This window comes from Paenibacillus senegalimassiliensis (genome assembly GCF_001486585.1).
GTDB classification, from domain to species: Bacteria; Bacillota; Bacilli; order Paenibacillales; family Paenibacillaceae; genus Fontibacillus; species Fontibacillus senegalimassiliensis.
The window spans coordinates 173,015-230,685 of the sequence record NZ_LN909042.1 but is presented as its reverse complement, the minus strand read 5'-3'; the positions used below and the strand labels follow the sequence as shown (position 1 = coordinate 230,685).

Below are 57,671 nucleotides of genomic sequence, written 5' to 3'. Positions count from 1 at the left end.
CCCATAATACTCATGAAGCCGATGGAGGAGCCGGAAATGAAGATCCCGATTACTCCGCCTGCTGCTGCCAGATACACCGTCGTCATAATGATGAGTGGCGTGGACAGGGAGTAGAACTGCACCGTAATGAGCAGCAGAATCAAGAAGATAACGATAACGAACAAGCTCCCCAGATCGGAGAAGATGGCTGCCTGATCCGAGGTTTCCCCGCCCAGCGTCCAGCTATATCCTTCCGGAAAATGCATGTCGCCCAGCAAGGCGCTCACCTGTTCATTCAGTTCGGTAGCCGTTTTACCCCCTGTTGCATCTGCCTCTACCGTAACCGTACGCACCAGATTGTAATGCTGTACCTTCTGAATCGAGAATGAAGGCTTCAGTTCGGCCAATTGAGATAGCGGCACCTGAGCGCCCTGCCCATTGGTGATATTAATCTGCTGGAACAGCTCCGTCGGGTTGCTATCTTTGTTCTTCATATATAAATTCACATCAATGATTTCCTTGCCTGTATCAAAATCACCAATGGTTAACCCATCACCCATGAGCCGCAGCGTTTGGGTCAAGGTCTTGTAGTCCACCTGATATTGATTCATGGCATCATCATTGATAGCGAAATCCAAGGTATAGCTTTGGTTCCCAAAATTGTCCTTGATTCCGCTAGTACCTTCAACTTGTGCAATCTTCTCCTTCACCTGTTGCGACAGGCTTTGGAGCTGATCCAGATCCTCACCGGAGATACGGACGGATACAGCCGCACCTACAGGAATACCGAGCCTTGGGATATTCGTTATGATCTTGGCCCCTGGATATTGCTTATCCAGCTCCTTCTGCCAAGTCGCCACCGTCTCGTTCCAGTCTTGCTTGTCTTTCGTGCCAATGACTGCAATCTGCCCTACGGTCGGCGAGGAACTGACAAAGTTCGTAATATCCGAAAAGATTTGCGGTGCCTTGCCACCGATCCCGTAGCTGACCGTTTCCGCTTGCGGTTGCTTGGTCACCCAAGCTGCAATGTCCGCTACCGTCTGATTAGTAGCCTCGAAGGAGGTACCTACAGGAAGTTCCACATTAATATTAACGTGATGCTCCTCAGCTTGCGGGAACAAGTCAATCGGGGTGAACAATGCGAACCCGAAGGACAAAGTACCGATCATCAGTCCAGTCAGAGCCGTGAGCAGTGGACGCTTAAGCACCTTGGGAATGATGGTCCCGGAGTACCATTTGGTTGCTGTCTGAATCTGCTTGCCCAGCAAACCTGGCGATTTGTTCTCCTTAATCTCCTTACCCCGGCTTTGTCTGCGCTTCTCATGCCATTCCCGGAAGATCGGAATGATCGTGAGTGACATCAGCATGGACGCCAGCATGGTGCTGGAAATGACGATTGGAATCGGCTTGATGAACGAGCCAACATCCCCGGTCAGGAATAGCAGCGGCATAAAGGCAAAGATGGTAGACAACGTCGCCGTCAGGATGGAGATAGATACCTCCTGGGCTCCCTTGACGGAAGCTACGGATGGATCTTCTCCCAAGTCGCTAAGCCGCCGCTCAATATTATCGTTAACCACCACCGCGTCATCGACCAGGATACCCAGTACAATAATGAGGCCTACGATAGTAATTTCGTTCAAAGTAATCCCTGTCACCGGCAGAAAAATGAGTCCCAGGGCAATGGAAATCGGAATCGCTAAGGCCACAAAAGCTGCCGTTAACAAGTTAAGCCCCAGCATACAGACGATGATAACCGCAGCAATCGCAATTAACATTTCCTTGGTGAGGTCGGCAAACATTTTATCGACCACTTCAAGCTGGGCAAAGGCCGTCACGAACTTGACGTTCTTCGGCAAGTGTGGAGATAACTCCGCCAGCTTGTTGGTGATGGCCTTATCCATCGACGGCACGTCCGAGCCAGTCTGTGCGTTTACATTGATCAGCAACGCCGGCTTGCCGTCATAATACGGCAAATAGTCGGGATTGCCCGGTGCCAGCTTCACTTCAGCGATATCCTTAAGATACACGGAGGAGCCCGTTGGCATCGTCATGATCAAGGCGTCGTTCAGCAGTTCCACGTCTTCCAGACTTTGAACCTGTAATTGATAATTGCGGTTATCAACATTCAAATCGCCGAGTGGCACGCGAATGCTCATATTCTGTACGGACTGGACGACCAGTTCCCACGGAATCTGGTATTGCTGGAGCTTCTGCGTGTCGATCTCGATTGCGACTTGCTGCTCGGGAATCCCCTGGATCTCTACCCCAGCCACGCCTTGAACCGTCTGGAGTTGGTCCCGCCAGCCAATCATCGTATCGTTCAACGCGTACAGTTCTTCCCGAGATTCAGCGTAAATGATATAGGAACCAACAAACGCTGAACTCAGGTTATCATTAACGGTTGGCTGCATTACGCCATCAGGCAGATTAGCCGAAGCGTCCTGCACGTTCTTGCGCAGCTCGTTCCAGGCCTTCTCGGCATCCGCATCGGGATAAGCCATGACGGTAATCATGGAATACCCGCTGCCCGAAGTCGACAGAATTTTATCCACACTGTCTACTTTCTTAATCGCCTGTTCCATCACCTTCGTCACGGACTGTTCTACCTTCTCCGGCGTAGCGCCTGGATATACCGTCGTTACCAGCGCCGTCTTGACGATGGCATCAGGCATATCTTGACGTGCCAGCCCGGTGAAGCTGTACACCCCAACCATGATAAGCATGATAAAGAATAACAGCGTTATCTTGCGTTTCTTAACTAAGAAGTTAATCATTGAACAGCCTCCGCCGTCGTTACGGCATAGCCGTCAAACAGCCCTTCTGCCCCCACGCTTACGATGGTATCCCCTGCCTGCAGGCCGGATACAATGCGGAAGCGGTTGTTGCGGATCTCGGCCCCCAATTCAACTGGAGTCTTGACGGACTTACCGTCGATTACACGAAAGACGTAAGGCTCCTGACCGTTGCTGATGACAGCCTCGGCAGGCACAAGAATAGCCTGCTCCCCTGACACCTGAAGTCCAGCCTTCACCACTTGTCCAGCCAACCAGTCCTTGTTCGGATTAGGCACGCTAACCTCAACAGAGATAGACCCTGTTCCGGCATTGGTCCGTGGATGAACCAGATCAACGGTTCCCGTCCGCGTCTCATCGCCCAACGCCAAGTCCACCTGCTGCCCTGCTTTCCAGGAGGAGATCTCCCGGTCAGGAACGGACAGATACACTTTCAATACCTTGGTTTCTCCAATGGTGAACGCCGGGGAGCCCGCCCCGGTAGCCTGACCTACGACCACCATCTTCTCTAATACCGTACCGGAGACAGTTGCGGTAAGCTTCGTCTTGGACAGGCCCAGTTCTGCTTGCTCGCGAGTAAGCTGGGCATACTTGTACCCTGCCTCTGCTTGCGCTGCGGTAGCCTGCGCTGCCTCCTTGCCAGCCTTGGCCTGATCCAGCATGGACTTGGCACCTGCACGCTGCTCTGCGGTAGCCCCGTTGGTCACTTCCTCTAATTGTTTCTTAGCGCTGTCCAGCGCGTTTTCTGTATTTTTAAGCTGAATTTGCGTTTTTTCATAATCATCCATGGAAATCAGGCCTTCGGCGTATAATTTCTGGAACCGATCGGTATCTGCTTTCACTTTGGTATAAGCATCCTCTGCTTGCTTCACTTGGTTCTCTACGAGAGCCCGTTGCTGTTCAGAAGCTCCCTTCTCCACAGCATCCACATTAGATTGAGCACTGCGAACCTGTGCTTCCGCAGAGGCCAGCCCGGCCTTGGCCGCACTTAATTGGCCCTGAGCCTGCGCCACCCCACTCTGGGCTTGTTCCAATTGCAAACGACTCGGCTCGCTATCCAGGATAGCCAAAACATCCCCAGCCTGGACCTGATCGCCCACCTCAACCAAGCTTTGCTTCACTTCACCCGCAGCCTGGAACGTGACTGTAGCGGAATTGGTAGGCTGTAGTGTACCCGACAATGTATATTCTGCCTCCAGAGACTCGCTCTTTAAGTTCAGCACCTCAACCACGGCCGCCTCATTTTCAGACGCAGCATTCTCTCCAGCATTTCCCGAAGAACATGCGGCTAAAGACAACGTCAGTAACGCCGTCATGCTTAGCCATAAAAAACGTCCCTTCATCAGGATAATTCTCCTCCCATAATACTCATCAGTATTTTTTTTAACTTCAAAGTAACCCAGCTACAATGCGGTTGTCAAGCGCAGGTACTTCTGATTGATTTCACTTGCAACTCTGTGTTAGCATGTTGACCTGAGAGAACATGGAGATAAGGGAGGAAGAACCGTGGGGAAGAAAGCAGTGGGGGTTATCCTTTCACTAATATTATTGGCGAGCAGTCCAATTTCGGCCTATGCCGCTGATGGCGATAATACCACGAGATCAGGAAGAAATGCCGAGACTGGTAAAGAGCTTAAGGATTCATTCGTAGAATCGGGAAGATTGCAATCGTTGAAACACTTGGACCTAGATACTGTATTAAAATTGGCACTCAATAATTCCTATAATTTATCCTTGCTGGATATGAAGCTTACTGCGCTGAGACAGAACGAGGATAGCCTGGAGGAACAGAAGAAGGGATTGGATGGGGCTGTTATTACGATTCCTTCGGATAGATTGCCCGCGACTCCGGAAGAGATGATGGAAGCCTATGGTATTCCTAATGATGGAGCCGTTGATCCAGCGTCACCTTGGCTTGTTTCTGATGCCATCACCAACACAGCCGTCAACGGGGCTCTCGATGGCCTGGCCGGCATTGCCGGGGCACTGAACAAGCAAATGGCCAGTCAACGCCAGCAGCTTGAATTGGCCCTAGATCAGCTTAATACCGAGCAATCTAATACGCTGATTGATATGGAGAAGGCCAAGACCGGGGTTAAGCTGCAAATCACCTCGCAATATGTACAGCTCTTGTCGCTGAATAAGCAAACCAGGCTGACTGAGGAATATCTGGACATCGTGAAGGCGGATTACAACAAAGCGGTGACTTTTAAAGAATATGCGATGGGAACGGAAGAAGCGGTCATGCTGGCCCAGCGTCAGGTACGCGATCAGGAGGAGCAGCTTGATACGCTGAGAGATAACTACCAGCTTGCGCTGCTGCAGCTCTGCTTTGATTTGGGGCTAGTCTATGACCCGAACATCACCTTGGCCGACATCGCCTATACTCCGAAGGCAACCACCCGTAAAAATACGGAGGATATTTTGCGCAGCTCCTATGATATGAAGCAACAGTGGAATGCGGTCGTGCTGGCCAATACCCAGGAGAACCACACCAACGCGGCCAACGATCATGAGCAGGATTATTTGTATACAATGGTTCGTATTGCCAACCGTCAGGCCGAGCAAACAAAAGTTGAGCTAAGCAAGAAGATCAGCGCCACGTACAGCGGGGCCGATACAGCCTACAAAGCCTACCAAAGTGCGGAAAAAGATCTGGCGGATACCGAAATTGACTTCAACAATATGCAGACACGCTTTAAGAGCGGGTTTGTCTCACGTTATGACTTTGATAAATACGGCTTCCTGCTTACCCAACAGGAGCTTGCACTGGATTTAACCCGTTTGCAGGTGTTCCTCGCAAGTGAAGCTGTAGCCGCTATGGAAAAAGGCCTAATTAACTAAAGAGCACACCACTTAGAGCAATCATATGCCACTAAGCATTACAGTAGGTCCCTGAGCAAGCCCTTGGGACCTGCTGTTTTTTTGTGAAGCCCCTCCCTTACGCGTATAATAAAGGAAGTATTGTGGAAGAAAATGTATTCTGTCAGGCAGGTGATTCTATTGTCCAATTCTCGCCTTACCCAGAGGGCGCTAGCTACCTCCTTGAAGAAGCTGATGAACGAGTTACCCCTGAATAAAATTACTGTCAAGCACATCGTGACTGATTGTCAGTTAAATCGGAAAACGTTCTATTATCATTTCCAGGATATCTATGATTTGCTCGGCTGGATTTACCAGACGGAAGCCGTGGATGCCATCGCCGGGGATCACAGCTACTACACCTGGACCAACGGATTTCTCAAAATATTTGAGTACATTCAGGAGAACCGGGCCTTCTGCCTGAACACACTCCATTCCTTAGGCAGAAGTCACCTTGATTCTTATCTGTATGCCGTAGCTAACCCGTTAATTATGGGTGTTGTCCAGGAGTTGTCCTGCGGGATGCAGGTGGCAGAGGAAGACAAGCGTTTTCTGGCTAATTTCTATACCCTGGCCTTCACCGGACTGGTCATTCAATGGCTGCTGGAGGGAATGAAGGAACCACCGGACAGCATCGTGAGAAAATTAAGCAAGCTGCTGGAAGGTCATTTCGAGCGGGCTTTGCTCCGATACGAGCATAGTCCCAACACCAAGCTGCTGCCATAAGGCAAAAGCAAATCCGAACTTGATACAGAGCGCTCCCCCTTCCGCGAAATATGGCCCTTCTCGTCGGAAAGCCGGACAATTGTTCGCAAATGTCCAATTATAGGACAGCAGGCCGTTATTGATGATACCCGCCTCATAAGAAAGGGAGTACCTTGAAGATGTTCCTACTTGGACCAATTTTCTTAGGGGAGGCTATGGTAATGTCAACAGATTATAGCGGGAAACAGGTTTATTTTGTGGGCGGAGGGCTCGCTTCACTGGCAGGTGCAGCATTTTTGGTGAGAGATTGTGACTTTCCGGGGGAGCAAATTCACGTGCTGGAGGAAATGCACGTCCTTGGGGGCAGCAACGATGGCGCCGGAGACGAAAGACAGGGGTACGTCATTAGAGGCGGACGAATGCTCAATGATGAGGCCTACGAGAACACCTGGGATTTGCTGAGTTCTATCCCTTCGCTCGACCATCCTGGCCAATCGGTGCGTGATGAGATTGTCGCTTTCGATACTGCCCATCCCACCCACTCCAACGCCCGGCTGGTGAACAAGCATGGCCAAGTGGAGGATGTCACCTCAATGGGCTTTGATACGGCGGATCGGCTAGCGATGGCCAAATTGGTTATGACGCCGGAAGAGAAGCTCGGCAAAGCGCGCATCCACGACTGGTTTGGCCCTCACTTCTTCGAAACGAACTTCTGGTACATGTGGGCAACTACCTTTGCCTTTCAACCGTGGCACAGTGCCGTGGAATTGAAAAGATATATGCTGCGCTTCATGCATGAGTTCCCCCGCATTCAAACGCTGGAGGGCGTGACACGCACGCCTTACAATCAATATGATTCAATTATTGTGCCGCTATATCGTTATCTCGAAGATCACGGCGTAGATTTCTCGCTCAAGTGTACCGTCACGGACCTCGATTTCAAGGAGGGAGACGGAATTACCGTCACGCGAATGCATATGATTCAGGATGGGACACCTGCCACTCTGGATATAGCGGAAGGCGATCTCGTGCTGATCACGAACGGTTCGATGACAGAAAGCTCCAGCCTGGGTTCCATGACAACACCTCCCCAATTGCTCGGCAAGGGTAGCTCCTGGGAGCTTTGGGAACGCATAGCCGCTAAGCAACCCGGAGTTGGTCAACCCGCCACCTTTGCCGATCATATCGACGAATCGAAATGGGAGTCTTTTACCGTGACCTGCCAGGATTCTCGCTTCTTCGACTTGATGGAGGCCTTCTCGCGCAATAAAGCTGGCAGCGGCGCTCTAGTCACCTTCAAAGACTCCAGTTGGCTCATGTCCATCGTTCTGGCACACCAGCCCCATTTCCGTAACCAGCCTGAACACGTAAAGGTATTTTGGGGATACGGACTGTTCCCTGACAAGGTTGGCGACTACGTACCGAAGAGAATGTCGGATTGCAGCGGGGAAGAAATTTTAACGGAGCTATTGCATCATCTTCACTTCGAGAAAGACTTGGATGCTATCTTGTCTACCGCTAATTGCATTCCTTGTATGATGCCCTATATTACGGCTCAGTTCCTGCCAAGGTTGATTGATGACCGCCCCAAGGTTATCCCGGATGGATCTACCAATCTGGCGTTCATCAGCCAATTCTGCGAGATTCCGGACGATGTCGTATTCACCGAAGAGTATTCCATCCGGGCAGCCCGCATGGCGGTGTATGGCCTGCTGGATGTTCAGAAGCCCATCGCTCCCATCCATCAATATCAATATGATGTGCGTATCCTATTGCAAGGATTGGTCACCTCATTCCGGTAATCAGGAATTGACCACAGGACAAAGAAACGCCCTTTAAGCGATAGGTTTCTTGAGCTTCATATCCGCATACATGACCTTATTGTACTGATTAATCAGTCCGTCCAGAACGACAGATTGATGAATGACTCGCTTACTCCGAAGCCCGTAGACTTGAGCTAATCGATTTAACTTTTGTCTTTCCGCTTCTATACAAATTTTGATTTTCTCAGTATTATTCATAGCTATCACCCTATGAATATATTAGAAGATGTTGCCAAATATTGCCTAATGAAACATACTGCAAAAACAAAAAAATTCCAATTTTAAATAAAATAAAGCAAGGGACCCGCATATGCGGGTCCCTCAAATTATATTTGGTGTTTATTTAAATCTAGCCCCAACCATGGAAATAGGTCGTAAAAAAGCCATTACCAGCAACGAAGGAAAAACTAAACGTAAGCATACCCAAAACCACCCAAGACATTTTCTTCTTCATGTTCCCACACCTTTCTACATACTTTATTGTATTCTTGATATTGCTGCTTGGAAGCAGACTGTCTGTGAAGCTCAAAAAGAACCATCGTGTTTGCAAGTATAGATTTGTTACTCAACTTGATAGACATCTTCATGCTGTCCAGAAGATTATTGATTCCCTCTGTATCAGCATTTCTTCTAAAGTGATAGACAGCATAATTTTGAAAAAACAAGGAATAACGGAATACATAGGGCGGCTCTTTTGAGTTAACTGTATCTGCCTCCCTACTAGCCATCCAACTGTCCCTGCCAACTTGTCTATACTGTTCAATCTGGGTAGAAAAGCGCAACAATACATCATCAATATAAAATTCATGTCTGTTGGCAGACTCGACTAAAGTAATTAGTCCCTCAACAATTTCATCTGGATGTGAATTTAGAAAAGCAACGTATTCGGGTATCCTTGAACGGTTGCCCGCCTTCACATCAACACACATGTAATTAGCCTCTGCGAATATCTTCAACATCTTAATCTCTGCTCTACCCTCATCATCAAGGCCCTCAAACCAGGATAAATCTGCATATTTGGCAATCCACTTCCTGGACTCCTCATACATTCCTCGAAGCTCATAGGCACCTGATTTATATAGATAGGCTTTACCATAATAAAATACTAGAGGACGTATTGATTGGAATTCCGGTTGTTTCCATATCTTATTCTCATATAAAGTCCACGATAGCTGGGCTAATTCATCGGCATAGTTCTCAACTTCAACCCAGTTAAATCTGACTGCGTATACCTCGATAAGCATTAATAATCCGTCCAACGCCAGGTACTCGGGTAATCGATACCGATAAGGTAAAAATTGCAACGCCGCGGTAAAACCTATAAATCTATCTTTCTGATAGATTTGGAATATCCGATAGTAGCTCATCGCCAGCCGTTCAGAGTGACTGAAGCGCTCACTCTCGATGACACTCTCATAGAGAATGACCGCCGCTTCCTTCCAGCCTTGCTCATACATCATTTCAGCGGTTTCGAAGATGCTGGCAACCTGCTTCAAGTCTTCAAGCAACCGGCATAACACCTGCTTGATGCAGTCGTGCTGCTGCAACTCGGCGCAACGTAGCAAGAAGGGACGTATCCTCCGCCAATGCGGAGCGTTCGGAGTAGAGCATTCCTCGGCGTACAAATTGTAAAAGTGTCCCTCTGGAAGGCCCATCGCTTTGGTTACCCGGTCAAGCTGACTGATCGCAATCAGACGGTTGCCGTTGATAATTCCGCTTAATGTTCCGACATTTACCCCAGAACTTTCGGCAAAACGCTGCAGGGTTGTCCCATTATTCTTAATGTAGTCTTCCAGTTCTGCGCGAATCGTGGTAGTGGATATCAAATAATTATCACCCCCAAACGACACCAAATAACACCATCTTTTGCTAGTTTTGCGATATATATTTACATAATAATCCTTATTTTTACATTCGTCAACGTATGCAAAAACTCATATAATTTACGCCTCCACCACAAAGTTTCTACATAATTAGAGACTATGATGAACCTATCAAAAGTTAAGATAAACGAAAGGAGAATAACGATGGAATGGTCCTGGCTCGCGTTACTGGTGTGCCCGCTTATGATGATTTTCATGATGTTTGGGATGAAGGGGGGGCATGGTCATCAGCATCATGGTAAGAACAAGGAGAGTGAACAAGCCGTTCAGGGGCAGCTTAATGAATTGAAGACACAAAACGACCAATTGAAACAAGAACTCCAACGACTGGCTGAATCTCATACTACGGGAGTTCGTACATCGGAGAATAGATAAAATTCAGGATGACTGGACATTGCACCAACAAGAGTATTATGCTGATGGCAACAGCGCTCTAATGATCAAAGGGGAGAACATCTGTGTCGAAATTACAAGTGCTCATTGTAGATGATGAATGGAATATGCGGAACCTGCTGCGTATTTATTTGACCCGGGAAGCATTTGAAGTCAAAGAAGCGATCAATGGTACAGAGGCACTGGGTATGGCGCTACAATATAACTTCGACGTGATTTTACTGGATTGGATGTTACCCGATATGGATGGAAGTCAGGTATGTAAGAAATTACGTGAGCATACACAAGTCCCCATTATGATGCTCACTGCGCGCTCAGAAACCAAAGACAAGGTATTAGGTCTTGGCCTTGGAGCCGATGATTATTTGACAAAACCCTTTGAATCGGAGGAGCTTCTGGCCCGCATGTACTCGTTAATTCGCCGCTCTTCCATACAGCAGCAAGCACCACGGACCAAATCTATGCTGGACTTCCCTGATCTGAAGATTGACCCCGAAGCGAGAAGTGTCACCGTCCATCACCAACAGGTGGAGTTGACCCAGAAAGAATTTGATTTATTTTTGTTGCTTGCTAGGAGTACCCCCCGTGTGTTCAGCCGAGAAGAGTTGCTGCATCTGGTCTGGCAGGATGTCTATGAAGGGGAGATGCGCGTCATTGACACACATATCAAGAACATTCGCGATAAAATGCAAAGAGCCAAGCTCGGGTATAACCCGATCCAGACCGTTTGGGGTATTGGCTACAAATTCAATGGTTCAACCCACCGCGTATGAGAAGAAGTAAAATTAGTATTCGATTTGGCTCCGTCATTCTGGTTACCATTATGATTGTCATCTCTTTCCTGGGCTTGACCATGGATCGTATGTTCTCCAACTTCTATCGGGCTGAATTACGCACAGAAGTTAGTGAATTGGCTGATCACTTCAGTCTAATGAGTGAAACTCCGGAAATGTTGTCAGAAGAGGTGCTGCTGCAGTTCACTGGATTTTCAACGATCAGTGCCCTTCTAGTATCCGAACAAGGGGATATTCTGGCCAAATCGGGACCCTACAACTTCGCAAACACCTCGTTCATCCTTCCAGATGATAGACAGCGTTTATTTCAGGGACAGACGATCGAGCTAGAATATACAGACAGCGACAAGCAGCAGATGCTTATTGCTGGCAGACCCATTATGGGTGCAGATGGGACGATTCAGTCCGCAGTCTACGTCCTCTCATCAACCGAGCATCTGGAAGAATCCATCCAAGCGGTAAGAAAGGTGTTGCTATTAGCAGGCATCGGTGCCTTCTTCATCGCCATTGGGATGACATGGGTAACCGCTAACCTGTTATCCCGTCCATTAGTAGTCATGGAGCATGCTACCCGAAAAATTGCTGCCGGAGAACTAGAGACCCGGCTGGCATTCAAACGTGATGACGAGATTGGAGCGCTGTCAGATTCCATTAATCATTTGGCTATTGAGCTACAGCGATATCGAGACAATCGGCAAGAATTGTTCGCTAATATCTCCCATGAACTGCGCACCCCGATTACTTATTTGGAAGGATACACCGAAGTGTTAAAGAAACGTCTGTTCGAAACCGACGAAGAACGCAATCATTATCTGGACATCATTCACGAAGAATCGCGCCGATTGCAATATCTGGTTAACGATTTATTCGATCTGGCCAAGATGGAGGAAGGTCAGGTTCAGCTTACCCTGGACTGGATTCAGCTAGGGGAGATTGGTCAACAATCGCTTGATGCCATCAGGCTCAAGGCTTCTGCAAAACAACTGGACATTCATTCAAACATCCACCAGCCTCTTCCCCTGATGTATGGCGACCCGATACGTATCCAACAGATCATCGTCAATTTGCTGGAAAATGCGGTTCGATATACGGAAGTAGGAAGTATCACTTTGCAGATTAGTCAAGTGGGGCACCAACTCCTGCTAGCCGTAGAAGATACGGGCATCGGAATTCCGGAAGCAGAAATCCCCTACATTTTTGAACGTTTTCATCGCGTGGAAAAATCCCGCTCCCGGCAATTCGGCGGTACTGGTCTGGGATTATCCATTACTCAAAAATTAGTGGAACTGCACCACGGAGAACTCAGGGTCTGCAGCAAGGTCGGCCAGGGAACACGAATGGAAATCCGATTTACCTTGAAGCCACAGGGGGAGCAGGCATGAAGAAGTTAGACTGGGTGATCGTTGCCCTCTTGATTTTGATGGGATTGACCTGCCTGTTTTTCTCCGCGTCTTCTTTTCATTCAATAAGATAAAGAAAGAAGGTAAAGAAAGAAACGGCGGTGCCGGACATATGATCTCCGCACCGCCGTTCCATCTCTGGGTTATTTAATTAGCCAATTAGCCCATGTCCAATGTAATATGAGTGGTTCCTGCATCAGGAACCAACGAAATCCCTTGCTCCGTAAGGGTAACCACTGCCCCCGAAACAGCCGCATATTGGTTGATTCCCCGCAGCACAACACTCCAATGACCCGCCATGCTGCCTTGAATAGCAATCGTACTTCCAGATCGGCTGGCCGTTACTTCCAGCGCTACTTCCCCCTTAACAGTCGGCACCATCACAGCCGCTTCGGCCCCGTCCTCCAGCTCGAACAGATGCAAGGTCACGCCATCTGCATAGTCATAGTCCGGACGAGATTCGTCTGCGCCTAGCGGCAGCAGTGTTCCAGGGCGGACGTATAGCGGCAGGCTCATGTATCCATGCTGCTCTTCGCGCCACTGCCCCCCTTGAACCCGCTCGCCTGTGAAGAGATGCGTCCAAGTCCCCTTCGGCAAATAGTATGAGACCTTGCCTTCCGGATGGAAGACAGGCGCTACCAAGAGCGATTCGCCTAGCATATATTGCCGGTCAAGCATAATGCAGGTAGGGTCGTTACTGAATTCCATCACCATAGCTCGCATCGTGGGAATTCCGACCTCGGCCGTTTGCACCGCCTCGGCAAAGATATACGGCATCAACCGGCATTTCCACTTCGTGAAGAAGCGCATAACGTCCACCGCTTCCTCGTCAAAGAACCATGGAACCCGGTAGGAGGTGTTGCCATGCAGCCGACTATGGCTGGAGAACAATCCAAACGCGGTCCAGCGCTTGTACACATCGGCGGAGGAGGTCTCCTCGAAGCCGCCGATATCGTGGCTCCAGAACCCGAAGCCGGACAGGCTGAGCGACAAGCCCCCGCGCAGGCTTTCTGCCATCGAATCGTAGTTGGCATAGCAATCTCCGCCCCAATGCACAGGGAACTTCTGGCTCCCGGCCGTGGCTGAGCGGGCGAAGACCAAAGCCTCTCCCTTGCCCAATTTCTGCTCCAGCACTTCAAACACGACTTTGTTGTATAAATACGTATAGTAATTATGCATCTTCTGCGGATCAGAGCCGTCATAGAAGACTACGTCTGTCGGAATCCGCTCGCCGAAATCCGTTTTGAACGAATCCACGCCAATATCCACCAGTTCTCTTAAATAGCCTTGGAACCAGTCGCAGGCCTCCGGATTGGTAAAATCGACAACGCCCATCCCAGGCTGCCATTTGTCACATTGCCATACGTCACCGCCCGGCTTGCACAGCAGATACCCCTTCTCCATCGCTTCATCAAACAAAATGGATTGCTGGCTGATATAAGGATTAATCCACACGCAAATATGCAGACCCTTCTCCTTCAGCCGTGTTATCATTTCCTTTGGCTCCGGGAACACCTCTTCATCCCATACAAAATCAGTCCAGCGGAACGCCTTCATCCAGAAGCAGTCGAAATGGAAAACATGCAGCGGAATGTCTCGCTCCTTCATCCCGTCCACGAACGAGTTCACCGTAACTTCATCATAATTGGTCGTGAACGAAGTGGTCAGCCACAGGCCGAAGGACCAGGCTGGCGGTAATGCAGGCTTCCCGGTTAACGAGGTGTAACGCTCCAGCGTATGCTTCATGGTTGGCCCGCCGATGACGTAATACTCCAGCGACTGACCCGGCACGCTGAACTGTACCTTGGATACCTTCTCAGAAGCAATTTCATAGGATACAAGTTCAGGCTGATTCACAAATACCCCATACCCCTTGTTGCTGATATAAAAAGGAACATTCTTATACGCCTGCTGCGAGCCGGTTCCCCCGTCATTATTCCACATATCCACACTTTGTCCATTCTTCACGAACGGGGTAAACCGTTCACCAAGTCCATACACGTATTCGCCGATGCCCAGGTCCAGTTGTTCTCTGACATAGGTAGCTCCTGACCTCGCCTCGATATACCCGATAGACCTCTTCGCGCTGCCGGTAATACGTTGCCCGTCGAAGTAAAAGTCAATGGACCAGTCGGCCCCCTGCTGAATAACCACCTTCATGCGGCCGCTCGTCAGTGAAACCTCAGGTTCGCCGACAGAGATGTTCACAGGAACATCCGCATCACGCGACAGTTCGAATTGTGGATTCTTCGCCCGTACGCCTCGATGATGCTCGATCTTCACCCCGATGATATGCTCTTTGGGAGAATGGAAATATAACGTAATCAAGGGTACATCAAGCTGAGCCCTGCGCTTCTCCACCGGCTTCGGAGCGGCATAGACGACGAGGGTATTTCCCTTCTGCTCAGCCGCATGGAAGTACAGCGGGCTAATGATGTCATATTCCTTGGAGATCAACCAGTTACCGTCACTGAATTTCATAATGGTACTCCTTCCTCTGTAAGAAAAACGGACGAGTCCCCCATTTCCCAATGCGGGCCCGTCCGCTGTCTGATCTAGCTTATTTCAACGTATCCCAGCCGACTTTGAATTCGTCCAGCATCTGGTTCATATCATATTTGCCAGCGATATGAGCTTGCGTTGCGGAGGCAAATTCATGAGCAAGACCATCCGGGAATTTCGGTGCATTCAACGTATTGACCTTCCCGGCTTGTGCATAATTCCATACCTCTGCCCCGATATCGCCCATATCCTCTACCGTTGCTTCCATCGTGGAGAAGGCAGGGATGAACTTGAACTTTTTAACGATATATTCCTTGCCGATATCCGAAGTCACGTACCAGTTCAGGAAGATCTTCGCCTCTTCCTTCACCGGGGAATTCTTGTTCACGACCAGGTTCGCCGGTACGCCGACATTCAACTTATCGTTCAACTCCGCATCCTCGCCCAGTGGCATTGGCAATACGCCAAGATTCAAATCCGGGTTAATCTGGTCAATTTGCAATTGAGCCCAGTTGCCCTGCTGCATCATGGCTGCCTTGCCGTTGGCAAATTCCGCAACCTGAGTGTTATAGTCCGTTGTGAGAGAGTTTTTGTTGCCGTATTTGACCGTCAGATCAATCAATTTCACCCATTCCTGGAACTTCGCATTGTCGGTGAACGATTCCGTTCCTTCGTTCAAGCCTTTGATAAATGCATCCGGGTCTGGTTGTTGGGCAAAGGCCGGGTTAATCCCTTGATTCCCGATGATCCACCATTCCTGATAACCGTTGGAGAACGGAGTTACGCCGCTCGCTTCCAGCTTCTGCGCCGCTTCCTCCAGTTGAGAGTAAGTCTTCGGCAATTCCGTAATTCCGGCTTGTTCGAACAAATCCTTGTTGTAAATAAAACCGAAGCCCTCCAGGTTCATGGCCATGCCATACACTTTGCCGTCCAGCGTCATTGGCTCTTTGGCCAAGGGGAGCAAGTCATTCACCCAAGGCTGATCCGACAGGTCCTCCATGCGGTCCAACCATGTCTCCATATCCTTGAACCCACCGTTGGTGAAGATGTCCGGCTCCTCGCCGGAAGCAAACTTCGTCTTCAGGAAGGTGCCGTAATCGCCGCCTACCGTTTGAATCTCAAGCTTGATGTTCGGATGCTCCTTCTCGAACTCCACCTTAAGTTCATTTAACCCTTCCACGATTTCCGTTTTGAGCTGCAAGATTTTAACTGTCTTGATCTCTGCTGGAGCATTTCCACCTTGAGATGCTTCATCCCCGGCGTTGCCTCCATTAGCGGCTTTATTTCCGCCCCCGCAAGCGCTCAGGACAAGTGAAAGCGTTAGCACAGAAGTCAACAAGAACATAAGCCGTTTCATCTTCTTCATGAATAAATTCCCCCTGTAGTTGTTTTACGAGAAGCCAATTCTGTGTTCATTTTGCTTGAGGCTCAGCCCTTGACCGAGCCTGAGGTAATTCCTTCCACGATGTATTTCTGCAAGCTGAGAAAGAACAGTAAAATCGGCGTAATGCCTAGGACCAACGTGGGCAACGCGAGGTCCCACTGCTTGGTGTATTGGCCGAAGAACGCGAAGGTCGCGATTGGAATCGTCCGCAAATGTTGGCTCTGCAAGACGAGTGAAGGTAATAAATAATCATTCCATATCCACAGGCAATTCAGGATAATCACCGTCACCAGCATCGGTTGCAGCAATGGAATAACGATTCTCCAGAAGACGACATAGGGCTTGGCGCCGTCGACCAGAGCCGCCTCTTCCATTTCCAGTGGAATCGATTTGACGAAGCCATGGAGCAAGAAGATCGCCAGTGGTACACCTAACCCGAGATAACACAGGATTAGCCCGGGGATGCTGTTGTTGATGCCCAAGCCCTTGATGACTTGTAGCAGCGGAATCATGATCGATTGAAAAGGAACGACCATCGCGGCAACGAACAGCGTAAATTGAATTCGGTTCAATAAAGTATTGGATCGTACCATCCGGTACGCAGCCATCGCGCTGAACAAGGCAATCAGCAAAATACCTGCTATGGTAATGACCAGCGAATTGCCGAAGGCTTCGGTGAATCGGGTAATTCTCCAGGCGTTGGCATAGTTGCTCCATACCCAGGTCTCCGGCCAAGACGCCGCATTGGTGAGAATGTCCCCCAGCGATTTGACGGAGTTGACCAATAAGAAGTAAAAAGGAGCCATAAAGAGTATTGCGATAACAATCATCACGATTTGCAGCATGACGCGCGGGAAAGCAGAAGACGACTTCATCAGGCCTCCACCTCCTTGCTCTTCGTTAAGCGAACCTGGAACAAGGTGACCGTAGCTACCACGATGAAGAATAACAGCGCCTTCGCCGTGCCTAAGCCGTATTTGTTATTTTGGAACGACTCCACGTAGATGTTCAGGGCCAGTGATTCCGTGGAACGGAAAGGTCCACCCTTGGTCAGGGACAGGTTGAGGTCGAACATCTTGAAGGACCAGGAGATCGTCAAGAACAAGCATACCGTAACCGCCGGCATGATCAAAGGCAAGATGATGCTGCGCAACACCTGCCAACGGCTGGCTCCATCAATGCTGGCAGCCTCCAGCACTTCCCGGGAGACATTGTTGATTGAAGCGATGTAGATGACCATTAAGTAACCGGCTGATTGCCAGACGAACACGATGACAATAGCCCAGAATCCGGTGGGTTCGTCCCCTAGCCAGGGTAGCTGAAAGAAGGCTAGTCCCGTTATTTCGCCGAGTGTAGCAAATCCTTTGACGAAGATAAATTGCCAGATAAAGCCGAGCAACAGACCCCCGATTACGTTGGGCATGAAGAACAGCGTCCGCAATACGTTCCGTCCCTTCAACGGCCGGGTCAGCACATAAGCCAGGCTAAAGCCTACCAGGTTGGTCAGAATGACACTGGCAACGGTGAACCGTACTGTGAACCAAAAGGCTGTCCGAAACGCATTGTCCTGCATAAAGATCGTTCTGAAGTTCTCAAAGCCTACCCAATCAACCTCGCCCGATATGCCGTTCCAATTGGTGAAGGAATAATACATCCCCATCGCAAACGGCACCAGAATAACAAGTATGAAAAATATGGATACAGGACCGGTATAGACCAGTTGCTGTAGGAAAGCCCCCCTTTTCTTTCTACTCATTTGATTTCCCCCATTCCTCTCCAAAACTTGTGCACGCTTTAATTATCTCTATACAAGGAATCGGGGAATACCTGATAATGTGAACTATAAGGTATAAAATATTGATCATAGGCAGGTGGCCTCTTTGAACTGGAGCAGTATCCGTACCAAGCTAATTGTCGGGCTGATTATTGCCGCGCTTGTTCCCAGTGTAGCGACGATGATTATCAGCTATTCCTATACTACCCACTCCCTGAAAGAGCGAGCCGTGCAGGATAATGGGAGCTTACTCTTCCAGGGCAGCGAGAATATCAAGAACTACCTGGAAGAGCTTAACCGCAACTCCCTCTCAGTCTATTCCGATGACTTCTTCTATCGGAGCCTGCCCTACGGGTTCGAGAATATCTCAGCCCGGGGCCAGCAAATGGCCACCCTGCAATCGATGGCCGCCGCCTCCAAGGACGTGCTGCAAATCTATCTCTATGTGGACAAGAAGCGACAAGCAACACTGCTGACCCCCAGCTCGTTAAAACGAATGAGCGATATCGACAGCTACATTCCAGGCAACTGGAGCAACGAGTTGGCGCTTACCCTAAGCTCCCCCCATGCCCCTTACAATTACGGCTTCGACGTTCCGCCTGTTGGCAGTGGGGAACAGAAGGTGCTTACCCTGTACCGCTCGATCAGACAAATTCCTTCGGATAACCGACTGGGACTGTTAGCCATGGACATTCGGCTCGATGCGATCTCTCGCATCAGCAACCAATTGTTCCAAGCCGAGCATGAGAAGCTCTATCTTCTGGACGAGGACGGGTATGTCATTTATTCCGGCGAACCGGAGCGCATCGGTCAGAAATTCACTGCTCCCTGGTACCGTACGCAGGTGATGAACGGGGCTCCCCGGGGCAGCTTTGAAGAGGACAAGCAAATCTTTGTGTACGACACCGTTGATACTGCCTTCAGCAAGTGGCGGCTGGTCAAGCAGATCCCCGCCTCTTATCTGACGCGGGATACCCAGCAGGCGGCAGCAATCAATGTTCTGCTGCTGGCGGCTTCTCTGCTCTTAATCATCGGCATGATTATTCTCATCTCTGTGAGCTTGACCAAGCCCATCAAGCGGCTTGTCTGGTACATGAATCAAATCCAGACTGGACATTTGACGGTAGATATTGAAACAAACCGCAAGGATGAAATCGGGGTGGTGTACCGCCGCTTGAGCAGCATGATGGATACGATCAACAATTTAATTCTTCGCGAATACAAGCTTAAGCTAGCTAATACCACCAATCAGTTGCGGGCGCTACAAGCTCAAGTGAATCCCCATTTTCTGAATAATTCGCTACAATCCATCGGCTCGCTGGCTCTGGAGCATGGGGTCAAGCGAGTATATTCTCTAATCTCTACATTGTCGCGAATGATGCGTTACAGTATGTACAATACGGACGAGCCGGTAGCTCTGGATAAGGAGCTAGAACATGTCAAGGATTACATGGAACTGCAAGCCGAAAGGTTTGACCAAGACTTCAAAGTCCGCTACGATGTGGATAAAACGACGCTCGATGTCCAGGTCCCCAAAATGATTTTGCAACCGCTGGTCGAGAACTACTTCAAGCACGGTCGGGACCCGCTGGAGGAATCCAGCCAGATCATTTTGACCAGCCTCTGGATCGACTCCAGCACCTTGCAATTGACGGTGGAAGATAACGGAAACGGCATGCCTGAGGAAGTTTGGCAGCGCCTTCAACAACGCTTGGAACAAGCTGCGCAAAATCCGGTTGAGGGCTTGTCCGATTCCGCTAGATCAGGAGAGGATGAAGGCGGCATCGGATTAGTGAACGTGATGACCCGACTGAAGCTGTTCTACGGAGAGGATAGCCACTTTGAGGTTGAGAATCTTCAGCCCCATGGCTTCAGGGCCATACTAACGATGAGAGTGGAAGGTGAACCCCAGTGAAGGCCTTGATTGTGGACGATGAGAAGCCGGTACGCAAATCGATTCGGTTGATTGTGGATTGGGAGGCCTATGGTATCTGCCAGGTAGATGAGGCCACTAACGGCCTGGAAGCGATGCAGGTTATCCAGCAAGAGCAGCCTCAAATTGTCCTTATGGACATTCACATGCCCTTGAAGAACGGACTGGACCTGATGGAGTGGCTCCACACCACCGTTCCCGATACGAAGTTCATCGTCATCAGCGGGCATAATGATTTTGAGTTTATGCGGAATACCATCTGGTACAGCGGCATTGATTATATCCTCAAGCCCATTGATGAGAAGATGGTTAATATTGCGGTACAGAAGGCCGTCGCCGCCTGGAAGGAAGAACAGCAGGAGCGCACCGCACTGCTGAGCAAGGACGTATCTGTCAACGAATATCGTCCGGTCTATTCCGAGAAGCTGTTAACCAGCTTAATCGAAGACCCGCGTTCGCAGACCCAGGCGCTCCGGCGTCTCCGGGACCTTGCTGTTTTACCCGAGCAGATCACTACCTTCAGGCCCGCGCTGCTGCAAATTGATGATAGCGATCAAGCCTTATCAGCGAAATTTGGACAGGAGAAGGAACTGCTGGTCTTCACCCTGCTTAATATTTGCAACGAGCTGCTCCGGGAGAGAGAAGCAGGCATCGCCTTCAAGCATTGGGGCACGCAGCAAATTATCGTCCTGCTTCTATGGCGCCACCCCGACGCTTACACAACGCTACTTCAAGAGATTAACCAGGTCTTTGCTCAGATTTTGCAGAGAAATATGCACTTTGGCGTAGGTCCGATTATTCATGACTATGTCGAGCTTCCAGCCGCCTATGAAGCCGGGATGAGAGCATTGCGCTCTCGAAATCTTCTCTTGCTGGGACAGCATATTCATGTGGCTTCGGCTCCCGTCAGTTCCACAGCTACGAACGATGAGGGGCAAGAGCTTGTTCGCTTCGGTGAAGTAGAAGAACACTGGAAGACTGCGCTGCTGAGCGGCCAGTCGGATGTCATTGAACAGGCCGTCTCCAAATGGATGGTGCGACTGCAACAGAACGGACAAATTACGCCCCGCCATCTGGAACAGTGGAATCGGGATATCGAACGGTTCCAGACCCGGATCGCTTACGATACGATAGGCAGTGCAGCCGGAGAATTGTTAGCAGCCATCCCCAAAACGTCTGCACCAAACCCGGATAAGGACATCTTCTCCCTGACAGACTGGAAAGCGTACTGGCAGCAGTCCCTGTTGCGGTTATCTGCCAGCCTGCTATCCACACAAACCTCGGGGCAGAATTTGATGAATGATGTTATTGCTCATATGCAACAGAATTACAACCAGGACCTCTCTCTATACGATATTGCCAAGCGGTTCTTCGTTAGCAGAGAATATATATCGCGCAAATTCAAACAAACCTACGGGACGAATATGTCGGACTATTTGACGAAAATTCGCATCGATCATGCCAAGCAATTGCTACGTAACCCGCAGATGAAGCTGGCGGCCATTGCCGAGATGGTCGGATTCAAGAACGAGAAATATTTCAGCCAGGTGTTCAAAAAGCAAGAAGGAATATCGCCAGGTGAATTCCGCAAACAGCATAAAAAATAAGGGCTGCTTACCCGCGGTATGGGGGACTAGATAAAGAAGCCCCGAGAATGCTGATTTACGGCATTCCTGGGGCTTCTCACGACGATCACGAACGATATATTTTAATTTTAATCCCGAATCTCAATTCGCTTCGACTGTGTCGGCTGCCGTTTGGGCACCTCCAGCCTCAACTTAACGAAATTCCTCTCAAAAGCATTCTTATCGCATTGACATGTAGTTCTGCGTATTCGTCCCCGCTTAAATTGGGAAGTGTAAGGCAAAGTTGCGTTGCTCCAGCCAATGTGGCCATCACTCCAAAGCTTAATGTTTCAATGTCTTCATTAACAAAACAACCTTGGTCAATTCCTCTTTGTAGCAATTGTTTTATAGCGCTATAGGCTATTTCTGTGATCTCTCGTAAAGTAGACAATGATTTGGATTCGTCAGTAAGTAATCTGGCGTACTCTTGCATTGCTTGAATCAGTGGACTTTCACAATCTCTTCCAAATAAATCGGCCATTTCAAGTAATTGTTCGCTGGGAGACGTGGATTGCTCAGCCAAAAGAAAGAACTTTTGTGACATTTCTTCCGTATGCTGGGTAAGCAGTTGAAGAAAAATCACCTCTTTGTTTTTATAATGGTGGTATAAATTTCCCTTGCTCATCTGTGTCAACACACATAAGTCGTCCATAGTAGCCCGATCGTAACCTTTTTTAATGAATAACAACCTTGCATGATGCAAAATAATTGATTTTGCTTCTTCTGCCGGCAATCTCCTTCTGCTCATAAGTTCCTCCCAGCCTTAGGACGGGTTCCTTTTATATTTCATAAATTGAAAAGCACCATATGAGACAACGATAACAAGAATTCCAAAGAATGCAAACCGCATGTCCAGTGTATGTCGGTATACAATATTTTGTAGCCCCATATTTTCCAACGTCGATGTTCCATATCCCCAAATGGATGTATTAAATATGTTAGTTGCAAAATGAATTCCGATGGGCGCTGCCAGACTATTGGTGTGATACGCAACTACCCCCAAAAAAAGTGCCATCAGCAAGTAATACAATGGGCCATATATTCCATAATGAAGCATTTCAGGATTAAAACCATGAAGCAAAGCAAAGAACAGGGACGTGACGAGGATGGACCAAAATACACCGCCTCTCAATGATCTGAACATACGATACATATAGCCTCTAAATAAAATCTCTTCGGCAGCACTTTGGCATAAAACCAATGGAACTGTAACAATAAATACACCTAACCACGAAAGTGGCTGAAAATGAAGTATAAAGGATTGAGGATGCGCGACTATATCAACAAGCAAATACACGATAAGCGCAATAAAATACCACGAAAAATAAACCAAAAACTTTCGATAATCGGGTCTTTTATTTTCAAACAAAAATGTCTTAAAAGGAATTTTGAAGAAATACCTCGTTACCACGAAAACTCCCAGAATCAAGAAAAAAAAGGACAAGTAAAGAATAATCAGATTGGGAAGTCCTGAGCGAGTAGCCGGTATGATGGCTTGAAGTAAATTGAACCATAATAAAGTACCACCCTGCCAGACAATAAAAATGAAGATCAAGCCTGCCACTGATTTAAAGCCAAGTGGAATTGGTGGTTGGAGGCCATATTTCTCTCCCATTGAACTACACCCATCTCTCATTTTAATTACCGACTTATCGGTCGGTAATTAAAATGTACACGACTTTATAGATCTCTGTCAACAGGCATCTATGCCATGGAAAGTCGTATTGATCAGAAAATACCTGAGGAGCTACGAATCAAAAAAGCCCTAATTAACCATTCTTTTCACGGGTTAGAACTACAGATTGCCAGCCTGATATTATGACCTTTCTAATAGACGGTGTGACAATTATTATAATGCCTGTCTAACGAATCATGCTAATATGGGGCAACACAACATTGTGAAATAATACACAAAGGGGCGTTGCATAGTGAAAAAGAGTTTATTTGCAATTCTTATGGTTGGACTTATCATGCTACTCGTCGTTGGTTGCAATCAAGAGAAGCCAGCTAATGAAGGCGCTGCGGCCGCAGGCGGCAAATTTACGCCAGGTACGTACGAAGGCGTGTCGAAGGGACATGGCGGTGAGATTAAGGCCACGGTAACCGTGTCCGCAGACAAAATTGAATCCATCGAGATTACAGCCGATGGTGAGACAGGCAGTATCGGAGATGGAGCTGTCGCTCAGTTGACAGGTGACATCATCAACACCCAAAGCTTGGCGGTCGATGCTGTGTCAGGTGCCAGCGAATCCAGTGCAGGCATTATCGAAGCAGTTACCCTGGCCCTGGAAAAAGCCGGAGCCAATATTAACGATCTGAAAGACCCAGCCAACAAACTAGCTGTTGAAGAAGCCAAGCAAGAAGATCTTGACGTCGATGTGGTCATCGTTGGCTCCGGCGGAGCAGGTCTCTCGGCGGCTATTGAAGCCAAGGAAGCCGGCAAATCCGTTGTTATCCTGGAACAAATGCCAATCATCGGCGGTAATACCAACCGCGCTACCGGCGGTCTTAACGCCGCAGAAACAACGATTCAGGAAGAGAACGGCATCAAGGATTCGAAGCAAACGTTCTATGATGACACGTTAAAAGGCGGTCATAACATTAACGATCCGGAATTGCTTCGCACTCTGGTCGATAATGCACCGGAAGCAATCTATTGGTTGAACGATATGGGCGCAGGCATTTCCCGAGTGTCCTTGTCGGGTGGAGCAACGAATCCAAGAATTCATACTCCGGCAGACGGATCAGCTATTGGTCCAGTCGTTGTAAATGTTCTGTCAGAGAAATTAAAAGAGCTGGGGGTTGATATTCTGCTCAACTCCAAAGCTGTGAAGCTTATCCAACAAGACGGTGCAGTTGTAGGCGTTGAAGCTGTCGACAAAAATGAAAATCCATTTAAGGTCAATGCCAAAGCAGTTATTCTCGCTACCGGCGGTTTTGGAGCCAACAGTGAAATGGTCGTGCAATATCGCCCTGAGCTAGAAGGCTTCTCCACAACGAATCATGCCGGAGCAACCGGTTCAGGGATCGTCATGGCTCAAGAAGCTGGTGCTGATCTGATGCAAATTGAACAAATCCAAATCCACCCTACCACCGATCCTGAATCCGGTTATATGTTCACTGAAGGACTTCGTGGTGATGGTGCAATTCTGGTAAACAAAGAAGCCAAACGCTTTACCAACGAACTGCTTACACGTGACGTGGTATCGCAAAATATCTTGAAGCAAACCGATAAGATGGCTTACTTGATCACAAATCAGGAAATGGTTGATGAGAATGCTTCATTGGCCAAATATATCAAAGAGGGTTACGCAACCAAGGGAGATGACCTTGCCCTGCTGGCTGGCGAGTTGAACCTCGATGCTGCCACTCTGGAAGCTACCCTGAAGACTTATACGCAATTTGTTAAGGACGGTAAGGATACTGAATTCGAGAGAGCTCACTTGACGCAAACCCTTGAAGCAGGCCCTTACTACGCCATCCCTGTAACACCAGGTGTCCACCATACGATGGGTGGCGTGAAGATTGATACCCAAACCCATGTCCTGAATCCTGAAGGACAAGCGATTTCCGGTCTGTATGCAGCCGGTGAAATTGCTGGCGGCGTGCACGGCGGTAACCGTATCGGCGGTAATGCTGTAGCCGACATCATCGTCTTCGGACGTATCGCAGGCCAAACAGCAGCAGCAGAATTGAAATAATTAATACGATATAATCAAGTCCCTCCTCGCAAAAGTGGTTTTTTCCTTTGGTGAGGAGGGGCTTTTTTGTGCTTATTTTACGAGAGTATATCATTGAGCTAACTAGCTAAATTAGAAAATAATTCCATATAAAAACCTATTTTTGTAAAAAATATCATAGTGGGCTTTTCCATAATTTTCATAGAATGAGTATGTAATTAAATTCACAAAGAAGGAAGGTGCCATTATGCAAGTTATGGGATTATTTTGTGATGTAGTGTGCGTAACGGGTTGCGTAGCAGCATGTATTGCAGATACTGTATCCCCGATCGCTGACGTCATTGGGGCCGGTTCCGCGTTTAACGTAGCGAAATCTGCCTAATGTTTATCTATTATCTGCCAAAGGCGCGGCTACGGTCGTGCCTTTGGCGCACTATTAGGAGGTAACGTCCATGCCCCTTTTGTTCGCGACAGAACGCCATGCCTATTTCTACGACGATGCTACGAGACTCGTATTTCCAACCGAAGGTTACGAGAAAGAATATCTGGAACAAATAGAACACGACCATGGAACTTTGGATATGGAAGTTTTAAATAGAGAGCCCCGGCTTCAGGAGTTGTCCCAGAAGATTAAGCAATACGGACTCTTCGTCACGCCCCAGCCGCAGACCCCTGTATTCACTCAAGAACAAATGGAGGAGCGATTACGGAAAGAGGGCATTGCCCATTTATGCTTAACGTTGACTGAAGCCTGCAATTTTCGTTGTAAATATTGCGTGTACTCCGACCATTACGGCCTTAATAGCGGCTATAGCAACGAGCAAATGAGCCTCGATACCGCTAAAGCGGCCGTTGATCTCTATATGAGCAACAATATGGAGAGCATCCAATACAATCCTAACTTGAGCATAAGCATCGGCTTCTACGGTGGAGAACCTTTATTGAATTTCAGCACCATCCAAGGGGTCGTGCAATATGTCGAAGAGAAATACAAATCGTATTTCTCCCGAATGGTATTCTCGGTAACAACGAACGGATATTTGCTGGACCGAAAGAGATTGCAATTTTTACTGGATCATCATTTTGCTATTTCCGTCAGTCTGGACGGTGATCAAGAAGAGCATGACCGGAACCGAATCACCGTCTCAGGCAAACCTACGTTTGATATTGTGTTCAACAATTTACTCATGCTCGATGAGATGTACAGAGAGCAATCCGCCCATAATGATGAAATATATCCCTACTCTCTGTTGATTACCTACGATAACATCAGCGATCTTAGCCGATTGAACAAATTCTTCGCCCAGCACCCTAATCTGGATAGCCGGATTGCGCGGATTACGCGGGTAAAGGATTTGAATTCTGATTATTACAATAATTCAGAGCAAGCAGACAACCTCGTAATCCAGAAACAACAAGCTTCCAAAGACGAGTTCATCGGCCTCGTTAGAGCCGGGCGTCCCCTCACCAACTTTATTCGCAAGTATGTGCAAGGGCTTATCTTTGAGCCCTCTATGAACATCAATTACGCTCATAATCCATTGGGCGGATTGTGTGTTCCTGGCATTAGCAAGTTGACGGTAGATGTTAACGGGCAATTCCATATGTGTGAGAAGATCAGCCCGCAATACCCCATCGGAGATATACATCAAGGATTGAATATGGAGCAACAAACACAAATTCTGAATAAAGGACTATCGGTTATTCGGGAAAAATGTCAGGACTGCAAGGTGAGAAGCCTGTGCAATATCTGTTATGTCACGTTGGAACAAGAAGGTGCTGAATTTGGAATCCCTGAGGGGTATTGTGATTATTTTCAGGACTGGATGAAATCTGCATTCTCCTTGTATTATTCCTTGCTTGAAGAAAACCCGGAATTATCCATATTCTAACAGGGGGTTACACTATGTTTTTTTACCTGCATCGCGAAGTGCTGCACTTACAGGGGCGAACAGCCTCGTTCATCTATAACATGGGTACTGGCAAGAAGGAGCCGCTTAAAGTCTGGCAGAGCGAGATATTAGATCGACTTCAATCCGGCACCTCCATTGAACAACTCAAGGAGGAGGATAACACCGAGAACCTGGACGGCTTTATCCAGTTTCTGTTGCAGCTTGGCCTTGGGCAGCTTTATGAGCAGCAGGTGTATATTCCCAAGATCAGGACGCATGATGCCAAATTTCTGAAGAGCGATACGTTAAGACCCTTTCAATTGAATCGGGCCGTGCTTGAGCTTACGGGAGAATGCAATATGAATTGCCAATTTTGCACGTCCGACAATATCGTCTATCGGTCATGCGGCTGCAAGAAATGGTCAAATACGAATGAACGACTGTCTTTAGAGGATTGGGAGGAAACGATACAGAATATTATACATTTAAGGGTAAAGCAGGTGATTTTTTCTGGAGGGGAACCTTTCTTACGTTGGGATGTGCTGAAGCACCTGATCGAAATTTTGTCGGATCATGGGGTGAAGTGCACCATCATGACGAATGGCACGTTGATCGACGAAGAAATCGGTAAATTTCTGAAGGTACATCGGGTTGATCTCATACTCCAGGTCTTTGAATCCACTTCTGAGGGTTATGCTCAGATTACCGGACAAGCCGCAAGCTTCGATCTATTCCGTACCAGCCTGGAGATTCTGGAGAAATACGATATTCAGCATTATGTTTCGCTGGTTATGACCTCCTTAAATGAGGATCATGCTAGAGAGATGAAGCATTTTTATGCCAACAAACAAACCAGCCTCATGTATCTATATCCGGCAAGCCCCTATTATCCAGACAAGTTGTTATCGCAAATGATGGACCCTACTGAAAGGGAAATGCCCGTTAATATACAAAATTATCAATTGCTTGAGCATTATCATAATTGTCTGCATGGACAAATTTTCATCTCGGCTGATGGCACGTTATACCCCTGCATGATGATGCGCCAGAGCCAAGATCGCTTGGGCAACATTCGTGAAGAGCCACTTTATAAAATATTTAACGAGCAACGCCATAAGAAATATTGGACAACGCCTAAGAAGGACATGCAAGGCTGCGACCAATGCGCACGGAATTTGTTCTGCTTCGATTGTCGGGCTCTCGATTATTATGCTTCCGGCAGCTACGAAGGGACGAAATACTGTAGCGAAATCCATCAAGGTCAGGAGAACAATCATGGGGAAAAATCTAAAGTTGGTATGGAGCTATAGCAAGCATTTCCAGAATAAAATCATGCAGTCCTTTCTGCTGCTCATCGTTATTACGGGGATTGGACTCATCCCCGCCTTTCTGATTCAGAAGGTATTCGATGAGGGGCTGATGAAGGGGCAGTATCGCATCGTTCTGATCTATAGCTCGGCATTGGCTGTAGTCTATCTCGTGAAGAGCGTCCTGAGCTACATATCGACTTATCTGTTTACGCACATGAATCAGAACATCATTTTCAAGATTAGAGAAGAAATTTCCAGGAAGCTGCTCAAGTATCCACTGGACTTCTACAATTTCAAGGAGAGCGGATATATTACGGCCCGACTTAACGAAGTAAATAATTTGAGCGGACTGTTCTCGGCCAATACTTTTAAAATGGTGCTTGGTTTTTTTGAATTTGTAGGCGTGCTTATCATTTTGTTGCTGCAAAGTGTGCCCTTAACCTTGATCATGTGCCTGCTGATTCCTTGCTATTATCTGATCTCTACCAGGCTGATGGGCTCTGTTGCCAAATTTTCAAAAGAAATTGCTGAGAAGAGCGCCCAGCTTAACAGCAAAATTCAGCAGTCCGTAGGCGGTATTGAAGAGGTTAAGAATTTATCGCTAGAAGAGATAGAATCAGAGAAAATTAATGAGATGACTCGCAAATTAATGAAAGCTAACGTCAAGCAAACTTTAAGCTACTCGCTGGGTATGGAAATGATTATTTTCCTGGGCGCCATGGCTACCGTTATTCTGATGTTATCCGGGGGCAAATTGTTCATCGATCAGCAGCTTTCTATCGGTGTATATATGATTTTCCTGAGTTATGTACCCAAGCTGTATACCCCGATTCAGAGCATTACGGGCGCAACCTTAACCCTTCAACCGGCATTGGTAAGCTTGCAAAGACTTAGCTTGTTCCTGGAAGAGACTTTGGAGGATGCTGAGGATGATCATAAGCTGGAGTTGAAGGAAGTTAATGATATTCAGGTCCGTCAGGTGGGTTTTCACTATAAGAATTCACCCTTCCTGTTTCAAAATCTCGAATTCGGCTTGGAACGGACCGATAAATTGATAATCTATGGTGAGAACGGTTCGGGGAAGACCACCTTTTTCCGCTTGCTCATGGGTTTATATAATTGCACGGAAGGGCAAATTCTGCTGAATGGCACCGATATTACGTCCATCTCCCGGAAATCTTTGCGTAAGAATATAGGCATCGTCTCGCAGAAAATCTATCTATTTAATGATACGATTGAGAACAACGTTAAATATGGGGTAGAGCATGTCGATGAAGCCAGGTACAGGGAAGTGGTGGAATTAACCGAGCTTGGCAAAGTGATGGACAAGCTTGGGGGACAGACTATCGGGGAGAACGGGAGCCGGCTCTCGGGTGGGGAAATTCAGCGTATTGCCATTGCCAGAGCCCTGCTGAGAGAATCCAGCGTCCTGCTATTCGACGAAATTGCCGCTCACCTGGATGACGAGACCAAGCGGCTGATGAATGAACTGTTGCAGACCGCACTCAATGACCGTATTTGTATCTTCATCGACCACAGCCATTCCTTTGATATTCTTTGTAACAAGTCCTTGCAGTTAAGCAAGCCAGCCGTGGAGATGGCTCACTCATAGAGCTGTTGGGTGACTTGATACCAGCAAAATGAGCAAGCCTTCGATTCTGTTGTACGAATCGAAGGCTTGTGTTCGTTTATACTCCGACTATCCATCTGCCAGATTTAACGGGAAATCCTCCATATAAAAGTTACTTTTAGAGTAATAACCAGCTATTATAGGGAAATTCTCCATATAATTCGGGCTAAATTACCCATTATAGGCCTGATATGAGGATTTATAGGGAGTTTTTCCAGTTAAATCTCTAAAATTAGCGTTTTCCCACTAATTAGCGGGAGAATTTCCTACTAATGTGCGCTCCCAACAGTATGTAACAATAGGTTGCTGGTGGATGCAGATAAGATGAGACGCTTACTGTCCGCCCTCAGCCGCCAGCGCTGCCTCAATAGCAGCGGCCAATTCCTCGTAGGAGGAGGTCGGCAGTAACTCACCGTTCACCATGAACTGCGGTGTACCATTGACACCGTAGTATCCAGCCGTCTTGAAGTCTTCCTTCACGGCCAGCATGTAGGTACGATCCTGTAAATCCTTGGCGAACCGTTCGTAGTCAATGCCGTCGATATTCTTCTTGACGAAGTCGAGCAGGAATTCAGGCGTAGCCCAAATCTTCGTCTCGTCGCCTTGGTTCGCATATAGCTTTTTCTTGAATTCCCAGAACTTTTCGTTGTTTTGCGCAGCAATCGCTTCACCTGCGCTAGCTGCCATAATGGAATCCCGGTCGATGAATGCATAGTTAGTGAAGAAGAATTCCACCTTCCCGGTATCGATGAACTCTTGCTGGAATTGATCCATGTAAGCCGCTTCCCACTTCATGCAAGCCGGGCATTTGAAGTCGGCGAATTCCATCACCTTGACCTTCGCCTCAGGGTTCCCCAGATGTGGTTGCTTCTCGTATTTTAATCCTTTGGCTTCATAATCGCCCTTAATCTCGGTGTAGTTCGGCAGGTCCTTCAGCGAGGATGCCTCCGATTCCTTCGAATCCTTAAGGAAGAAGAAGGACAGCACAATCACCAACACACCTAACACAATTAGTGATAGCACAAATAGAAAATTGGACTTCCCACTGTTCTTCTCTTGATACTTCGCTGCCTTGCCTTTCGCGGCTGGTTTGCCGCCTTGATTTCTACCCTTGCCTTGGGCCATGCGCGCTCATACCTCCAAATATTGGTGTCGTCCTCATTCTAGCGCATGGCCCCCGGCTAGGGACGTAATGTTAGTCACAACATACTTATAGAGGTTGTTCAAAAAGTCGTCTTCCCAGGACACACACATTTATATTAAGTCTCGCTTAACCGCATCAGTACCGCTTCCCGGGCAGCTTTGCTTAGTCCCTTCAGCACCAGATCATAGGAGTGGTCGATCATAGCTCGCAGGTCGTCCATTGGCAAGCTACCATCGACAACGACGGTGTTCCAATGTTTTTTGTTCAGATGATATCCAGCAGTCACGCAAGCATGCTGCTCCCGAAGATTTTCCGCAATGATCGGATCACATTTCAGCGAGATGGATATTGTAGAGAATTCGCCTGGAACAGGCAGTAACGCAAACATTTTGCCTCCTACCTTCATCACCGCAGTATCGGGTCCGAAGGGATATTCCTCGACTGCTCCTTTTTTGGACAAACAGTATTTTCTCAATTGCTTGTGCACGGACACCTCTCCTAACCTTGTCTTATCTTAGTCATATTCTGGTGTAACTATATCATTTGTTCTAATATTCTGCACAATTACGTGGAGAGCTTCAAAAAAAATGACGGCATCGGGACCATCCCCTGCCGTCATTTTTTGATTACTATTTTCACAGAACAACATGTCTTAAGCCTGCTGCCCTGCTCCAGAGTAACGATACACCGAAGTACCGATCCGTGCGTACACGCCCCGAAGCCCGCGAATGTGATTATAATCGGGATGGATGATTAAATCGAGCAGGTAGGCCGATCTTCGGGCGCCTGGCTTCCGTCGCTGATTGAGGGCACCAATAATCTCTGATGAATTACGAACGCCGATGCCGTGACCGTAGAACAGGTCGTCGCCCAGCACGATGACATTCTCTCCTTGCCATTCGGGCGTCTCGGGGTTATGATCCGGGTTCTTAAAGTACAGGATATCCCCAGGATACACACCTAGTCTCCGGTTACCTTGGGCAAAGCCGAGATCACTGTCGTAGTGCCAATCGAACAGATACAGATCAGTGAAATACGTATTGAATGCGCGGCTTCCAATCTGATCCAGCACAGCCTTGTACATCACAATCATCATGGCCATGGAGCATTCGAAGCCATACAACGGCCCGTTCAGGTAAATGTCCTGAATGGCATCAGAAGGCGCTACACCGCTTCTTAACCGGAAGCCTCCTTCGTCCGTACGCGACCAGTACATTTCGTTACAATGCGATTTGCGATAGACGGCGAACTTGGCTCCACTCTGGTTGAGCGCCAATGCCGACCCTACAATCGATCCCCGTAAGTTCAATTCGAAGAGAAGCTCATCCAGCGAGCTATATCGATGGGGCACCGGACTCCTCTCCATAGCCTGCACAATTTCCTGTTGGAACGGAGGCAAGCTCATTTGCGAGAGCTGGCTCTTGTCGCTCGGTGGCAGAACAATCAACCCATTCCCCTCCTTGTCATGTTAGGGTATTCAGGTTATTGTACGTGCGATCGCCCGGTTTGGTGAACACTCGCCCGGACACCCAAGCCTACTTTTGCAAATGGAAGGGTACGGTCGCGATAACGACGTCCTTATGATTGTACAGGTAAGCTCGTAACACCAGGCTGGACTGGTTGTGCAGCATATTCTGCCACCAATGGCGTGTAATGAATTGCGGAATCAGCACCGTGATATGATCGGTCTCCGAGGTTTTCCACTCCACCGTATCAATAAATTTCATGATGGGCCGAACGATGCTTCTAAAGCTCGATCTCAGCGTAATTAACCGCACTCCCGGATTCCATTCCGCCCATTTCTGCTCCATCCGCTTGATTTCCTCATCATCGAACCCCACATACACAGCTACCACATTATCGGTAAGCGATTTGGCATAACCCAGCGAATTCATGACGACCCGCGTAATACCGGCTACCGGCACCACGATCGTGCTTCCCTTCATCACGGGCTTCTCCACATCCACGGAAATCCGTAGCTGCTGAGCAATATTCTGATAATGGCGGTGAATCTGGAAGAACAGGAACATGACCAGCGGCAGGAAGATAAAGACGACCCACACATGCGAGAACTTGGTGATGACAAAAATAAGCGTAATCCCAAGCGTAGTCAGCATACCTACTGTATTGATAGCCAACCGGAGCACCCAGCCTTTGGGCTTGAGCTTCAGCCAGCGAATCATCATGCCGAGTTGCGACAGAGTGAACGGGATAAATACCCCTACGGCATAAAGAGGAATCAAGCTTTCCGTATTCCCGCCGAAGCCAATCACCAGCAAGGCCGAAGTCACTCCCAGGAAAATAATGCCGTTCGAGAAGCCCAATCGATCCCCGCGCACCATAAAGGCGTGAGGCATATACTTGTCCTTGGCCAGCATGAACGCTAATAACGGAAATGCCGAATATGCCGTGTTAGCTGCGAGAAACAGAATCAACGCGGTAATCCCCTGGATGACGTAGTAAAGTGTACCCCGGCCAAAGGTAGATTCTGCAATTTGTGAAACCACCGTAGCCTGGGGATCGGGCTTGATCCCGTACCAGTAAGCCAATAGGCTAATACCGATAAACATCGTGCATAGGATGACACCCATCATGGCCAGTGTAGCCGCTGCATTATGGGCCGCTGGCTTCTTGAAGTTCGGAATGGCATTGGACACCGCTTCTACCCCGGTCAAGGCCGAGCAGCCGGAACTAAAGGCCTTCAATAGCAGGAACAGGCTGATGTTGGATACCGTAGCCTCTACCTCCGGCGTGGCGGCATGAATACCGCCCATAGCATATTTGACTACTCCAGAACCAATCAGCACGAAGATTGCAATGACAAACAGATATACCGGTACAGCCAGGACAGAGGCCGATTCGGTCACCCCGCGTAAATTCATCAGCGTAAGCAATGTAATCATGATCAGCGCGATCAACACTCGATGATCATGTAATACCGGAAAGGCAGAAATAATCGCATCCGTTCCGGCGGATGAACTCACTGCAACGGTCAGAATGTAGTCTACGAGCAATGAACCACCAGCAAGCAGCCCCGTGGATCGTCCCAGATTATCCATGGCCACGATATAAGCTCCACCCCCGGAGGGATAAGAAAAGATGGTTTGCCGATAAGATAAGATTAGTATGAACAATAGCCCAAGTACGGCAAAGGAAATCGGAATCGAATACCATAGGGCGGAGAATCCCGCCGCCATCAGGACCAGCAGAATCTGCTCAGTCCCGTAGGCCACGGATGACAGTGCATCCGAAGACAGAATAGCCAGCGCCTTCAGCTTACCCAGCTTCTCGCCTTCAATCTCCTTGCTCTTCATCGGTCGCCCAATGAGTACCCGCTTCACTTTGTTTACCATGTTATATCCCCTCTTCTAGCTCCAAGATGCCAATCCAGCCCCAATGACAGCAGAAAAAAGCCGCAGGAAAGTTGGACTTTCCCGCGGCCGCTTCTTTTTAAGAGCATACAGCCACGACAATTCCCTCTTTCGGACGCTTACGGAGTTAGCTGACGGATTCGGGCACGAAAGCAGCCCTACACTGGGTATTGGCCAATGTGCCAACCCAGCGATTCACCCCTGAAACGGGCCAAGCATGGCCCCTTCCGATGGTTCCCCCGTTTCTGAATATCACAGAATTCAGCGATCAGGTATTTGTCATTTAATTACTACTGCTGAATCATACTCCTTCCGTCAGGAGGGTGTAAAGGCAGGTTAAAGGTCAAAAGAAGAAGGATTTGCATCAACTGGATTCAGATAAGCGTTTACACGCTCTCTCCTCGTCGATTATGTCGCACAATCAACGAAATTCACGCTCTTACGCTGATATGTGTTACCACGCTTGGTGGTCTTCCCGTTCCAGCTTCTGATTCAACAGCCGAAATGCCAATTGCAGTTTGTCCTTGGGAACCTCGGCATACCGATCACCTATGCTCACCTCGAAGCTACAGCCGCCGCTGCTGCGTTCCTTGACCATAGGCGTCAGGCCAACGCCCGTCTCCCGGTACACCTCAAGCAGTAACCGCTCCAACTGTTCCTTGGGCAGATCCGCATGAACATGGAACATATTAGATACGGGAACCTCCGGCAGGGTACTCACATGACGGCAACGGTTATAGAGCTGAGCCAATTCCTTGGCCTGCCGATAATATTGCCCCATCTTGCCCACTCTTAAATCATAATAATAATCTGCGCTTAGAAAATAAGGATACAAGCTGATTAAATCTCCGCCGTGGCGCCGTTTCCATATCCTTGACTTGTCCACCCAGTCACGGCCTCCGGCCAAAATGGCTCCGGCAACTCCGCCAAGTCCCTTATAGAACGAAATATACATACTATCGAACAGAGCGCATATCTCCTCCGCAGTTTTTTCATAAAAAGGAAGGATTTCAAAGAGACGCGCTCCATCCAGATGCAGCTTGATTCCCCGCTCCCGGCAATAGGAAGAGATGGCTTCCAATTCGGCAAATGCGGGCAACTGCCCGCCGATCTCCCGCTGTGGCAGCTCCAACAGCAAGCAGGCCACATTCTTGTCTGCCAGACTACGGACATCAGACAGGCGGATAAGGCGATCCGGGGATGCCAACAGCAGCGGCTCGATCCCGTGCAATTCCTTCAGGCCATCCTCTTCATGAATCTCCAAATGGCAGAGGGGATGGTATGCCACGCGCTTCGTTTCCTGCTGATCGCACCATATTCTCAGTGCAATTTGCTGAGCCATTGTACCGCTGGGAAAGAATGCCGCTGCTTCCTTGCCCAACACGCCCGCCATCTTCGCTTCAAAGTCCTCGATGGCCTGTCCCTTCCCATACATATCGCTGTCCAGTCCGCCGCTCACCTTGTCCAAGGCTTGCTTCAACACATCCACATTCCGCTTCCCATGCCCCGGTACTTGGTACACCGTACGCTTGAATGCCTCCAGTAAGGATTTCTTCTCTGCCTTTCCCTGATCGTTAGCCATCGCTTATCTCCTCTCCTGTTCCTATCCACTAATCATTTATGTTTAATTTAAACTTTATTATAGCGAACTCCGATGAAGATGGAATAAACCGATTTAGAAAATAATAAAAAAGAAGCGCGCAGGCTTCTATACCTGCGCACTTGAATCCAGTTACCCATGATTAGGCTGACGCTCCTCTTCTCATCCGTACAAACACCTTGATGATTTCGTTAAGAATTAACGGAATCAAGGCAAGGACGAACACCAGGCCCCAGTCTGGCAGGCTCAGGTTCTGTACCTTGAAGGCGGCGGCCAGGAACGGGATGGAGATCGAGGCATATTGCAGCACCAGACCTGCGATAACCGCACCGACCAGCAGCTTGTTTGAGAACAGACCCACGGCGAAGATGGACTTCGTGGCGCTGCGTTTGGAGAACGAGTAGAACAACTGGGACGCAGCCAATACGACAAAGGCCATCGTCCGGGCGTAAGTCATAGCCTCTTCTGAGATATTCGGCGAGCGCAGGCCATATCCATGTTCAGCCAATCCGACATAGAAGGCGACCAGCGTTAGTGCCCCAATCAGCAACCCGCCCAGCACGGCTTGCAGCGCCGCACCTCCGGCGAAGAAGCTTTCCTTGGGATTTCGCGGCTTGCGCTTCATGACATCCTTCTCGCCGGGGTCAACGCCCAAGGCAATCGCCGGCAGCGTATCAGTCACCAGGTTGATCCAGAGAATCTGGGTAGCCAATAGTGGCAGCGGCCAGAAGAACAGAATGGAAGCCAGAATCGCGACAATCTCCCCAAAGTTACAAGCTAACAGGAAGGTAACCGTCTTGCGAATATTGGCGTAGATGTTCCGCCCTTCCCGGATCGCCTGGACAATCGTCGTGAAGTTATCATCCGTCAGAATCATGTCGCTGGCCCCCTTCGACACGTCCGTCCCGGTAATCCCCATCGCTACGCCAATATCGGCATTCTTGAGTGAAGGCGCGTCATTCACGCCGTCGCCAGTCATGGAGACAATGTTGCCTTGAGCCTTGAACGCCTTGACAATCTTCACCTTATGTTCAGGCGAGACGCGGGCGAATACGCGAATGTTGCGAATCTTCTCGGCAAAATCCTTGTCGGACAAAGTATCAATCTCTGCCCCGGTCATGCTCTGCTCCAGGGAATGAGCAATGTCCAGTTCCTTGGCGATAGCAACCGCCGTATTCCGGTGGTCCCCCGTAATCATGATTGGGGTAATACCAGCCATCTTCGCTTCCCGGATGGAATCCTTAACCTCAATCCGCGGCGGATCGATCATGCCGACAAAGCCCAGCACGGTCAAGTCCTGCTCCATGTCCTCTGGCGGCAGGATACGGTCCGTGTCCTTGTATGCCGCTCCCAAAACACGGAGGGCATCGTCCGACATGGCTTCAGCCGCCTGCAAATAGCGTTGCTTCAGTTCCTCGGTCAACGGCACCACCTCACCGTTCACCACGGCGGAACTGGAGATTTGCAGTAGTTGGTCGATAGCTCCCTTCGTATGTACACGGTACCCCTCACGGGTCTGGTTCACCGTGGACATTAGCTTGCGGTCAGAGTCGAAGGGCTTCTCCCCAACCCGCTTGTATTCGGCCTCCAGCGATCTTTTCAAGATATTATGCTGCTCCCCGTAGACGACAAGCGCAATCTCCGTCGGATCTCCCGTACCCTCCCCATTCTCATAGGTAGCATCGGAACAGAGCACGAAGGCCTTAATCATTTCAACGGGCACTTCATCTTCGAGCGGCTCAGCCGTAAAGTGCTTCACCACCGTCATCTTGTTCTGCGTCAGCGTTCCGGTCTTGTCGGAACAGATGATATTTACAGAACCCAAGGTCTCCACGGCCGGAAGCTTCTTCACGATTGCATTAATACGAGACATCCGGGTCACGCCCAAGGCCAGCACGATGGCCACGATGGCTGGCAGTCCTTCCGGAATAGCAGCTACCGCAAGGCTGATCGCCGTCAGGAACAGCTCGAACAAGTCGCGTCCTTGAAGCAAGCCGATCACGAAGATGACCACACAAATGCCGATGGCAATATATCCAAGCATTTTGCCCAGCTCTTCCAGCTTCTTCTGAAGCGGGGTCAACTCCTGGATATCTTCATCCAGAATTTTTGCGATTTTACCCATTTCCGTATCCATCGCCGTAGCCACAACGATACCTTCACCGCGTCCGTAGGTCACTAGTGTAGACATAAAGGCCATATTGCTAAGATCCCCAATTGGTGTCTTAGGGTCCTCATAAAGGTCCTCAGCTTGCTTATCCGAGGGAACGGACTCCCCGGTAAGCGCAGATTCCTCAATTTGCAGATTAGCGCTTTCCAGCAACCGCAAGTCCGCCGGAATATAGCGCCCGGCATCGAGAATGACAATATCTCCCGGCACGATGTCAATGGAATCAATCTCCCTCACTTCTCCATCACGCCGTACCAAGGATTTATTGGCCGTCATTTGCTGCAAGGCTTCAATCGCCTTCTCCGCTTTCCGCTCCTGAATAACCCCGATCGCCGCATTAAGGATAACAACGGCAAGAATGATAATGGCATCTACATATTCTCCGACAATCAGCGTGACGACGACTGCACCAAGCAGTACATAAATCAACATATCCTTAAGTTGAGCGAAGAAGAGCGCCCAGATACTAGGCTTGGGCTTGCCCTTCAATTGGTTGGGGCCGTATCGCTTCAGTCTCGCCTTCACCTCTTCAGAGGATAAGCCAGTTGCAGCATTTACCTTCTGTTCTTCCAGGACGGCTTCCCGGGTTTGGGTATACCACATGCGTTTAACACCTCTTCCTTCAAATTAGAGAAAGCCATACCAGTTTCGCTATTTGTATTGTAAACCTAATCGGGTGCAAATTAATCAGAAATACAGCCCCTCTTTTTTATACGAATAATTGTACAAAGGGTGTCCGCAATTTATAAATTTATGTTGCACCCCTCGCGCACAAGATGAAAAAAAACATCCCCTGTGCTACAATACTGAAATGTTAACGGGATCTTGTCTAGGAGGGTATCAATTTACATGTTAATTATAGGTATCGCTGGCGGCACCGGCTCAGGGAAGACCACCGTAGCCCGTTCGGTCATCAGCCAGCTCGCAACCGATAAAGTAACTTTTATTTCGCAGGATAATTATTATAAGGATCAGTCTCATCTGGTGATGAGCGAGCGGGAGAAGAACAATTACGACCATCCCTTCGCCTTCGACAATGAGTTGCTGGTGGAGCACCTCACCTTACTCAAGAACGGTGAAGACGCCTACGCTCCCGTCTACGACTTCCCGAACCATACCCGCTCCGACAGAACTATTAAGCTGCTTCCGAACCGTATTGTGATCGTGGAGGGGCTCTTCGTGTTGTACGACGAGAAGTTAAGAGAGCTGCTTGATATCAAGGTATTCGTCGATACGGATTCCGATGTGCGCATCCTACGTCGCGTCTTGCGGGATATGGAGGAACGCGGGCGCTCCATTCAATCCATCTATCAGCAGTATCTGGCCACCGTGAAGCCCATGCACGAAGCGTTCATCGAACCCTCCAAGAAATATGCCGATCTTATTATCCCTGAGGGTGGACATAATGAGGTGGGTATTCAAATGCTAACCATTCTGACCGAGAAGCATCTGACCGGCGGTATCAGTCTGTAACGCTATCCAAGCATAAGCTGGCAAGACAAAAGGGGCTCCCTCCAAGTAGATAACCTCTACCGGAAGGAGCCCCTTGCCAAGTCTACAGCTTGCCTTATCTAGCCACTTCGTCTTCGGTCACGTCACCAAAGAACTTGAACGCATAAATGGCGCAAATCCCTACAATGACGTAAATGATTCGGGCGAGGGTGGCATCTTGCCCCCCAAAAATACCGGCAACTAAATCATATTGGAACAGTCCCACCAGCAGCCAGTTCAATCCCCCTACAATCAGTAAAGCCAAAGCTACAATATTTAACGTCTTCATTCGTTATGCCAACTCCTCAATTGGAAATGTGGTTATTTATTAGTTAATTTCCCACATTAGCCGAGGTTTATGCATATGCAGCAATAAATTGTGATGACTTAGTATCTCTCTCCTTGCACTGCGCCTTCGGGCATCTTCGCTTCAATCCGCTGTAAGTCCTCTGGCGTCAACTTAACTTGAACCGCACCAGCGTTCTCTTCCAAATGAGAAATGTGCTTCGTTCCGGGAATAGGCAATGCGCCTTGTGCTATGGTCCAAGCAATCGCTAACTGAGAAGGCGTGCAGTTCTTCTGCGCAGCAATCTCTTGCACCGTGTCAACCAGCTCCAAATTTTTGTGGAAGTTATCTCCTTGGAAGCGAGGCAGTACACGACGATAATCATTAGCCTCAAAATCCTCGAAGGAACGTACGGTTCCGGACAGAAAGCCTCTGCTCAACGGACTGTAGGCAACAAAGGTAATTCCCAATTCATTCACAGTAGGCAAAATATCGGCCTCGACTTCCCTGCTCCACAATGAGTATTCGGTCTGCAAGGCTGTAATGGGGTGTACGGCATGCGCCCGGCGAATAAGCTCCGCCGATGCTTCAGACAGACCGATATAACGTACTTTCCCGGCCTTTACCAATTCAGACATCGCTCCAACCGTCTCCTCAATAGGGACCTGTGGATCAATACGATGGTAATAATATAGGTCTATATAGTCCACGCCAAGGCGGGCCAGGCTCTTATCAATAGCAGACTTGACATATTCCGGACGGCCATTAACGCCTTGAAAGTTGGGGCCAACTGCGAATTTGGAAGCCAGTACGGCCTGCTCGCGGCGACCCTTCAATGCTCTGCCCAGCAACTCTTCATTATGTCCATTGCCATAACAATCGGCCGTATCCAGCATGGTAATGCCCAACTCCAGAGCGCGATGAATAGTGTGCTCTGATGTTCTGTCATCTGCCTTGCCATAAAGCTCGGACATGCCCATCAGTCCAAGTCCAATGACAGAAGCCTCCAAGTTACTGTGCCCTAATGTTCTCGTATTCATTTCCATCCATCCCCTCATGCATGATATTCGATCTCACTTAGCATAAAATATGAAGTTAACTTTAAGTCAACACTCTTTTTTAAAAAGCTTATTCATAGCATCAAACCTATGCTTTGAAGAAAAACAAAGGATATACTTGACATACAGCGATTAATGATAGATCTTTTCTAAGTATAAAAGAAAATACAGGAGTGATTTTAATTAAAGTTAACTTTAACAAATAGCAAGGAGTGAAGAAGGATGATGACCATCAAGGAAGTCACAGAGATTACTGGACTAGCTGCATCTACGCTTCGTTATTATGAGAAGGAGGGGCTGCTTCCACACGTGAAAAGGGATGGAGGTGGCAAACGGCTTTATGATGAGGAGGATTTGAGCTGGGTGCAGTTCGTTACTGCGCTTCGGGCTACTGGCATGCCGGTGGTACAGATTCAGAAGTATGTGTATTTGTACAAAGAAGGTGATGATACCATTGCTGAACGCAAGAGCATGATGCTGGAGCACAAGAAAGATATTGAGCGAAGCATGAAGGAGTTGTACTTAAATCTAGATAAAATTAACTACAAGCTGGCCTTGTACGAGGTCATGGAGACACAAATTCATCGCCAGGAACTCAAATTCTAAGGAACCAGGAATATCTTCCCCAACCGGTGAACAAGCACAGGCATTTCACAGGCGGCTACGTACAATATAATCAGGTATGTAGGTTAGTAGGTAAGTTTGTGAAAATCCACAAATGAGGTGATTCCTATATGGCAAATTCGGCTAAAATCCGCCAACGTGCCATGCAATACAAAGATCAGCCGGTCTGTATCACATTGCATAACGGGCAAACTTATGTAGGATGGATTAGTGGATTTGATGAGAACGGGGTGACCTTCTCCGGCAAGCCAAAAACAAAGAAATCTCACAAAAAAACAGCCAAACAATCCTCATCTCGTCGCAAAAAAGCCCAGGTCAGAGCCTTGTCCCCGTCTTTCAACGGCATCTCAGCCCCTCCTTGGGATGGGACGACAGGTTCATCACGGCCGATGTCCCCGGAGGGTCCCTCCCCCGCCACCTTTAGCAGTCCCTACATGGGTATGGGATGGAACGGTGGAGGTTATGGTTACGGAAGTGGTGGAGCAGGGAACCCGGTTAGCCTGTCCCCTATCACTGGAGCTCCTGCACGACCACGTATGAGGGAATTTATTGACACCGCCCGGAAGTACATGCCGGTCATGAAGCTAGGCTATAATGCCATCCGATCTATCATCCCGTTCTTCAACGGAATTAAGGCCCTTATGGTCTGAATCAATGTCACTACAACTGTTCTACTCACGCACTCTAAGAAGCCCGGCGAGCAATATGAAACCTGCGACCGGACCAGTATAGAAGACACACCATTGCTTCCGATTCTATACCGAGTCCGGGGCAGCTCACCGCGCCCTAGTGCTGGCTACCTCTGTCGGTTCCTATTGAACCGAACATACACCAGAATCGCCGCGATAATCATCGCCAAGAAGCCGACATTAGTCGCCGGTTCTTTAGCCATCCCTAACAACATACACAGGTTGGTTACCAGGTTATTAGTTAAGATGGCTATCAAAATCAAAAAAATCGGCCGCCAAAAATTAAATCTCATTTCGCCACGCCACTCCCCGATCTGGTAGAATCGCTTGCTTGTTATGCGCTTTCTTTAGTACGACTTATATAGCATCATAGCATAAATCAGGCTCCTGATCGAAGCCTGACGATCTGGGTGAGCTTACGCTGCAACCTGAGTCTGCTTGCCTTGCTCTAGGCCAGCTTCTGCCCACAATTGGAACAGAAATTCGCCCCTTCATTCTTCGCTCCGCAATTTGGGCAGAAGTTCGGCTTCTTGGCACCGCCCCCACTGTTCCCGCCGCCGGATACAGGCGCAGACGAGGACTGTCCCTCTTCCATATTCTTCATCATTTCCTTGGCGATGTTCATCCCCATCATCATGCCCGCCATATCAGAGGCAGCACCGGCGCCTTGCACCTTCCCGGAAGCCATGCCGTCGGTCATACTGACCTGCTGGTATTTGGACAAGTTACCGATCATCTCATGGGAAGCGGTCTTGTTGATCATGTCCTGAATTTCCTTCGGATAATTGAAGCTCATCACCTGGAAGCCCGTAATCGCCAGGCCGTCATCCATTACCTGCATATCCAAATCTTCACGGATACCTCTGGCGATCTCCGCACTGTTGGCTTGCAGATTGAACATATCCTTACCTTCCCGGCTAATCCACTTCATCAGCAATTGATCCAGCACAGACGTAATCCGAATCTTCACGTCATCCACCAGATAACTTTGCTTAATTCCCGCCACCTTATCGATCAACGTCACATAATCGTTCACCTTGAAGTTGAACGTTCCGTTCGCGCGAATCGGCATGCCCCCAGGCAATTGCGGCGTTGGAATCAGCACCGGATTCTGGGTTCCCCAACGGACGGTAAATTCCTTCGTGTTGACGAACAGAACTTCCACTCGCATCCCGCTGTTAAAGCCGAACTTGAAGCCCTTCAGTGTCGACAGGAACGGCACAATTTCAGATTCGACGTTAAACTCGCCATCATCCTTGAAGATCCCCTCAATCTTGCCATTGTTGATGAAGATCGCATCCTGGCCCGCGCGAATAATCAGCTTACTGCCCTTCTTGATCTCGCGATTGTTCCATTTCCAGAAGATCATATCGTCCCGGAATTCTTCCCATTCGACTACGTTGGCAAACTGGTTTTTAAAAAAGCTCATGTTACCCACACCCTTCTGTTAAAATGACCCCCGGCTGCCGCTATGTGAATGCCCGCCTCCGGTTCTTCCGCCGCCGCCCCCACCGGAGCCGCCGCTGCTGCTCTTCTGAATTTTCGTCTTCGTGACCGTCGTCCGCAAATATTGATCCTGACGGCCCAATATCCCCGACTTGCCCCGATCCTCGTACGTCGCCCCACTGACCGTCACCCGTCCACCGGAGCGGTATGCCATAGCCCCCACGGCGACCGCGCCAATGACCAGGGCTGCGCCTAGCTGGAACCAACCATTAAACAGGATATTATCCGGATTAACGCCCGGCTTGAATCCCATATAGCGATGTGCGGTCAAAATATATTCCTCAAACGCCTGTCTATAATCCCCCGACGACAGCATTGGGGTGATGTGATTACGGATTTTGTCCAGCCGACCATCATCCAAATAATCCTCTGCCTTATAAAACCCCGCCAGGTAAATGTCCCGATTCATCATATCCAGCGTCAGCATAACCGTGTTTCCGTGGGCTTTATCATACCCCGGTGCCCGCTCGTCATAGAAATCCTCGGTCAGCTTCACCACATCTTCGCCCTCAGGGTTATTCGTGGTGTATACAATAATGTCCGTCTCCCGCTCGGCTCCATAGCTGCGGGCCATCTGTGTCAACGCAGCAACATCCGCTTCGCTAAGCAGTCCGGCCTCATCGTAAATGAGCGGATTGTCTGTACCTCCAGCGGCCTCGGCCGTCCCCGCTAATAAGGTGAATCCGCCGCTTAAGCTAACCATAAGCAGCAAGATCGCTGTAATGACTCCCAGGTGCTTATTCCAACCTGCACGATAGTTCCTTACGATCACAGGAATCCACCTCCCATCGCCCAAGAAGCAATTTTAAGCGACAAGAGCGATACGCCTGCAATACCAGCGAACCAGGCAGCCATTTTCCCCTTGCTTAATGGCGGCTTGCCGACAACCTTGCCCGTCTGCCCGTTCATGGCGAAGGTATACTCCGAGCGGTTAAAATCATAGGTGAACATCCACACCGGAAGCAGTACATAATCATTGCGGTTCATATCGGTATCAATTCGCTTATCCGTGAAGCTTACGCTGGCATACCCCGATACGGTGGATGACAAAAAGGATTCGATATAAGGCCTAACCTTGTCCTTGACCCGAGGGAGCAATTGCTCCCCGGTATAGCTATATTTTTCCGCAATATATCCGGCAAGATACGGGGTTCTGAATTCTTTGAGCTTATCGTAGGGAAAGGGCTCCAGTCGATCCATCAGCTTGTCATTCATCTTCTCGGAGGCATCGATGGGCACCCGCACGTAATCTACGTTAAGCTTCCGGTAAATGGCGAAGTGGTCCGTTTCCGTATAACGGTAATCACCCCGGGTGTAGCTTCTCACCTTGGTTGCATGACCTTGAGCTTCGACACGGTTATGCAGGTCGTATAGCCAGAACGGGACATAAATACCCGTAATACCCTTAATGCGATTCGCCGCCATGAAAGCCCGTGGTGTCAATAGGCCTCTTTTACACCACTTCCTGAACGCTTCCTTAGCTTCTTCCTTACTGATTGCAAAAGGAATAACCTGCACGGGAGCAAGCCTTCCGCTCAAGCGGTCGCTCAATACCACGGCTGCTCCACAGAAGCTGCAGTTAGTCGCGCTCGTCTCCGGGTCGGTCACGATGACCGCCCCGCAGCTCTCACAATGATATTCCTTAACCTCGTTGTCGGCATAGACCTGCTGCTTGAGCGGATCAGGGATTTGCTCGATATTATCCTGCCGTCCGCAGCTTGGACAGCTTAGCTTGCCCGACACGCTATCAAATCGCATGCCGCTACCGCAATTGGGGCATTTGTACTCGATGACCGGCATTTACTCACCTCAATCTATAAGTGCTTGGTTCAAAAAGTCGAGCTTACAGGTAATTCTTAGGATTCCTTATTCAATTTACCCTTCATGGCCGCAAGCTCTTCCTCAGGGGAGACAGGTCCTGACTCTGATTGCCCTGAGGCCTGATTACCATCCTCTGAAGCAACCTGAGCTTCTTTCGCCGCCTGGGTATCCCGCTCTAGCTGAGCCATCAGCTCATCCAGATCATCCTTGCGGCTGCCTCCCCGCAGCTCGGCGAGAGCCAACGCTTCGTTCAGCGCGAGGTCGGCCTTCTCCTCCAGCTCCCGGAAGGCAGATCGTTCACTGGTAGCCGCGTTTCTACGTTGCTGTGCTTCGGCCTCCGCCAGCTTGCCCTTGAGCGTGGCCCGCCTTGCTTCAAGCTCATTCACGTCAGCCGTAAGCTTCTCTTGCATCTGCGCAAGCTTGGCGGTCTGGCCCGCCGCCTCTTCGTAAGCGGCTTGTCGCTTCTTGCGTTCCTCCGCCTGAGTAGCTTTGCGCTGCAAGAACTTCAGCGCTCCCTCATCATCACCGGACTCTGCCGCCTTCTCCGCGTAACGTTGCAGCTTCCTGATCTCGGCATCGCATTCCTCCAGCGCCCGCCTTGCCCGGCCCTCAGCGGCCAGAAGTGAGGCCGATTCGGCCCGTATCTGACCCAAATCTAGCTGAATTTGCTTCATATATTGATCTACCGCTGCCGCCGGTTCCTTGGCTCCCTCCAGCATGGCTCCGATATTGGCTCGCATAACATCCCGAAACCTCGATAAGATTCCCACGTCCGTTCCTCCTTCGATGGTTGTGTATTTACTTAATAATACATGACAATGAACCAATTGGTTTCATCACCGTACAAAAAGAAGGTCATAAATACAAAAAAAGCGTCCTCCATCCCGCCATATGCGGTACGAACAGACGCTTGTCCAGCTTCCTGCACTCCCAGATTATTCAATAATGCTAATCAGCAGTGCCCCCGCTGCACCGGGACGTTCATCTGAGTACCATGCGCTCACCGTAGGGGGATGAACCATGCTTTCTCCTTGCTCCACGCCCTCTTGCTCAAGCCACTGCTTAACTTGCGACCAGTTAACCTCTTCATAACGGCTAACTACCTGCTTGCCTTCCTCGTGGATGTAGCGAACAAAAATTTTTGTCTGCCCATCCACGGTCAGGGTAACTTCCTTGGGCTCCGTCTCCAGCTTCGTTTCTGTCTCCGACTTAAGTTCTTCCTTCGCCGTCTCTCTAGACATTACCACGTAAGAAGGATTGATCCGCACGGTGACGGCTTCCTCTTCGACAGCCGTTAAATCCCCCAATAGATCACGTGATGATTCCTCCCAGCCGGACATGACTTCCTTATTCTCATCTGCATACACGACCTTGGCATCCACAAAAGGGAGCAGGCTTGCATCGTAGGCGGTTATAGAGGCAATCCCTCCAGCCCCTACCAGGAGGTAAATTCCCGTAAGCATCATCACCAGCTTCCTTGGCGTACGAGCTCGGTTCTCCACCCAGAGATAAGCGCCGATCCCCAGCACCCCGCCCGTAACGTTCAAGAGAACATCATCGATATCGCTGCTGCCGAGGGCAAATACGTATTGACTGACCTCAAAGAGCAAGGAGATTCCCAGCACGACAGCAATTTGTCCCCAGAACAACCAACGTCTGGCTACGAAGGCCACAAATAACCCCATGGGAATAAATATCAAAATGTTGCCCCCGATATTTTCCATTAATCGCCCCGGGTCCCCTTGAACCAGAAATTGCCCAATCGTACGAAATGGAATCAGATTCACGCTTCTTAACGTACTAAGCCGTTCATAAAACAATGAATCCAGGGGCATCGTCTTAAACAAAACGACCTGTCCCATTAACATCACATATACGCCAAACAGCAGGTACAGCAGCCCATACCAGCCCCGGCTGACTTGTCTTCCATTTCTACTGTAGTCCGACTTCCGCATTAACATCGCACCAACCTCCTGGCCTTGAACACTCACTTCAAGAGCAACTCGCCCTATAAATTAATCATTTAAAAAAAGGACGGATGGAGGTGGGCATTTGTTACCACGTGCTATCCGGCTTTCAGCGACCTAAGGAGCAATGGCCACCATTTGCCGTTCCCGGTTCCTGAATATCGCAAGCTCTGTGTAGCCCTGCTCCACGGCATCGGCCAAAGCGCCATCCAGCAGCATTCCGATATCGTCGGGAAAATGGGCGTCTGAAGACAAAGTTAAAGGCACACCATATTCAGCCAGCACGGAGAGGAACAACGGACTTGGACAACTCTCAGCGACAGGGTAGCGATAAGCCAGGCCTGTATTAATCTCCGTAATCACCCCGCTATGAGTCATCTTCTCCGCAGTCTGTCTGTACAAGGGTAGCAACTCCCGTTCATTCTGAGGACGAAAGCCAAATAACTTCAAATTGTCCGGGTGCGCAATAATCTGGAATAGCCCCGATTCGCAAGCTTGCCCGAGAAGGTCATAGTAAGCGGCATAGGTGGCTACAATGTCCCGTCCTTCAAAGCCCTCCTTCGCTTCGGGATTATCAAACCCCCAGCCCTCCAGGAAGTGAACCGAGCCAATGACGTAATCCCATGGATGCTGAGCTAGCAACTCACCAAGTTCTGCCTCTCCACCAGGGAAGAAGTCCGCTTCCACCCCTAGCGCCAGATCGGGCCGGGTCTTCTTCGCTTCCGTAATGAAATCGGCAAATTCTGAAAGTGAGGTGACGCATACCTGGTCTAGCCAGGTACGTTGCAGCTTGCCCACCGGACTATCGTCCAGTAGCATATGCTTCTCGTAATATGGGCGGCATTCACGGAAACGGTATAGGTGATCTACAACGCCAAACTCTTTGATTCCCCGGCTGCGGCCCGTCGTCAGATATCGGTCCAGCCATTCTTCACTGTAGCACCCTTGCTGCATCCGCCCGGATAAAAGCCCGGACAATTGCTCTGCAAAGGCAAGCGTGTGGTCCTTATCCTTTTCCGAAGCGTTAGAATAGGTGGGCTCCGTCGCAGAGAGCGCCTGCATGGTGCGCATGAGCCAACGCAACGAGTACGGCCCTTCCTCTAGATGAAAATGCATATCAACCTTCAACGGCAAGTCCTCCTGTCTATGTCCAGTTCACCATTGCCTTAGATGTCTCGATCCCCAAGTAATGACAAATCAGCGGTGCAAAATAAAGTTGTGATATCCCCGGCTCGCGCTCCAATGCGGAAGAGGAAAACGGCAATTCGCCGAAGACGTACAGCGGAACTTGTCGTTCCTCCGGTTCCGTGCCGCCATGTTGTCCCTCTCCGTTCATGCCGTGATCTGAGGTCACGATGACCTGATACCCTTGCGATCTCCATAACGGCACCAGAGAGGCCAGCAAGCCATCCGCCATCCGCACCGCTCCCGCATATTCCTTGCTCTCCCCTCCGTGCTTATGGCCCATATCGTCAATATTCATCGAATGGATATAAAGGAAGTTTGGATTATAGGTCGTACGCAAGTGTTCGGCATCCAAAAATAAATGACTATCCGGGTAATGATCCTCAAAGTAGAACATGCCATGCTGAATCGGCCGGCTCTCATCGTGTTGGTGACGGTCCTCTATCAAGTTAAAGGGAGCGCGGTTATATAGCTCGCTTACCCAATGATAGGCTGCTGCTGCCGTTCTCAGGCCTGCCTTGGTAGCCAGATGGAACACACTCTCCTCCCAGCTTAGACGCACAATATGATTAGCGGTGATGCCATTTCGTGCGACTGGCGTTCCGGTGAGCAGCACCTCGTAGAGCGGACGAGATAAGCTAGGAAGCTGAGACTCCACGCGGTAGCAAGACACCTCTCCTTGTTCAACTAAATGCTCCATATAGCCCAAATATTTGCGGGCCGCATCATATCTAAGTCCATCCAACACAACGACAATCAGCTTAGCTTCGGTCGACGACATCTATGATTCCTCCCTTTATCCTCTTATTTAGCTTCAATCCATTGAATATGCTGGCTGCGGAGGGGCTGTACCCATTCCTTCGGAACGGCCGTATTGCTGACAATTACGTGCAATTTATCAAGCGGAGCGATCTCCACGAAGGCTTCCTTGCCCAGCTTCGATTCGTCCGCCAACACGATGGTTCGGGAAGCCGCCTCGATCATTCTTCGCGACATTCCCGTCTCATTGATATCATAGTCACTGATGCCACGCTCCGGAGAAATACCTCCCACGGAGATGAACGCCTTATCTACGCGGAATTGCGACAGCATGCTCTCTCCCATGGGTCCGGACATCGATTGCTGCTCCGGGTTCAACTCTCCGCCAACTACGACAATCTTCCCGGAAAATCTTCCGCTGTTCAGCGACTCCATCAGATGATAGGCAACGGCCAGCGAATTCGTCAGGATTGTCAGCCGTTCCCGGCCAGCAATGGCCTTGGCCATCTCCAGCGTGGTGGTGCCAATATCCACGGCAATCGTGTCTCCCGATTCGACCAATTCCGCAGCCGCCCGGCCAATGCACTCCTTCTCCTCCGTCTGCACCTGCTGCCGCTGTAGATAGGGCGGCTCATAGCTGGTCAGCTTGGTGAGTACCGCACCCCCGTATACCCTCTTGGCCAGCCCATCCTTCTCCAGTAATACCAAATCGCGGCGAACCGTCTCTTCTGACACCGTAAATAGCTGGGATAAGTCAGGGACCTTCACTTGCCCCTCCAGCTTCAACTGTTCCATAATGACGCGCTTACGTTCCTCTGATGAAATTGACAACTTGCCTAAGCCCCTTCCTTCTCCAAATGCAGCAATTGCGTAGCATCCAACACCAGCTTCACCGGGTGGTTCTCCTCCATTCGCAAGGACCGCCCATCATTAAGTTGATCAACGGTCAGCCGAAGGCCTGCCGTATCCACGGCATAACGAATGACATTGCCCAGGATCGATGCAGAATGTACGGTCCCCTGCACGATTTGCTTGCCTGATTCTAACCCCGTACCTTCTCGCTCCTGATCCAGAAGAGCCAAGGCTTCCGGACGTATGGCAAAGCTCTCCGCCTCGCCCTTCACCGTTCCGAATAAACGCAGCGCCTCGGCCCGGGACAACACATTGTAGCTCCCCATGAACCGGGCCACGAACTCCGTTCTTGGAGCAGAATATAGTTCCTCGGGTGCTCCTTGCTGCACAATGTTGCCTTGATTCATGAGACATACCCGATCCGATAAGGTTAATGCTTCCTCCTGATCATGAGTGACGAAGATCGTCGTCATATTAAACTTCTTCTGAATTTCCCGAATTTCGCTCCTTAGATTTTTGCGAATTTTGGCATCCAGCGCACTAAGCGGCTCGTCTAACAGAAGCACCTTAGGCCGCACAGCTAATGATCGGGCCAAGGCGACACGTTGCTGCTGGCCGCCTGACAACTGCTGCGGATAGGCATCGCGCTTGTCCACAAGATCAATTAGCTCGAGCAGTTCCGTCGAACGCTGCCGACGAGCCTCCTTCGATGCCTTGCGCATTCGCATCCCGTACTCAATATTCTCGCTGACCGTCAGATTGGGGAATAAAGCATAGGATTGGAATACCATGCCGATCTCCCGACTACGGGGCGGCAGCTCTGCAATGGACTGGTTATCCAGCCAGATATGTCCCCCGTCCATCTCCGTTAAGCCGGCGATACAGCGAAGCAACGTGCTTTTACCGCATCCGGAGGGGCCTAACAACGTGACCAGTTCCCCCTCACGAATCTCCAGGTTCACTTGATTGAGCACGGTATTCGCTCCAAATTGCTTGCGAATCCCTTCCAGCCTCAAATATGGCTTCATTTGGACATCCCCTTGTTTACTTTTTTGCCAAGCTGCATCAACACCATAGACAACACCAGAATGAACAAGAAATAAGAGATAGCTATCGCGCTGGCCAAGTGTCCACTCTCGTTCATTCTGCGCATCAGGTACACCTGAATCGTCTGAATATGTCCCCCGACCAGCATATTGGTCAGCACGAATTCACCAAACAATACGGAGAAGGACAGCAGAGTAGAAGTCATGACTCCGGGCCAAATATTCGGCAGAATCACCGTGATGAAGGCCTTCATCCGGCTTGCTCCAAGCATTTCCGCAGCCCCGAGCAGTTCCACAGCGGATACAGTCAGCAGACTATTGCGAATCCCCTGATACATGTAAGGCAGAATAATGACGAAGTAGGCTCCGATCAAAATAAAGGCGGTTCCGGAAATATTGATTGGTCCAGATGAATAGGCACGAATGAGTCCAACGGCAGCGACTACGCCGGGCACCGCATAGGGCAGCACCACAACCCCCTTCATAAAGCTCTCCAGACCCGGAAGATACACCGTAATAATGAATACCGCGGGCAGCATGACCACAAGACTTAGCGCTACACTGATCAGGCATAAATAAAGGGACTTCCATAAGGCGTCCATAAATCGGACGTCCGTGAACATTTCGCCGAACCATTCCAGCGTCCAGCGCTCGGGCAGAATCGTGGCTTGCCAGTCCTTGGCAAAGGCGTAGATGAAGGTGGCCAGCAAAGGAAGGAACAAGTAGACGAGCAGCACTACCATCAAGGTGCGATGTCCCCAGCCCGCTCGACGCTCTCCGGATGCCTGCATTATAATTCCTCCTTCAGTCTGGACGTTTTGAGCTTGAAGTTTTTGCGACGAACGGACGCTTTGCGATCTGCGCTTCCTGGCTGAAACCGCTGCGCCCGCTGGATCATTTTGTGATTTAGATAAACGGCCAGCAGGGTGGATAGAGCCAAAATTACCGCGAGTACATTGCCAAGTTGCGGCTCGCTCACTACATCACCCGAAACGAGGTTGCCGATCCGCACGGCGAGCAGATTGAAGTTGCTCCCCACCAAGGCATACGCCGTGGCATATGCCCCCATACTGTTGGCGAACAAAATACCCAGTGTACCAAACACAGCAGGAAGTAGCACCGGAATACCGATGGTTCTCCAGAATTGCCATGTCCCTGCCCCTAACAATGAGGCGGCCTCCTTCCACTGCTCACGAATGCCGTAAAAGGAAGGATACAGCAGAAGTAAGGCGAGGGGGACCTGAAAGTAGACATAGACGAGTACCAGGCCCGACCAGCTATACAGATCAAACCCGGCAAAAACATCCCACCCCCACTGCCTGAACAGCAGGGTGAATACTCCATTGCTGCCCAGCAGGATAATATAAGCGAAGGCCAGCGGCACACCCGCAAAGTTGGAGGTCATATTGGACAGCATGATCAAGCGATCCCGCATTTTGGGCGAGAAGCGTGTGATAGAATAAGCAAACACCAGCCCCGCTACCACTCCGATTACACTGGAAAATATCGAAATTAACAGGCTATTCTTGATTGCCTTGAGGTAATACTCGCTTTGAAAGACACGAATATAATATTCAAATGTGAGGCCCGATCCGGAGCTGACACTCCCAGTTACCATGGAGACGATGGGAACCAGTTGGAACAAGGCCACCATTGCTACAAAGGGCAATAACCCCAACCAGAACCAGCGATTTTTACGCTTCACCTTTCCCACTCCTCTGCTTCGAAAAGAAGGTGCGCCATTCGCCTTGGACGATCTGACGCACCGCTTAAGTTCCTACCGTATAGTTAGTTCATGTGTACGAGTACGCGCTCTTGCCACAACTGAGGCAGCTTCTTCGCGGCTTCTTCCCAGGCCTGATAGTCGCCTACAGGCTTCACGCTTGTGTAGGCTTCGGCAGGCAACAGCTTGGCGGCTACATCTTCGGGAAGCTTAACGCTATCGCGAATAGGTCTGGCATAGCCCTTGGCCAGATTAATCTGACCCTCATCACTCAGGATGTACTCCCGAGCCAGCTTCGCTGCATGAGGATGAGGCGCATATTTATTAATAATGGTGGCGTATCCGCTCACGACGCTGCCTTCTTCTGGAATGGCTACATTAAATTTATCCGGTCCCAGTTGGTCCTTGAAGTTGAGCGCGTTGAAATCCCACAATAAAGTGACCTCGACTTCACCCTTCTCCATATTTGCTAGCGAAGCTTCTGCGTTCGACAGACGACCTTGCTTAGCCAATTCTTCAAAGTAGGCAATCCCCGGCTCCAGGTTGGTCTCATCTCCGCCAAAGGCTATAGCTGCCGCAAGCACGGCCATTTGGGCCTGAGCTGCCTTAGTCACGTCGCCAACGATAATTTTATAGTCGCCGTTCTTCATGTCTTCCCAGCTTTGCGGTGGGGACTTCACCAGGTCTGTATTCGTGAAAATAGAAATGGAACCTTGATAGCCGACAATCCAGTGCCCATCCGCGTCCTTGGCCCAATCAGGGATCTCGTCCCAATAGGAGGTCTTATAGGGTTGCGTTACGCCCCGATCCACCGCTACCGGACCGAAGGCAATTCCTACGTCGCCAATGTCGGCTGTCGGTTTGTTCTTCTCCGCTTCAAACTTATTAATCTCGTCCGCGCTCGACATATCCGTGTCCGAGTGCTCCAAGCCATACTTGCTCTTCAGGTCCTCCCAGGTGTCCTTCCAGTTCGCCCATGTATCCGGCATCCCTACACTAACGACAGAACCTTCTTCCTTAGCCTTAGCCTCCAATTCAGCCAGCGTTAATTCCTCTGCCGGGGCACCAGCGTTGCCGTCCGCGCTTGCAGCCGGCGTATTGCCCGATGCGTCTCCACAAGCTACCAATGCCAACATAAACAAACACAGAACAAGGCCAAGCGCCAACGTTTTCTTTACTCCATATTTCATGTTCTCTCGCACTCCCTGTGGATTATTGTGGGTTCGTTGTGTATTTATGTTGTTTTCAACCCAAGTAGAGTATAGATTTTGACTATTTACGCTAGATTAAGAGAGTTGCCTAGATTTATTAAATCCGCAAGGAGTCGTCGTTAAGAAGCTTTATAATTCGTGTTAGACAAAAAAAATCCCCCGTCCCTCTCCGCATCAGAGCGGTAGAGGAACGGGGAATTCGTATTGCAGGGATTACTTATTCAATTGCTGTTGCACGATATGAGACTACGAAATTAGTTGCTTGCTGCGCTCGCACCAGCAATCCGTCCGAAGGTGAAAATATCGGTGATGGCGTTACCGCCCAGACGGTTACCTGCATGGACGCCGCCTGCCACTTCGCCCGCTGCGAACAAGCCTTCAATAGCGTTGCCTTCTGCGGTCAATACTTCAGCCTTCTCGTTGATCTCCAGACCACCCATCGTGTGATGCACGGATGGAGTTCTTGGCGTTGCGAAGAATGGAGCTGTCTCCAGCTTTTGTCCAAAGTTCTTCTTGCCAAACTCTGGGTCCAGTTGATTCTCTACATAAGTGTTATATTTCTTCATTTCTTCTACGAAGGTATCTACTGGAACGCCCATTTGCTTGGCCAGATCTTCCAGTGTATCTGCTACGAAGATATTCTTATTCTTGATCAGGTCCTGATAGTTATCGCCCCATCCGGATTTTCCGTTCAAGTCAGGATTACCGAGCGAGGTGTTATCACTAATAATATAGAACATCTTATCCGTTTGTTCCAAAGCTGCGGCAGCCAGTACGTCACGTTCAGCGTACTCGTTCACATACCGTTTACCTTCTTTGTTTACGAAGATTTGCGTCTCTGCACTGCCCCATACACCGCCAGACAACGCGCCAGTTCCCGGTTGACCACTTGGCATCAATTGAATGAAGCCCATGCCCCACAGGTTCGCTCCTACTTCCTTACCCATCTTAATACCGTCGCCAGTCGCATTGGCGGTATTGGTGGTCATGATGTTGGCATCCAGGTCAGGCCAGTAGTTGTTGTATTCTACAACCATGTCCGGATTGGCGCCAAAGCCGCCGGTTGCCATAACTACACCCTTGGATGCGTTCAAGGTCACTGGAGTACCGTCTGCTTGCTCAGCAGTTACGCCCACGATACGGCCGCCATCTACAATCAGTTGGGTCGCTTTCGTATTCAGCATGATTTCTGCGCCAAGCTCGGTTGCCTTTTTCTCCATGTTGTTGATATAGCCTGTGCCAAGCGGCTCAGCGTTATGATGCGTTCTAGGCCACAAAGCGCCAAGCACCGTACCGATGCCATCTTCAAATTGTACGCCATTGCTCTCCAGCCATTCGATGGTACCATAGCTGTTAGAAGTCAGTGTTTTTACCAATTCAAATTTACCGGTAATTTCTTTACCATCCAGGTCCGTTCTCTTCCCGCCGATATAAGTATGAATCATGTGCAATTCAGGGGAATCGAACAATTTCGTTGTATCGCCATTCGCCAAATATTCCTTGATTTGTGCCTTCACCGTCTTAAGCGTGTCAGCGTAATCTCCAAATTCTTTCTCGTCGTAAGTCAAAATTTCTTTCAGTTCGTTAGTCAGTGCCTGTGTCATTTCAATCTTTGGCTGTCTGACGGGATCATAGGAGTTGAACTCCCCGCCCGCACGAAGTGTGTTCCCACCCAGGGATGGGGATTTCTCGATCAGAATAACCTTGGCACCGTTCTCGGCAGCGGATACCGCAGCGGCAAGACCTGCTCCGCCCCCGCCGACAACCACTACTTCAGTATCCTTCGTAATGGCTTCCTTCGCTGCTGCCTTCAGCGGCTCTTTGTTCTTCAACGCATCAACGTCCGCTCCGGCCTTGGCCAAAGCGTCCGCAATGGCATCAATCAGACCATTACTGGATACGGATGCCCCGGATACCACGTCAACCTTCAAGCTTTGTCCTTCGACAACCTTCTCGGGAATCGTAGTAAATACCGCATCGCTGACACCCTCGGTATCCTTCTGCTCCAATACCTTCACAGATTGAATCGTATTCTCGTCAACCGTGACCTCTACTTTAATTACGCTGTGCAAGCCTTGGGCTTCCCCGGTGTAAGTCCCTGGTGTGTACAGGCCTTGGGTAGCTGCCCCATCCGGTGCGGCTTCGTTGTTGTTGCCGCTGCAACCGATTAACCCCATCATCAAGATAAATACCAGTGCTACCAGAAAACCTGTTCTTGCGTACCTGCTACTTAGATGTCTCATGTACTCTGCTCCTCTTCAGTAATTGTGTTTTTTTTCACAATATAAGTGAAAAAATTCACGAATTATGCCGAAACAAATTCGCTTATCGTAGCTATTATACGCGTGCCCGTATGCGCTTTCCCGTGCTTTTTCTCACAAACTCAGGTTGCGGGAGCGCGTTCAGAGATAATTTTTATGGAGAACCTCAATCATCAGCCCGGCTCCTAACCGGAATCCTTGCGTAAACGACTCAGCCACTTCTATCCCTTGCACCTGCTGCTGCAAGTCAATCAACGCCTCCAACTCGGCGAATTCAGCGCTGCTTAACTTCTCTTTCCATGCGATCATCGCACTCGACAGTTCTCGGGTTAGCTCACGATATTGCGGGTCTTTCGGGACGAACTGTTCCTGCGGAAGCAGATTCCCGTGGTAGAGGGATTCGAGAAGGGACATGGGTGGGGTCTCCTTTTTTTATCTATAGAATAGCAGAATAGGGAGTGGAGGGTGGTACGTGAAGGCGTATTCAATCCCTAACTAAATAAAAGATCTCTTTTCTATCCCGCCCTTTAATAATAAGCAAGT

At 49.4% G+C, this 57,671-nt stretch carries 48 protein-coding genes and 1 riboswitch (1 of these 49 cut by a window edge); of the genes, 15 read left to right on the top strand and 33 right to left on the bottom strand.

Annotation, left to right across the window (positions count from 1 at the left end):
* Together BN3279_RS03285 and BN3279_RS03280 are read right to left on the bottom strand one after the other, a co-directional pair.
* On the bottom strand, positions 1-2,756 hold the 5' portion of the coding sequence (locus tag BN3279_RS03285) for an efflux RND transporter permease subunit (RefSeq protein ID WP_059049219.1). Its footprint begins 430 nt before the window's first position; the window shows 2,756 of its 3,186 coding nt (coding positions 1-2,756); it begins with the start codon at positions 2,754-2,756; its stop codon lies off the left edge, out of view.
* On the bottom strand, positions 2,753-4,117 hold the full coding sequence (locus BN3279_RS03280; protein WP_059049218.1) for an efflux RND transporter periplasmic adaptor subunit: 1,365 nt from the start codon (positions 4,115-4,117) through the stop codon (positions 2,753-2,755). Before BN3279_RS03280 ends, BN3279_RS03285 begins: the two co-directional genes overlap by 4 nt.
* A gap of 163 nt (positions 4,118-4,280) precedes the next feature.
* Here BN3279_RS03280 and BN3279_RS03275 point away from each other — a divergent pair, with 163 nt between their 5' ends.
* From BN3279_RS03275 to BN3279_RS03265, 3 genes are all read left to right on the top strand, one after another.
* The gene (locus BN3279_RS03275; RefSeq protein WP_059049217.1) at positions 4,281-5,618 is read left to right on the top strand and encodes a TolC family protein; all 1,338 of its coding nucleotides are present in this window, start codon (positions 4,281-4,283) and stop codon (positions 5,616-5,618) included.
* 150 nt (positions 5,619-5,768) lie between these two features.
* Complete coding sequence (locus tag BN3279_RS03270) at positions 5,769-6,362, top strand: TetR-like C-terminal domain-containing protein (protein ID WP_232436747.1); 594 nt, start codon at positions 5,769-5,771, stop codon at positions 6,360-6,362.
* 200 nt (positions 6,363-6,562) lie between these two features.
* The gene (locus BN3279_RS03265) at positions 6,563-8,143 is read left to right on the top strand and encodes an oleate hydratase (protein ID WP_059049216.1); all 1,581 of its coding nucleotides are present in this window, start codon (positions 6,563-6,565) and stop codon (positions 8,141-8,143) included.
* A gap of 33 nt (positions 8,144-8,176) precedes the next feature.
* Here BN3279_RS03265 and BN3279_RS03260 read toward each other — a convergent pair whose 3' ends face one another.
* Together BN3279_RS03260 and BN3279_RS03255 are read right to left on the bottom strand one after the other, a co-directional pair.
* Complete coding sequence (locus BN3279_RS03260; RefSeq protein WP_059049215.1) at positions 8,177-8,362, bottom strand: aspartyl-phosphate phosphatase Spo0E family protein; 186 nt, start codon at positions 8,360-8,362, stop codon at positions 8,177-8,179.
* 209 nt (positions 8,363-8,571) lie between these two features.
* Positions 8,572-9,990 carry a helix-turn-helix domain-containing protein gene (locus BN3279_RS03255; protein WP_232436739.1) on the bottom strand — a complete coding sequence of 473 codons (1,419 nt, stop codon included), beginning with the start codon at positions 9,988-9,990 and terminating at the stop codon, positions 8,572-8,574.
* 201 nt (positions 9,991-10,191) lie between these two features.
* Between BN3279_RS03255 and BN3279_RS03250 the strand changes: the two genes are divergently transcribed.
* From BN3279_RS03250 to BN3279_RS03240, 3 genes are all read left to right on the top strand, one after another.
* On the top strand, positions 10,192-10,422 hold the full coding sequence (locus tag BN3279_RS03250; RefSeq protein ID WP_059049213.1) for a DUF2933 domain-containing protein: 231 nt from the start codon (positions 10,192-10,194) through the stop codon (positions 10,420-10,422).
* 83 nt (positions 10,423-10,505) lie between these two features.
* A complete protein-coding gene (locus tag BN3279_RS03245; protein WP_187377728.1) occupies positions 10,506-11,213 on the top strand; it encodes a response regulator transcription factor in 708 nt (235 codons plus the stop codon).
* Positions 11,210-12,616, top strand: coding sequence for a sensor histidine kinase (locus BN3279_RS03240; protein ID WP_059049212.1), 1,407 nt, complete (start codon positions 11,210-11,212; stop codon positions 12,614-12,616). The genes BN3279_RS03245 and BN3279_RS03240 overlap by 4 nt, the downstream gene beginning before the upstream one ends.
* Before the next feature lie 177 nt (positions 12,617-12,793).
* Here BN3279_RS03240 and yicI read toward each other — a convergent pair whose 3' ends face one another.
* The 4 genes from yicI to BN3279_RS03220 all read right to left on the bottom strand — a co-directional run bounded on the left by yicI (position 12,794) and on the right by BN3279_RS03220 (position 18,276).
* On the bottom strand, positions 12,794-15,115 hold the full coding sequence (yicI, locus tag BN3279_RS03235; protein ID WP_059049211.1) for an alpha-xylosidase: 2,322 nt from the start codon (positions 15,113-15,115) through the stop codon (positions 12,794-12,796).
* A 79-nt stretch (positions 15,116-15,194) separates the two neighbouring features.
* A complete protein-coding gene (locus BN3279_RS03230) occupies positions 15,195-16,493 on the bottom strand; it encodes an ABC transporter substrate-binding protein (RefSeq protein WP_059049314.1) in 1,299 nt (432 codons plus the stop codon).
* Between the two features lie 71 nt (positions 16,494-16,564).
* Positions 16,565-17,395, bottom strand: a complete 831-nt coding sequence (locus BN3279_RS03225) for a carbohydrate ABC transporter permease (protein WP_059049210.1) — start codon at positions 17,393-17,395, stop codon at positions 16,565-16,567.
* Entirely contained in the window at positions 17,395-18,276 is an 882-nt protein-coding gene (locus BN3279_RS03220) for a carbohydrate ABC transporter permease (protein ID WP_059049209.1), read from the bottom strand. Before BN3279_RS03220 ends, BN3279_RS03225 begins: the two co-directional genes overlap by 1 nt.
* Before the next feature lie 115 nt (positions 18,277-18,391).
* On the opposite strand from BN3279_RS03220, the gene BN3279_RS03215 reads away from it, so the two are divergent.
* Both BN3279_RS03215 and BN3279_RS03210 read left to right on the top strand, forming a co-directional pair.
* Complete coding sequence (locus BN3279_RS03215; protein WP_392396828.1) at positions 18,392-20,209, top strand: cache domain-containing sensor histidine kinase; 1,818 nt, start codon at positions 18,392-18,394, stop codon at positions 20,207-20,209.
* A complete protein-coding gene (locus BN3279_RS03210) occupies positions 20,206-21,834 on the top strand; it encodes a response regulator transcription factor (protein WP_059049208.1) in 1,629 nt (542 codons plus the stop codon). The genes BN3279_RS03215 and BN3279_RS03210 overlap by 4 nt, the downstream gene beginning before the upstream one ends.
* A gap of 166 nt (positions 21,835-22,000) precedes the next feature.
* Here the strand turns inward: BN3279_RS03210 and BN3279_RS03205 are convergent, their stop codons facing one another.
* Together BN3279_RS03205 and BN3279_RS03200 are read right to left on the bottom strand one after the other, a co-directional pair.
* Positions 22,001-22,600 (bottom strand): TetR/AcrR family transcriptional regulator, encoded by a 600-nt coding sequence (locus tag BN3279_RS03205; protein WP_059049207.1) that lies wholly within the window; start codon positions 22,598-22,600, stop codon positions 22,001-22,003.
* Positions 22,601-22,615: 15 nt separating this feature from the next.
* A complete protein-coding gene (locus tag BN3279_RS03200) occupies positions 22,616-23,467 on the bottom strand; it encodes a CPBP family intramembrane glutamic endopeptidase (protein WP_232436738.1) in 852 nt (283 codons plus the stop codon).
* 313 nt (positions 23,468-23,780) lie between these two features.
* On the opposite strand from BN3279_RS03200, the gene BN3279_RS03195 reads away from it, so the two are divergent.
* From BN3279_RS03195 to BN3279_RS03180, 4 genes are all read left to right on the top strand, one after another.
* Complete coding sequence (locus BN3279_RS03195) at positions 23,781-25,553, top strand: flavocytochrome c (protein WP_059049206.1); 1,773 nt, start codon at positions 23,781-23,783, stop codon at positions 25,551-25,553.
* Between the two features lie 431 nt (positions 25,554-25,984).
* Positions 25,985-27,424 (top strand): radical SAM/SPASM domain-containing protein, encoded by a 1,440-nt coding sequence (locus tag BN3279_RS03190; protein ID WP_059049205.1) that lies wholly within the window; start codon positions 25,985-25,987, stop codon positions 27,422-27,424.
* Positions 27,425-27,438: 14 nt separating this feature from the next.
* Positions 27,439-28,734, top strand: a complete 1,296-nt coding sequence (locus BN3279_RS03185; protein WP_059049204.1) for a radical SAM/SPASM domain-containing protein — start codon at positions 27,439-27,441, stop codon at positions 28,732-28,734.
* Positions 28,700-30,346 carry an ABC transporter ATP-binding protein gene (locus tag BN3279_RS03180; RefSeq protein ID WP_059049203.1) on the top strand — a complete coding sequence of 549 codons (1,647 nt, stop codon included), beginning with the start codon at positions 28,700-28,702 and terminating at the stop codon, positions 30,344-30,346. The genes BN3279_RS03185 and BN3279_RS03180 overlap by 35 nt, the downstream gene beginning before the upstream one ends.
* A gap of 351 nt (positions 30,347-30,697) precedes the next feature.
* Here the strand turns inward: BN3279_RS03180 and BN3279_RS03175 are convergent, their stop codons facing one another.
* The 6 genes from BN3279_RS03175 to BN3279_RS03150 all read right to left on the bottom strand — a co-directional run bounded on the left by BN3279_RS03175 (position 30,698) and on the right by BN3279_RS03150 (position 39,252).
* Entirely contained in the window at positions 30,698-31,489 is a 792-nt protein-coding gene (locus tag BN3279_RS03175) for a DsbA family protein (protein WP_059049202.1), read from the bottom strand.
* A 134-nt stretch (positions 31,490-31,623) separates the two neighbouring features.
* Complete coding sequence (locus BN3279_RS03170) at positions 31,624-31,995, bottom strand: MmcQ/YjbR family DNA-binding protein (RefSeq protein ID WP_059049201.1); 372 nt, start codon at positions 31,993-31,995, stop codon at positions 31,624-31,626.
* A 165-nt stretch (positions 31,996-32,160) separates the two neighbouring features.
* Positions 32,161-32,955, bottom strand: a complete 795-nt coding sequence (locus BN3279_RS03165) for a protein-glutamine gamma-glutamyltransferase (protein WP_059049200.1) — start codon at positions 32,953-32,955, stop codon at positions 32,161-32,163.
* Positions 32,956-33,043: 88 nt separating this feature from the next.
* Complete coding sequence (locus BN3279_RS03160; protein ID WP_059049199.1) at positions 33,044-34,861, bottom strand: APC family permease; 1,818 nt, start codon at positions 34,859-34,861, stop codon at positions 33,044-33,046.
* 119 nt (positions 34,862-34,980) lie between these two features.
* A riboswitch (cyclic di-AMP (ydaO/yuaA leader) is annotated at positions 34,981-35,156 on the bottom strand.
* Positions 35,157-35,333: 177 nt separating this feature from the next.
* Positions 35,334-36,461 carry a threonine aldolase family protein gene (locus BN3279_RS03155; RefSeq protein WP_059049198.1) on the bottom strand — a complete coding sequence of 376 codons (1,128 nt, stop codon included), beginning with the start codon at positions 36,459-36,461 and terminating at the stop codon, positions 35,334-35,336.
* 160 nt (positions 36,462-36,621) lie between these two features.
* Complete coding sequence (locus BN3279_RS03150; protein WP_059049197.1) at positions 36,622-39,252, bottom strand: cation-translocating P-type ATPase; 2,631 nt, start codon at positions 39,250-39,252, stop codon at positions 36,622-36,624.
* Between the two features lie 246 nt (positions 39,253-39,498).
* Between BN3279_RS03150 and udk the strand changes: the two genes are divergently transcribed.
* Positions 39,499-40,122: a uridine kinase gene (gene udk, locus BN3279_RS03145; protein WP_059049196.1), complete on the top strand. Its 624-nt coding sequence runs from the start codon at positions 39,499-39,501 to the stop codon at positions 40,120-40,122.
* Between the two features lie 94 nt (positions 40,123-40,216).
* On the opposite strand, the gene BN3279_RS03140 is transcribed toward udk, so the two are convergent.
* Together BN3279_RS03140 and BN3279_RS03135 are read right to left on the bottom strand one after the other, a co-directional pair.
* The gene (locus BN3279_RS03140; RefSeq protein ID WP_059049195.1) at positions 40,217-40,429 is read right to left on the bottom strand and encodes a DUF378 domain-containing protein; all 213 of its coding nucleotides are present in this window, start codon (positions 40,427-40,429) and stop codon (positions 40,217-40,219) included.
* 98 nt (positions 40,430-40,527) lie between these two features.
* Positions 40,528-41,466, bottom strand: a complete 939-nt coding sequence (locus BN3279_RS03135; RefSeq protein ID WP_059049312.1) for an aldo/keto reductase — start codon at positions 41,464-41,466, stop codon at positions 40,528-40,530.
* A 240-nt stretch (positions 41,467-41,706) separates the two neighbouring features.
* On the opposite strand from BN3279_RS03135, the gene BN3279_RS03130 reads away from it, so the two are divergent.
* Both BN3279_RS03130 and BN3279_RS03125 read left to right on the top strand, forming a co-directional pair.
* The gene (locus BN3279_RS03130; protein WP_059049194.1) at positions 41,707-42,090 is read left to right on the top strand and encodes a MerR family transcriptional regulator; all 384 of its coding nucleotides are present in this window, start codon (positions 41,707-41,709) and stop codon (positions 42,088-42,090) included.
* Positions 42,091-42,218: 128 nt separating this feature from the next.
* Complete coding sequence (locus BN3279_RS03125; RefSeq protein ID WP_059049193.1) at positions 42,219-42,758, top strand: hypothetical protein; 540 nt, start codon at positions 42,219-42,221, stop codon at positions 42,756-42,758.
* A gap of 487 nt (positions 42,759-43,245) precedes the next feature.
* Here BN3279_RS03125 and BN3279_RS03115 read toward each other — a convergent pair whose 3' ends face one another.
* The 15 genes from BN3279_RS03115 to BN3279_RS03050 form a co-directional block, all read right to left on the bottom strand.
* Positions 43,246-44,226 carry an SPFH domain-containing protein gene (locus BN3279_RS03115; protein ID WP_059049191.1) on the bottom strand — a complete coding sequence of 327 codons (981 nt, stop codon included), beginning with the start codon at positions 44,224-44,226 and terminating at the stop codon, positions 43,246-43,248.
* Positions 44,227-44,244: 18 nt separating this feature from the next.
* The gene (locus BN3279_RS03110) at positions 44,245-45,006 is read right to left on the bottom strand and encodes a TPM domain-containing protein (RefSeq protein WP_059049311.1); all 762 of its coding nucleotides are present in this window, start codon (positions 45,004-45,006) and stop codon (positions 44,245-44,247) included.
* Between the two features lie 65 nt (positions 45,007-45,071).
* A complete protein-coding gene (locus BN3279_RS03105; RefSeq protein ID WP_059049190.1) occupies positions 45,072-46,103 on the bottom strand; it encodes a TFIIB-type zinc ribbon-containing protein in 1,032 nt (343 codons plus the stop codon).
* Positions 46,104-46,159: 56 nt separating this feature from the next.
* Positions 46,160-46,894, bottom strand: a complete 735-nt coding sequence (locus BN3279_RS03100; protein WP_059049189.1) for a PspA/IM30 family protein — start codon at positions 46,892-46,894, stop codon at positions 46,160-46,162.
* 32 nt (positions 46,895-46,926) lie between these two features.
* Complete coding sequence (locus tag BN3279_RS23680) at positions 46,927-47,067, bottom strand: hypothetical protein (protein WP_157686435.1); 141 nt, start codon at positions 47,065-47,067, stop codon at positions 46,927-46,929.
* Positions 47,060-48,085 (bottom strand): VanZ family protein, encoded by a 1,026-nt coding sequence (locus tag BN3279_RS03095; RefSeq protein WP_059049188.1) that lies wholly within the window; start codon positions 48,083-48,085, stop codon positions 47,060-47,062. The genes BN3279_RS23680 and BN3279_RS03095 overlap by 8 nt, the downstream gene beginning before the upstream one ends.
* Positions 48,086-48,208: 123 nt before the next feature.
* A complete protein-coding gene (locus BN3279_RS03090) occupies positions 48,209-49,219 on the bottom strand; it encodes a PHP domain-containing protein (RefSeq protein ID WP_059049187.1) in 1,011 nt (336 codons plus the stop codon).
* 16 nt (positions 49,220-49,235) lie between these two features.
* On the bottom strand, positions 49,236-50,057 hold the full coding sequence (locus BN3279_RS03085) for an alkaline phosphatase family protein (RefSeq protein WP_059049186.1): 822 nt from the start codon (positions 50,055-50,057) through the stop codon (positions 49,236-49,238).
* A 23-nt stretch (positions 50,058-50,080) separates the two neighbouring features.
* A complete protein-coding gene (locus BN3279_RS03080) occupies positions 50,081-50,866 on the bottom strand; it encodes a DeoR/GlpR family DNA-binding transcription regulator (RefSeq protein ID WP_059049185.1) in 786 nt (261 codons plus the stop codon).
* 5 nt (positions 50,867-50,871) lie between these two features.
* A complete protein-coding gene (locus tag BN3279_RS03075) occupies positions 50,872-51,915 on the bottom strand; it encodes an ABC transporter ATP-binding protein (protein ID WP_059049184.1) in 1,044 nt (347 codons plus the stop codon).
* Positions 51,912-52,724 carry an ABC transporter permease gene (locus BN3279_RS03070; RefSeq protein WP_059049183.1) on the bottom strand — a complete coding sequence of 271 codons (813 nt, stop codon included), beginning with the start codon at positions 52,722-52,724 and terminating at the stop codon, positions 51,912-51,914. Before BN3279_RS03070 ends, BN3279_RS03075 begins: the two co-directional genes overlap by 4 nt.
* Positions 52,724-53,638 (bottom strand): ABC transporter permease, encoded by a 915-nt coding sequence (locus BN3279_RS03065; protein ID WP_059049182.1) that lies wholly within the window; start codon positions 53,636-53,638, stop codon positions 52,724-52,726. Before BN3279_RS03065 ends, BN3279_RS03070 begins: the two co-directional genes overlap by 1 nt.
* A gap of 83 nt (positions 53,639-53,721) precedes the next feature.
* Positions 53,722-54,846 carry an ABC transporter substrate-binding protein gene (locus BN3279_RS03060; protein ID WP_059049181.1) on the bottom strand — a complete coding sequence of 375 codons (1,125 nt, stop codon included), beginning with the start codon at positions 54,844-54,846 and terminating at the stop codon, positions 53,722-53,724.
* Between the two features lie 275 nt (positions 54,847-55,121).
* Entirely contained in the window at positions 55,122-57,110 is a 1,989-nt protein-coding gene (locus BN3279_RS03055) for a flavocytochrome c (RefSeq protein WP_059049180.1), read from the bottom strand.
* Positions 57,111-57,269: 159 nt separating this feature from the next.
* Complete coding sequence (locus tag BN3279_RS03050; protein ID WP_059049179.1) at positions 57,270-57,542, bottom strand: DUF6809 family protein; 273 nt, start codon at positions 57,540-57,542, stop codon at positions 57,270-57,272.
* Positions 57,543-57,671 lie beyond the last annotated feature (129 nt).

Bases quoted from the DNA above. Each gene is read 5' to 3' on its own strand.
- BN3279_RS03055 (WP_059049180.1), bottom strand. From the start codon at position 57,110: ATGAGACATCTAAGTAGCAGGTACGCAAGAACAGGTTTTCTGGTAGCA.
- BN3279_RS03095 (WP_059049188.1), bottom strand. From the start codon at position 48,085: ATGTTAATGCGGAAGTCGGACTACAGTAGAAATGGAAGACAAGTCAGC.
- BN3279_RS03225 (WP_059049210.1), bottom strand. From the start codon at position 17,395: ATGAAGTCGTCTTCTGCTTTCCCGCGCGTCATGCTGCAAATCGTGATG.
- BN3279_RS03200 (WP_232436738.1), bottom strand. From the start codon at position 23,467: ATGGGAGAGAAATATGGCCTCCAACCACCAATTCCACTTGGCTTTAAA.
- BN3279_RS03050 (WP_059049179.1), bottom strand. From the start codon at position 57,542: ATGTCCCTTCTCGAATCCCTCTACCACGGGAATCTGCTTCCGCAGGAA.
- BN3279_RS03260 (WP_059049215.1), bottom strand. From the start codon at position 8,362: ATGAATAATACTGAGAAAATCAAAATTTGTATAGAAGCGGAAAGACAA.
- BN3279_RS03125 (WP_059049193.1), top strand. From the start codon at position 42,219: ATGGCAAATTCGGCTAAAATCCGCCAACGTGCCATGCAATACAAAGAT.
- BN3279_RS03280 (WP_059049218.1), bottom strand. From the start codon at position 4,117: ATGAAGGGACGTTTTTTATGGCTAAGCATGACGGCGTTACTGACGTTG.
- BN3279_RS03190 (WP_059049205.1), top strand. From the start codon at position 25,985: ATGCCCCTTTTGTTCGCGACAGAACGCCATGCCTATTTCTACGACGAT.
- BN3279_RS03230 (WP_059049314.1), bottom strand. From the start codon at position 16,493: ATGAAACGGCTTATGTTCTTGTTGACTTCTGTGCTAACGCTTTCACTT.
- BN3279_RS03240 (WP_059049212.1), top strand. From the start codon at position 11,210: ATGAGAAGAAGTAAAATTAGTATTCGATTTGGCTCCGTCATTCTGGTT.
- BN3279_RS03205 (WP_059049207.1), bottom strand. From the start codon at position 22,600: ATGAGCAGAAGGAGATTGCCGGCAGAAGAAGCAAAATCAATTATTTTG.
- BN3279_RS03175 (WP_059049202.1), bottom strand. From the start codon at position 31,489: ATGGCCCAAGGCAAGGGTAGAAATCAAGGCGGCAAACCAGCCGCGAAA.
- yicI (WP_059049211.1), bottom strand. From the start codon at position 15,115: ATGAAATTCAGTGACGGTAACTGGTTGATCTCCAAGGAATATGACATC.
- BN3279_RS03085 (WP_059049186.1), bottom strand. From the start codon at position 50,057: ATGTCGTCGACCGAAGCTAAGCTGATTGTCGTTGTGTTGGATGGACTT.
- BN3279_RS03110 (WP_059049311.1), bottom strand. From the start codon at position 45,006: ATGGTTAGCTTAAGCGGCGGATTCACCTTATTAGCGGGGACGGCCGAG.
- udk (WP_059049196.1), top strand. From the start codon at position 39,499: ATGTTAATTATAGGTATCGCTGGCGGCACCGGCTCAGGGAAGACCACC.
- BN3279_RS03220 (WP_059049209.1), bottom strand. From the start codon at position 18,276: ATGAGTAGAAAGAAAAGGGGGGCTTTCCTACAGCAACTGGTCTATACC.
- BN3279_RS03160 (WP_059049199.1), bottom strand. From the start codon at position 34,861: ATGGTAAACAAAGTGAAGCGGGTACTCATTGGGCGACCGATGAAGAGC.
- BN3279_RS03115 (WP_059049191.1), bottom strand. From the start codon at position 44,226: ATGAGCTTTTTTAAAAACCAGTTTGCCAACGTAGTCGAATGGGAAGAA.
- BN3279_RS03070 (WP_059049183.1), bottom strand. From the start codon at position 52,724: ATGCAGGCATCCGGAGAGCGTCGAGCGGGCTGGGGACATCGCACCTTG.
- BN3279_RS03250 (WP_059049213.1), top strand. From the start codon at position 10,192: ATGGAATGGTCCTGGCTCGCGTTACTGGTGTGCCCGCTTATGATGATT.
- BN3279_RS03130 (WP_059049194.1), top strand. From the start codon at position 41,707: ATGATGACCATCAAGGAAGTCACAGAGATTACTGGACTAGCTGCATCT.
- BN3279_RS03060 (WP_059049181.1), bottom strand. From the start codon at position 54,846: ATGAAATATGGAGTAAAGAAAACGTTGGCGCTTGGCCTTGTTCTGTGT.
- BN3279_RS03155 (WP_059049198.1), bottom strand. From the start codon at position 36,461: ATGGCTAACGATCAGGGAAAGGCAGAGAAGAAATCCTTACTGGAGGCA.
- BN3279_RS03180 (WP_059049203.1), top strand. From the start codon at position 28,700: ATGGGGAAAAATCTAAAGTTGGTATGGAGCTATAGCAAGCATTTCCAG.
- BN3279_RS03185 (WP_059049204.1), top strand. From the start codon at position 27,439: ATGTTTTTTTACCTGCATCGCGAAGTGCTGCACTTACAGGGGCGAACA.
- BN3279_RS03105 (WP_059049190.1), bottom strand. From the start codon at position 46,103: ATGCCGGTCATCGAGTACAAATGCCCCAATTGCGGTAGCGGCATGCGA.
- BN3279_RS03265 (WP_059049216.1), top strand. From the start codon at position 6,563: ATGTCAACAGATTATAGCGGGAAACAGGTTTATTTTGTGGGCGGAGGG.
- BN3279_RS03135 (WP_059049312.1), bottom strand. From the start codon at position 41,466: ATGAATACGAGAACATTAGGGCACAGTAACTTGGAGGCTTCTGTCATT.
- BN3279_RS03140 (WP_059049195.1), bottom strand. From the start codon at position 40,429: ATGAAGACGTTAAATATTGTAGCTTTGGCTTTACTGATTGTAGGGGGA.
- BN3279_RS03075 (WP_059049184.1), bottom strand. From the start codon at position 51,915: ATGAAGCCATATTTGAGGCTGGAAGGGATTCGCAAGCAATTTGGAGCG.
- BN3279_RS03150 (WP_059049197.1), bottom strand. From the start codon at position 39,252: ATGTGGTATACCCAAACCCGGGAAGCCGTCCTGGAAGAACAGAAGGTA.